This window comes from Salinicoccus roseus, assembly GCF_003814515.1.
Lineage (GTDB): Bacteria > Bacillota > Bacilli > Staphylococcales > Salinicoccaceae > Salinicoccus > Salinicoccus roseus.
In genome coordinates, this window is record NZ_RKQJ01000001.1 from 747,660 (window position 1) to 805,073 (window position 57,414).

Annotated in this window: 60 protein-coding genes (1 of these 60 cut by a window edge); 11 read left to right on the top strand and 49 right to left on the bottom strand. The window is 51.1% G+C overall.

Annotation, left to right across the window (positions count from 1 at the left end):
- Positions 1-228 precede the first annotated feature (228 nt).
- The 16 genes from EDC33_RS03895 to bshC all read right to left on the bottom strand — a co-directional run bounded on the left by EDC33_RS03895 (position 229) and on the right by bshC (position 15,757).
- Positions 229-747, bottom strand: coding sequence for a DivIVA domain-containing protein (locus EDC33_RS03895; RefSeq protein WP_094905856.1), 519 nt, complete (start codon positions 745-747; stop codon positions 229-231).
- A gap of 21 nt (positions 748-768) precedes the next feature.
- The gene (locus EDC33_RS03900) at positions 769-1,548 is read right to left on the bottom strand and encodes a YlmH family RNA-binding protein (protein WP_124010230.1); all 780 of its coding nucleotides are present in this window, start codon (positions 1,546-1,548) and stop codon (positions 769-771) included.
- A 77-nt stretch (positions 1,549-1,625) separates the two neighbouring features.
- A complete protein-coding gene (locus tag EDC33_RS03905; protein WP_084217710.1) occupies positions 1,626-1,931 on the bottom strand; it encodes a YggT family protein in 306 nt (101 codons plus the stop codon).
- An 11-nt stretch (positions 1,932-1,942) separates the two neighbouring features.
- Positions 1,943-2,524, bottom strand: a complete 582-nt coding sequence (locus EDC33_RS03910) for a cell division protein SepF (protein WP_124010231.1) — start codon at positions 2,522-2,524, stop codon at positions 1,943-1,945.
- Between the two features lie 5 nt (positions 2,525-2,529).
- Positions 2,530-3,171: a YggS family pyridoxal phosphate-dependent enzyme gene (locus EDC33_RS03915; RefSeq protein WP_124010232.1), complete on the bottom strand. Its 642-nt coding sequence runs from the start codon at positions 3,169-3,171 to the stop codon at positions 2,530-2,532.
- Positions 3,158-3,946, bottom strand: coding sequence for a purine nucleoside phosphorylase YfiH/LACC1 family protein (locus EDC33_RS03920; protein ID WP_124010233.1), 789 nt, complete (start codon positions 3,944-3,946; stop codon positions 3,158-3,160). Before EDC33_RS03920 ends, EDC33_RS03915 begins: the two co-directional genes overlap by 14 nt.
- 58 nt (positions 3,947-4,004) lie before the next feature.
- Positions 4,005-5,129 (bottom strand): cell division protein FtsZ, encoded by a 1,125-nt coding sequence (gene ftsZ / locus EDC33_RS03925; RefSeq protein ID WP_040105704.1) that lies wholly within the window; start codon positions 5,127-5,129, stop codon positions 4,005-4,007.
- Between the two features lie 26 nt (positions 5,130-5,155).
- Positions 5,156-6,613 (bottom strand): cell division protein FtsA, encoded by a 1,458-nt coding sequence (gene ftsA / locus EDC33_RS03930; protein ID WP_124010234.1) that lies wholly within the window; start codon positions 6,611-6,613, stop codon positions 5,156-5,158.
- A 115-nt stretch (positions 6,614-6,728) separates the two neighbouring features.
- Positions 6,729-7,826 (bottom strand): cell division protein FtsQ/DivIB, encoded by a 1,098-nt coding sequence (locus tag EDC33_RS03935; RefSeq protein WP_124010235.1) that lies wholly within the window; start codon positions 7,824-7,826, stop codon positions 6,729-6,731.
- Positions 7,827-7,843: 17 nt separating this feature from the next.
- Positions 7,844-9,178, bottom strand: coding sequence for a UDP-N-acetylmuramoyl-L-alanine--D-glutamate ligase (gene murD, locus EDC33_RS03940; RefSeq protein WP_124010236.1), 1,335 nt, complete (start codon positions 9,176-9,178; stop codon positions 7,844-7,846).
- Between the two features lies 1 nt (position 9,179).
- Positions 9,180-10,142 carry a phospho-N-acetylmuramoyl-pentapeptide-transferase gene (mraY, locus tag EDC33_RS03945; protein WP_124010237.1) on the bottom strand — a complete coding sequence of 321 codons (963 nt, stop codon included), beginning with the start codon at positions 10,140-10,142 and terminating at the stop codon, positions 9,180-9,182.
- Between the two features lie 11 nt (positions 10,143-10,153).
- Positions 10,154-12,304 carry a penicillin-binding transpeptidase domain-containing protein gene (locus tag EDC33_RS03950; RefSeq protein WP_124010238.1) on the bottom strand — a complete coding sequence of 717 codons (2,151 nt, stop codon included), beginning with the start codon at positions 12,302-12,304 and terminating at the stop codon, positions 10,154-10,156.
- Positions 12,291-12,662, bottom strand: a complete 372-nt coding sequence (gene ftsL, locus EDC33_RS03955; RefSeq protein WP_124010239.1) for a cell division protein FtsL — start codon at positions 12,660-12,662, stop codon at positions 12,291-12,293. Before ftsL ends, EDC33_RS03950 begins: the two co-directional genes overlap by 14 nt.
- An 11-nt stretch (positions 12,663-12,673) precedes the next feature.
- Positions 12,674-13,603, bottom strand: a complete 930-nt coding sequence (gene rsmH / locus EDC33_RS03960) for a 16S rRNA (cytosine(1402)-N(4))-methyltransferase RsmH (protein ID WP_094905867.1) — start codon at positions 13,601-13,603, stop codon at positions 12,674-12,676.
- Between the two features lie 11 nt (positions 13,604-13,614).
- The gene (gene mraZ, locus EDC33_RS03965) at positions 13,615-14,046 is read right to left on the bottom strand and encodes a division/cell wall cluster transcriptional repressor MraZ (RefSeq protein WP_040105712.1); all 432 of its coding nucleotides are present in this window, start codon (positions 14,044-14,046) and stop codon (positions 13,615-13,617) included.
- A gap of 133 nt (positions 14,047-14,179) precedes the next feature.
- Entirely contained in the window at positions 14,180-15,757 is a 1,578-nt protein-coding gene (bshC, locus tag EDC33_RS03970; RefSeq protein ID WP_124010240.1) for a bacillithiol biosynthesis cysteine-adding enzyme BshC, read from the bottom strand.
- A gap of 113 nt (positions 15,758-15,870) precedes the next feature.
- On the opposite strand from bshC, the gene EDC33_RS03975 reads away from it, so the two are divergent.
- On the top strand, positions 15,871-16,335 hold the full coding sequence (locus tag EDC33_RS03975) for an N-acetyltransferase (protein ID WP_040105714.1): 465 nt from the start codon (positions 15,871-15,873) through the stop codon (positions 16,333-16,335).
- Between the two features lie 71 nt (positions 16,336-16,406).
- Here EDC33_RS03975 and rpmF read toward each other — a convergent pair whose 3' ends face one another.
- On the bottom strand, positions 16,407-16,580 hold the full coding sequence (gene rpmF / locus EDC33_RS03980; protein WP_031548420.1) for a 50S ribosomal protein L32: 174 nt from the start codon (positions 16,578-16,580) through the stop codon (positions 16,407-16,409).
- Positions 16,581-16,582: 2 nt separating this feature from the next.
- The gene (locus EDC33_RS03985) at positions 16,583-17,098 is read right to left on the bottom strand and encodes a YceD family protein (RefSeq protein WP_040105715.1); all 516 of its coding nucleotides are present in this window, start codon (positions 17,096-17,098) and stop codon (positions 16,583-16,585) included.
- Between the two features lie 137 nt (positions 17,099-17,235).
- Between EDC33_RS03985 and EDC33_RS03990 the strand changes: the two genes are divergently transcribed.
- Positions 17,236-18,372, top strand: coding sequence for a nucleotidyltransferase (locus EDC33_RS03990; RefSeq protein WP_124010241.1), 1,137 nt, complete (start codon positions 17,236-17,238; stop codon positions 18,370-18,372).
- Here EDC33_RS03990 and coaD read toward each other — a convergent pair.
- Positions 18,359-18,844 carry a pantetheine-phosphate adenylyltransferase gene (gene coaD, locus EDC33_RS03995; protein WP_124010242.1) on the bottom strand — a complete coding sequence of 162 codons (486 nt, stop codon included), beginning with the start codon at positions 18,842-18,844 and terminating at the stop codon, positions 18,359-18,361. The genes EDC33_RS03990 and coaD overlap by 14 nt on opposite strands.
- Entirely contained in the window at positions 18,837-19,388 is a 552-nt protein-coding gene (rsmD, locus tag EDC33_RS04000) for a 16S rRNA (guanine(966)-N(2))-methyltransferase RsmD (RefSeq protein WP_124010243.1), read from the bottom strand. Before rsmD ends, coaD begins: the two co-directional genes overlap by 8 nt.
- A 61-nt stretch (positions 19,389-19,449) precedes the next feature.
- Here rsmD and EDC33_RS04005 point away from each other — a divergent pair, with 61 nt between their 5' ends.
- The gene (locus EDC33_RS04005) at positions 19,450-19,821 is read left to right on the top strand and encodes a DUF7147 family protein (protein WP_094905872.1); all 372 of its coding nucleotides are present in this window, start codon (positions 19,450-19,452) and stop codon (positions 19,819-19,821) included.
- A gap of 2 nt (positions 19,822-19,823) precedes the next feature.
- Here the strand turns inward: EDC33_RS04005 and EDC33_RS04010 are convergent, their stop codons facing one another.
- Positions 19,824-20,087 (bottom strand): DUF2129 domain-containing protein, encoded by a 264-nt coding sequence (locus tag EDC33_RS04010; protein WP_094905873.1) that lies wholly within the window; start codon positions 20,085-20,087, stop codon positions 19,824-19,826.
- A gap of 88 nt (positions 20,088-20,175) precedes the next feature.
- Here EDC33_RS04010 and EDC33_RS04015 point away from each other — a divergent pair, with 88 nt between their 5' ends.
- Positions 20,176-21,096 carry a glycerophosphodiester phosphodiesterase family protein gene (locus tag EDC33_RS04015; RefSeq protein WP_094905874.1) on the top strand — a complete coding sequence of 307 codons (921 nt, stop codon included), beginning with the start codon at positions 20,176-20,178 and terminating at the stop codon, positions 21,094-21,096.
- 52 nt (positions 21,097-21,148) lie between these two features.
- Here EDC33_RS04015 and EDC33_RS04020 read toward each other — a convergent pair whose 3' ends face one another.
- Positions 21,149-21,595, bottom strand: coding sequence for a YlbF/YmcA family competence regulator (locus EDC33_RS04020; RefSeq protein WP_040105722.1), 447 nt, complete (start codon positions 21,593-21,595; stop codon positions 21,149-21,151).
- A 140-nt stretch (positions 21,596-21,735) separates the two neighbouring features.
- On the opposite strand from EDC33_RS04020, the gene EDC33_RS04025 reads away from it, so the two are divergent.
- Positions 21,736-22,095, top strand: coding sequence for a YugN family protein (locus EDC33_RS04025; RefSeq protein WP_040105723.1), 360 nt, complete (start codon positions 21,736-21,738; stop codon positions 22,093-22,095).
- Positions 22,096-22,147: 52 nt separating this feature from the next.
- Here EDC33_RS04025 and EDC33_RS04030 read toward each other — a convergent pair whose 3' ends face one another.
- From EDC33_RS04030 to cyoE, 7 genes are all read right to left on the bottom strand, one after another.
- Positions 22,148-22,603 (bottom strand): DUF420 domain-containing protein, encoded by a 456-nt coding sequence (locus tag EDC33_RS04030; RefSeq protein WP_094905875.1) that lies wholly within the window; start codon positions 22,601-22,603, stop codon positions 22,148-22,150.
- A 21-nt stretch (positions 22,604-22,624) separates the two neighbouring features.
- Complete coding sequence (gene ctaG, locus EDC33_RS04035) at positions 22,625-23,578, bottom strand: cytochrome c oxidase assembly factor CtaG (protein ID WP_124010244.1); 954 nt, start codon at positions 23,576-23,578, stop codon at positions 22,625-22,627.
- A 131-nt stretch (positions 23,579-23,709) separates the two neighbouring features.
- The gene (locus EDC33_RS04040) at positions 23,710-24,051 is read right to left on the bottom strand and encodes a cytochrome C oxidase subunit IV family protein (RefSeq protein ID WP_040105726.1); all 342 of its coding nucleotides are present in this window, start codon (positions 24,049-24,051) and stop codon (positions 23,710-23,712) included.
- 1 nt (position 24,052) lies between these two features.
- Positions 24,053-24,679, bottom strand: coding sequence for a cytochrome (ubi)quinol oxidase subunit III (locus tag EDC33_RS04045; protein WP_040105727.1), 627 nt, complete (start codon positions 24,677-24,679; stop codon positions 24,053-24,055).
- A complete protein-coding gene (locus tag EDC33_RS04050; RefSeq protein WP_124010245.1) occupies positions 24,679-26,595 on the bottom strand; it encodes a cytochrome c oxidase subunit I in 1,917 nt (638 codons plus the stop codon). Before EDC33_RS04050 ends, EDC33_RS04045 begins: the two co-directional genes overlap by 1 nt.
- A 2-nt stretch (positions 26,596-26,597) precedes the next feature.
- A complete protein-coding gene (coxB, locus tag EDC33_RS04055) occupies positions 26,598-27,758 on the bottom strand; it encodes a cytochrome c oxidase subunit II (RefSeq protein WP_124010246.1) in 1,161 nt (386 codons plus the stop codon).
- Positions 27,759-27,788: 30 nt separating this feature from the next.
- Positions 27,789-28,709 (bottom strand): heme o synthase, encoded by a 921-nt coding sequence (cyoE, locus tag EDC33_RS04060; RefSeq protein ID WP_124010247.1) that lies wholly within the window; start codon positions 28,707-28,709, stop codon positions 27,789-27,791.
- Between the two features lie 310 nt (positions 28,710-29,019).
- On the opposite strand from cyoE, the gene EDC33_RS04065 reads away from it, so the two are divergent.
- Positions 29,020-29,913 carry a COX15/CtaA family protein gene (locus tag EDC33_RS04065; RefSeq protein WP_188358174.1) on the top strand — a complete coding sequence of 298 codons (894 nt, stop codon included), beginning with the start codon at positions 29,020-29,022 and terminating at the stop codon, positions 29,911-29,913.
- Positions 29,914-29,944: 31 nt separating this feature from the next.
- Here the strand turns inward: EDC33_RS04065 and EDC33_RS04070 are convergent, their stop codons facing one another.
- The 3 genes from EDC33_RS04070 to EDC33_RS04080 form a co-directional block, all read right to left on the bottom strand.
- Complete coding sequence (locus tag EDC33_RS04070; RefSeq protein WP_124010248.1) at positions 29,945-33,379, bottom strand: pyruvate carboxylase; 3,435 nt, start codon at positions 33,377-33,379, stop codon at positions 29,945-29,947.
- Positions 33,380-33,558: 179 nt separating this feature from the next.
- Positions 33,559-34,749, bottom strand: a complete 1,191-nt coding sequence (locus tag EDC33_RS04075) for an FtsW/RodA/SpoVE family cell cycle protein (protein WP_124010249.1) — start codon at positions 34,747-34,749, stop codon at positions 33,559-33,561.
- 31 nt (positions 34,750-34,780) lie between these two features.
- Positions 34,781-35,080, bottom strand: a complete 300-nt coding sequence (locus EDC33_RS04080; protein WP_040107022.1) for an Fpa/YlaN family protein — start codon at positions 35,078-35,080, stop codon at positions 34,781-34,783.
- A gap of 147 nt (positions 35,081-35,227) precedes the next feature.
- Here EDC33_RS04080 and EDC33_RS04085 point away from each other — a divergent pair, with 147 nt between their 5' ends.
- Entirely contained in the window at positions 35,228-35,710 is a 483-nt protein-coding gene (locus tag EDC33_RS04085) for a hypothetical protein (protein WP_052443801.1), read from the top strand.
- Positions 35,711-35,761: 51 nt separating this feature from the next.
- Here the strand turns inward: EDC33_RS04085 and EDC33_RS04090 are convergent, their stop codons facing one another.
- Both EDC33_RS04090 and typA read right to left on the bottom strand, forming a co-directional pair.
- Positions 35,762-36,091: a YlaH-like family protein gene (locus tag EDC33_RS04090; RefSeq protein WP_040107024.1), complete on the bottom strand. Its 330-nt coding sequence runs from the start codon at positions 36,089-36,091 to the stop codon at positions 35,762-35,764.
- Positions 36,092-36,115: 24 nt separating this feature from the next.
- A complete protein-coding gene (gene typA / locus EDC33_RS04095) occupies positions 36,116-37,960 on the bottom strand; it encodes a translational GTPase TypA (protein WP_040107021.1) in 1,845 nt (614 codons plus the stop codon).
- A gap of 156 nt (positions 37,961-38,116) precedes the next feature.
- Between typA and EDC33_RS04100 the strand changes: the two genes are divergently transcribed.
- The 3 genes from EDC33_RS04100 to EDC33_RS04110 all read left to right on the top strand — a co-directional run bounded on the left by EDC33_RS04100 (position 38,117) and on the right by EDC33_RS04110 (position 39,403).
- Positions 38,117-38,308, top strand: a complete 192-nt coding sequence (locus tag EDC33_RS04100; RefSeq protein ID WP_040107020.1) for a DUF5325 family protein — start codon at positions 38,117-38,119, stop codon at positions 38,306-38,308.
- A gap of 166 nt (positions 38,309-38,474) precedes the next feature.
- Positions 38,475-39,032, top strand: coding sequence for a hypothetical protein (locus tag EDC33_RS04105; RefSeq protein WP_040107019.1), 558 nt, complete (start codon positions 38,475-38,477; stop codon positions 39,030-39,032).
- 14 nt (positions 39,033-39,046) lie between these two features.
- Positions 39,047-39,403, top strand: a complete 357-nt coding sequence (locus EDC33_RS04110; RefSeq protein WP_124010250.1) for a hypothetical protein — start codon at positions 39,047-39,049, stop codon at positions 39,401-39,403.
- Here the strand turns inward: EDC33_RS04110 and EDC33_RS04115 are convergent.
- Positions 39,343-40,158, bottom strand: coding sequence for an inositol monophosphatase family protein (locus EDC33_RS04115; protein WP_094905882.1), 816 nt, complete (start codon positions 40,156-40,158; stop codon positions 39,343-39,345). The two genes, EDC33_RS04110 and EDC33_RS04115, sit on opposite strands and share 61 nt — an antisense overlap.
- A gap of 76 nt (positions 40,159-40,234) precedes the next feature.
- Here EDC33_RS04115 and EDC33_RS04120 point away from each other — a divergent pair, with 76 nt between their 5' ends.
- Positions 40,235-40,843: a YktB family protein gene (locus tag EDC33_RS04120; RefSeq protein ID WP_040107016.1), complete on the top strand. Its 609-nt coding sequence runs from the start codon at positions 40,235-40,237 to the stop codon at positions 40,841-40,843.
- A gap of 81 nt (positions 40,844-40,924) precedes the next feature.
- On the opposite strand, the gene ilvA is transcribed toward EDC33_RS04120, so the two are convergent.
- The 14 genes from ilvA to EDC33_RS04190 all read right to left on the bottom strand — a co-directional run.
- A complete protein-coding gene (gene ilvA / locus EDC33_RS04125; protein WP_040107015.1) occupies positions 40,925-41,884 on the bottom strand; it encodes a threonine ammonia-lyase in 960 nt (319 codons plus the stop codon).
- A 119-nt stretch (positions 41,885-42,003) separates the two neighbouring features.
- On the bottom strand, positions 42,004-42,594 hold the full coding sequence (leuD, locus tag EDC33_RS04130) for a 3-isopropylmalate dehydratase small subunit (protein WP_040107014.1): 591 nt from the start codon (positions 42,592-42,594) through the stop codon (positions 42,004-42,006).
- A gap of 11 nt (positions 42,595-42,605) precedes the next feature.
- Positions 42,606-44,015, bottom strand: a complete 1,410-nt coding sequence (leuC, locus tag EDC33_RS04135) for a 3-isopropylmalate dehydratase large subunit (RefSeq protein WP_124010251.1) — start codon at positions 44,013-44,015, stop codon at positions 42,606-42,608.
- An 18-nt stretch (positions 44,016-44,033) separates the two neighbouring features.
- Positions 44,034-45,140: a 3-isopropylmalate dehydrogenase gene (leuB, locus tag EDC33_RS04140; protein WP_040107012.1), complete on the bottom strand. Its 1,107-nt coding sequence runs from the start codon at positions 45,138-45,140 to the stop codon at positions 44,034-44,036.
- Positions 45,141-45,161: 21 nt separating this feature from the next.
- Positions 45,162-46,706 (bottom strand): 2-isopropylmalate synthase, encoded by a 1,545-nt coding sequence (locus EDC33_RS04145; RefSeq protein WP_124010252.1) that lies wholly within the window; start codon positions 46,704-46,706, stop codon positions 45,162-45,164.
- The gene (ilvC, locus tag EDC33_RS04150; protein WP_124010253.1) at positions 46,693-47,727 is read right to left on the bottom strand and encodes a ketol-acid reductoisomerase; all 1,035 of its coding nucleotides are present in this window, start codon (positions 47,725-47,727) and stop codon (positions 46,693-46,695) included. Before ilvC ends, EDC33_RS04145 begins: the two co-directional genes overlap by 14 nt.
- A 55-nt stretch (positions 47,728-47,782) precedes the next feature.
- A complete protein-coding gene (gene ilvN / locus EDC33_RS04155) occupies positions 47,783-48,298 on the bottom strand; it encodes an acetolactate synthase small subunit (protein WP_040107009.1) in 516 nt (171 codons plus the stop codon).
- Positions 48,286-50,019: a biosynthetic-type acetolactate synthase large subunit gene (gene ilvB, locus EDC33_RS04160; protein WP_094905886.1), complete on the bottom strand. Its 1,734-nt coding sequence runs from the start codon at positions 50,017-50,019 to the stop codon at positions 48,286-48,288. Before ilvB ends, ilvN begins: the two co-directional genes overlap by 13 nt.
- Before the next feature lie 606 nt (positions 50,020-50,625).
- Positions 50,626-52,329: a dihydroxy-acid dehydratase gene (ilvD, locus tag EDC33_RS04165; RefSeq protein WP_094905887.1), complete on the bottom strand. Its 1,704-nt coding sequence runs from the start codon at positions 52,327-52,329 to the stop codon at positions 50,626-50,628.
- Between the two features lie 30 nt (positions 52,330-52,359).
- Positions 52,360-53,331, bottom strand: a complete 972-nt coding sequence (locus tag EDC33_RS04170) for a bile acid:sodium symporter family protein (protein ID WP_094905888.1) — start codon at positions 53,329-53,331, stop codon at positions 52,360-52,362.
- Positions 53,332-53,555: 224 nt separating this feature from the next.
- Positions 53,556-54,623, bottom strand: a complete 1,068-nt coding sequence (locus EDC33_RS04175; protein ID WP_124010254.1) for a DUF4064 domain-containing protein — start codon at positions 54,621-54,623, stop codon at positions 53,556-53,558.
- Between the two features lie 218 nt (positions 54,624-54,841).
- Entirely contained in the window at positions 54,842-55,114 is a 273-nt protein-coding gene (locus EDC33_RS04180) for a UPF0223 family protein (RefSeq protein ID WP_094905890.1), read from the bottom strand.
- A gap of 66 nt (positions 55,115-55,180) precedes the next feature.
- Complete coding sequence (gene lpdA / locus EDC33_RS04185; RefSeq protein WP_124010255.1) at positions 55,181-56,587, bottom strand: dihydrolipoyl dehydrogenase; 1,407 nt, start codon at positions 56,585-56,587, stop codon at positions 55,181-55,183.
- 6 nt (positions 56,588-56,593) lie between these two features.
- Positions 56,594-57,414, bottom strand: partial view of a dihydrolipoamide acetyltransferase family protein gene (locus EDC33_RS04190; RefSeq protein WP_124010256.1) — the 3' portion only. The gene runs 526 nt beyond the window's last position; only the last 821 of its 1,347 coding nucleotides appear in the window; its start codon lies off the right edge, out of view; its stop codon occupies positions 56,594-56,596.

A 57,414-nucleotide genomic window follows, 5' to 3' on the forward strand; every position in this document is an offset into this window, starting at 1 on the left:
AAAACTCCGGAGCGTCGTCAATAGGGGCGAAAAAAATCCGCGGTACCACCCTAATTGACTCCGGTCCAGAGTCCACTCGATTCAGATATGAAGATAAATCATTAGTGATATCAAGGCCGCCACTGTGTGCCGGAGCTTCCACCCTCCTCCGGTCGCTTGATCTGTAATGACGTCTGCATGTCTAACAATACTATTATTATGCTAAATATCCGCTGATCCGTCAACATCTCATTCGTCCTGTTTCTTCTCCACCGCTTCCAGGTCATCCACGCGATGCTCGAGATTCTTATCGAAGTCGAGCAGATAGTCCCAGTCATCTGACTTCAGCAGGTCCAGCTGCGCTTCGACAAGCATCTTGAAGCGGGCACGGAATATTTTCGACTGGCGTTTCATATCCTCCGTCTGATTGGCGATATGACGGGCACGTGCGAGACCTTCATCCACAACACGTTCACGCTCCGCTTCAGCCGCACGGATGATCTCCTCGGCCCGTGCCTGGGCGGTGCGTTTCGCTTCGTCCCCTGCACGCTGGGCGGTCAGGATCGCCTCGTTGATGCTCGTTTCGACGTTTCTGAAGCTGTTCAGATTTTCTTCCTTCTCATCAAGCATGCCTTCAAGCTGTCTGATCTTCTCGTCCCGCCTGTCGATTTCTTCCTGCATGTTCCTGAGATGCGCGCGGACTTCCTGTTCATCGAGACCCCGGTATACTGTCGGAAACTTGCGGTTCACCGCTTCTTCTCTATCCATAATTTTCACCTCAGTTGTGTATTACCCATCCCTGTAGACTCTAACCTCAAGCCGGTACTTGCCCTTCTTCGTCTCCGCAATCAGCTGCGTGACCTTGAAGCGTCCGAAATGACGGATGGATACCGTATCACCAGTTTCCATTATAAATGAAGGATTCTCAACAATCGAATGATTGACTTTGACCTTGCCCTTCTCGACACGCGTCTTCGACTTGGCACGGCCTTCTTTGATGACCTCGGAGATGATGGCATCCAGGCGGAAGGAGGCGACGAGTATGGACATCGGCTTCCCGTCATCCACAGGTTCGATGAATGATTCATGCGGCACCTCCGTCAGTACGACAGGCGCATTCCGTATCCGGGTCAAGGTCTGATGGAACAGCGGGGCATACGGGGCAGCGACGGCAAACTGGATCTTTCCGCCCACTACAATGTCACCGATCAGAGAGCGGTCCACACCGACATTCATCACGGCACCCAATATGTTGCGGTGGGTCAGTTTGACGAATTTTTCCGGATACTCCAGTTCGAAGACGGTAATTTCAAAATCGGCCTCGGACACCTCCAGCAGTTCCGGAACGATCATCGCCCGCTGCCGCTCCCGTTCCCCCGGTCCGCCGTAGAATTCAACCCTGAGACCCGAGTGGAGCCCTGCGAGGCTTGTGACGATCATCTGCTCCCTCGGATCGAGGAAGTCGAGCAGGATGGGGTAATAGTCGCGTGCTGCAATTTCAAATTTTCCATTGAGCATGGTTATCTTTTCATGCTCCTCTTTTCTGAAGTGCTGATAGATCTCTTTCACAGCCAGGCCTCCTGTAGATTGCAATCAGGGCGCCCATCCGGACAATAGTCCACATGAGCGCCCCTTTTCGTGAATATTTAATACAATGAAGTGATGATGGTGTTGAAGATTGCATTCAGCCCGCTCAGGAACAGCTGCATGACGATGATCGCAATGATCGGGGAGAGGTCTAGCACGCCGCCGAGCGGAGGTATGATCTTCCTGAAAGGTTCGAGTATCGGTTCATAGATCTTCCCGAGTATCTGTCCGAAGGCCGACTCCCTGAGCCCCGGCAGCCAGGAGCTCAGGATGTAGATGATGAGCCCCCAGAAGAAGATGGGAAATATGGTATTGATGAAGCTCTGGATGAAACTTAGTACTTCTATAATTAATTGATTGTCCAAAATCATTCTCCTTACGTTTCTTCAGTTTGGTTTTTATCTTCGCTGATTTCTCCTTCTACACCTACGCTGTTCGGTGTACACAGGAAGATATCGGCACCCACCTTCTGGATGTCTCCATCCAGTGCATAGACCGTACCACTCAGAAAGTCGACGATGCGCTTTTTTGGTCCGTGGTCCACCTTCGACAGATTGACCAGTGCCGCGCGTTCATTCTTAAGTTCATCAGCAATATCCTGGGTTTCGGAAAAGACCCTCGGTTCAAACAGACATACTTTCGTATTGCTTGCTTCAGCACTCATCAACGTCGTCTCCTTTTCCTTCTGAATGGCTTTTTTGTCCTTCTCCTGCCGCTGGCTGCTGGACTGCCTGCGCTCCGTCTTACGGAAGGATGGGGAAATGGATTCCTTTTTCTGCGGTTTGGGCTGAGCTGACCCAACAGACTGTCCCATGCTTTTTGGACGGTCTTTTTTGGACTGCTCGAGCCGCGTCACCTTGGCATTGCCGCCTGCCTCAGACTGCTTCTGTTCCTTAGGGGGCGCATCCTCTTCATACTCCACGATGAAGATATCCTTGAAAAACTTTTTGATGGCCATGGTCTTCACCTGCTTCCCATTAATTTGCTGCCAATACGGACATATGAACCACCGTGCCGGATCGCAATGCCATAATCATTACTCATCCCCATGCTCAGCTCCTCCACCTGGATATTACCGTGGTTGCCTGTCCTGAGCGAATCCCGCAGTGCTGCGAGACGTTCGAATACCGCACTGATTTCGGATTCATCCTCTGTATGCGGTGCCATGGTCATCAGACCGATGACCATTACCTTACTGTAGGATTCCATCGCCTCCAGAAAGCCGGGGACTTCCTCCGGTGACAGCCCATGCTTGGACGCTTCGCCTGATACGTTGACCTGTACAAAGCATTTTACAGCATTTTCACTGTATTGTTCAATTTTTTTGGCGACACTTTCCCGGTCCAGGGAATGCAGATAGTTCAGATGGCCTGCGATATCCTTCACCTTGCGCGACTGCAGCGTACCGATGAAATGGACTTCCGCATCTTCTGGAAGGGCCTCCCGCTTTTCAAGGAACCCCTCAACACGGTTCTCGCCAAAATGCCTGACTCCTGCATCATAGGCTTCGAGCGTCTCGTCTATGGAGTGGTATTTCGTCACCGCAATCAATGTCACGGCATCACCGATCTCCTGTTTCAGCTGTTCATAGTTATCCTTTATCATTATCTTTCTTCCTCCCGATAAATGCAAGTGCACGACCGGTCTCCCCCTTCTCCAGCCGATAGGAGAAGAAACGGTCCAGGTCCTCTGTACCAAGCGCTGATACATGGATATGGCGCGCGTCCACGCCCGCATTCAATGCCTGATGCCGATTTACGGCCTTCAGATCAAGGTCGAACCCTTCATCATGTGCATCGACTGCCCCTTCCGGCAGGCCTGCGTCTTCAAGTGCCCGGATGATGGGCGCGTCCACTGTATAGCATGGGCCGTTTATCGCGACCCCGATGACCACTGTGAGATCTTTCGGGTCCCCTTCATAGCGCTCGATCATCCTTTTAATGATTCTGTGTGATGTGCCGCGCCAACCCGCATGGACAAGTGCGGTGAAGCCATTGCTCCTGCTCCATATATAGATGGGGACGCAGTCTGCGTAATTCATGGCGAGCATGATTCCCGGGTCGTATGTATACAGGCCGTCCACATCATAAAGCTGATCGGACAACTCTCTGACATTCGTACCTGCATCCGCCAGGGTGACTTCCTCTATATTGCCGCCATGCTTCTGGATCGGCATCACCCAGCGTTCCGGCGGAAAGCCGGCTGCCGCACCGAGACGGTCCTGATGATGATGTACATTTGCTGCATCATCACCGATGTAGAGGGCCATATTGAAGCTCCCGGATGGATAGCTGCTCCTTCCACCGGTCCTCTTTGTATAGCCGAACAGGACATCCCGCTCCTCATTGCCTACATGATGCGTATGGTCTATGAATTTCATCCGTTACACCTCAAAAAATAAGTCAGAAAGGCGTGCCCTTCTGACTTATAGCTTATTTCTATCGTCTGCGTCTTGAACGGTTCCGCAGGAACGTAGGTACTTCGTAGTCGTCATCCTGCGCACTGCTTTCCCTTGGTTCCGCTTCGCGTTCAGGCGCGCTTTCCCTTGGGGAAGTCGGATAGGTGAATGATTCCTTCTTCTCTTCACGCTCAGGCGTGCGGTTCACGGACTTCTCGTTGAAGCCTGTAGCGATGACCGTGACGACGATTTCATCTTCCAGTTCCGGATTGATGACCGTACCGAAGATCATGTTGACGTCTTCATCTGCCGCATCCTGTACTACATCCGCAGCCTCCTGTGCTTCAAACAGTGACAGTGACTCGCTGCCTGTAATGTTCATCAGGACACCTTGGGCGCCCACGATGGATGTTTCGAGGAGCGGGCTTGAAATTGCCTTCTTGGCCGCTTCAATGGCACGGTTCTCACCACTGGAGACCCCGATGCCCATGAGTGCAGATCCCTGGTTGGTCATGATCGTCTTGACGTCTGCGAAGTCGAGGTTCACTTCACCGCTGACGGCGATGAGGTCGGATATGCCCTGGACACCTTGTCTCAGTACGTTATCCGCTTCCTTGAACGCTTCCATCATCGGTGTGGATTTGTCCACGATATCCAGGAGACGGTCGTTCGGGATGACGATGAGTGTGTCGACCGCTGCCTTCATTGCATCAACGCCTGCAGAAGCCTGCGTCTGGCGCTTTCTGCCTTCGAAGGAGAATGGACGTGTAACGACGCCGACTGTCAGTGCGCCCATCTCTTTGGCGATCTTGGCTACAATCGGTGCTGCACCGGTACCTGTTCCGCCGCCCATTCCTGCAGTGACGAAGACCATGTCTGCGCCCTGGATCGCATCTTCAATCTGTTCCCTGGACTCTTCAGCAGCCTTTTTCCCGATATCCGGGTTGGCCCCTGCACCAAGACCGCGTGTCAGCTTCTCGCCGACCTGGATTTTGGATTCTGCCTTGGACAGGTTCAAAGCCTGTCCATCTGTGTTGATTGCGATGAACTCGACATTCTGCATGCCGTCATCAATCATCCGGTTGACTGCGTTGTTGCCGCCGCCACCGACGCCGACAACTTTTAATGTTGCCATATGGTTAAACCCTTGCTCGAATTCTAACATTTTTCATTTCCTCCCAGTCATTCATCTTACTCAAACAAATTTTTAAAGAGCTTCTTCATATATCCACGGTAGTCTTTCTGTTCGCCTTGGCCTGTCTCTTCGGAGCGACGGGTGACTTTTTCATCCGAGCGTTCCTCATCATATGCGTAGTCCGAATACTCCTCTTCAGCCGGCTGCTCCCCGCGGGATGCTTCAGACGGAAACTTGTAAGTTTCGCCCTGTTCCAGCTGATGGGTATTCTGCTCTTTACGTTTATTGAAAAGACCTGTGAAGAAGCTTCCTGAAGCCTCTCCATCACTTGAATCTACAGTATTTTTCGACTCCGTACCATAATTATCAATTGTAACATACTCAAGGAGTTCATCAAACATTATTCCACTGGATACTGTGGAAATGACGCTTGAGAATTCCGGCTTGCGTGCGCCCATCTGGTTTGGAATATGGACTCTGATCTTCTCGGAGACGAGATCCTGGAGGAGCTCCTTGACGCCGAGCAGGTTTGCGGTGCCGCCCGTGACGACGAAGCCGCCATTCACCTTTGTGATGCGCTGCTCCTGCAGTGCTTCGAATACAGTCATTAACATTTCTTCCAGTCTCATCTCGATGATGTCCGCAAGGTCTTTTGGAGTCACTTCGATGTCCAGTTCACCGTCGCGCTGTGGGAGCCTGACGATATCCTCTGAGGATGCGAGGTCGTAGAAGGCATGGCCATACTGCTGCTTCGCCTTTTCTGCTGCTTCGAAAGTCGTGTTGAATGCTTCGGAGAGGTCATTTGTAATGTGGTTGCCCCCGACCGGGATGCTGTCTGCATACTTTACTGTACCCCGCTCATAATAGCCGAACTGGGTCAGGTCTGCACCGATGTCGATGACCACACCGCCGAGTTCGACTTCAGATTCGCTCAGCACATGCTGATAGTTGACTGCGTCGGAATAGACGTCAAGGACTGTCAGTCCTGCATCTTCGACACATTTGACCGCGTTCATCAGGAGTGTCCTGTTCATCAGTATGATGCCTGCCCGGACGAACAGCGACTGCGTCGCCATCATTTCCTTCGGATCCATCACTTCATGCAGGTCATCGACCTTGAAATGGATGGGATAGACCGTGATGACTTCCCTGTCGCTGTGGACTTCCCGCTCACGGAGGGTCTCGAGCAGGTCTTCGATGTGCGTACCATTGATTTCTGTGGAGTTGCCGCCAAAACGCAGCTCCTCTTCCCCGATCTTGAATTCAGTTTCAGTAATGGGCATTTTTAAAAAGATTTCATCGATGTCCACACCGGATGAGATCTTTGCTTTTTTAACCGTATCTATAATTGCATTTCTCGCCAGATCAAAATCTTTTATTTTCCCTTTGGATATTGCATCCGTGAAGGTCTGGCCAGTGCCTATGATGTTGACGCCATCATGGAATTTCTCACCAACGACCGCCTTCACACTCGCGGAACCGATATCCAGGGCAACATAATAATGTTCCTTCAACTCATTTGCCTCCTAGCAAGCCTGTTTCAGCTGTATCTATCATATAGTTTACATTATACTTTTTATATTGTGAACTATTTGCACTGAATAGTCCAGTATAAAAACAGACGAGGAATCATTCTTCCCCGTCTTCTGCTTCCCCGATATTTGAAAGGCTCTCCTTTACATCTCCGAGGGCCTGATTGACCTCTTCGATGTATGGTGCCTGGACAGGCGCCTCGTAGATGCCCGCCTTCACTTCCATAGCTTCGTCGCTGCCATATGGCAGGAAGCTGCTGCCGATCTCCAGATCGATGAGGCCGGATTGCGGATCGCCGATCTCCTCACGCATGCTCAGATAATAATTCATCTTCTCGTTTATCGTACGGTAGTCGGCGACGATCTCCTGACCGTCGTTCATGAACATGTGGATGCGTGTCGAGGAATTTTCCGACGGGCGGTAGTAGATTTCCGAGATGCCTTCCCGGATGTCCGGCTCTATATCATTCAGGCTCTCCACCATCCGGTCGAATTCACGGCCTTCAAAATAGTGCAGGATTGGCGCCGAACCCGGAGTGGAGGGATAGCCGCGCAGCACCTGGGCATTTTCCAGGACCGGATAGTAGTCGCTGTTGTTGGCGACATATCCGACGGCCTGGTATTCCGTCACGGAAACATTGATGGTGTTCCACCACTCCCGCTCGATCTCCACTTCTTCGACAGCGGGCAGCATCGCGATGTTTTCGGTCGCCCGGGACAGGTTCGCGCTGAACATCCTGTCACCTGTGCCGAACTGCAGGCGCTCCTCCACTTCTTCATCACTGATGAGCTGGTTGCCGCTGATTTCTATATTCTTCACTTCACTGGCACTGCTCGCCACGTACCAGATGAGCAGTCCAACCAGGGATACAAGGAGCATCAGCAGCATGAGGTAGAAGTGCGTCCGGGTAAACTTTAAACGGGGGCGCTTCCGCCTCTGTTTTTTTGGTGCATCCCTGTGCTTCTCCCTCGGCGCATAGGTCTCTATCTCTTCTTCATCCACATCATGATGAGGGCCCGGGGGGCGGGCGCCTTCATTCTTCCCCTGATGGAATGTGGCCCTATGCGCTGTCGTGTCTTCTCCTGGATTGATTTCGGAGCCTCCCGAAGATGAGCCGGCCGCCAGCCGTTCACGGGATGCCCTGGAACGCTTCAGTTTCTGCTTCATTTCTTCTACATCGGATCTTCCATTCATCGGCCCACCCCCTTCCTTCATTTCCCGAGCGTGCTGAATCCTTCTTTGAAATGGTCTCCCCGTGCTTCATAGTCCTTGTACTGGTCCCAGCTTGCACAGGCAGGGGAGAACAGCACCACATCTCCCGCCTCTGCATACTGTGCTGCCTTGATGACCGCATCATGGGGGTGCTCGGCCAGTTCGACCGCCTTACCGGTCCGCTCAGCGAGCGCCTGGAACTTCTCCTTCGTCTCACCAAAAGTGATGATCATGGCCACGCTGTCCATCGAAGGGATGAGCCCGTCGAGGGACTGGCCGCGGTCGAGCCCGCCTGCAATCCAGATGACCGGCGCCTGGAAGCTCTCCAGCGCAAACGTCGTGGCCAGGTTGTTCGTCGCCTTGGAGTCGTTGTAATAGGCGGCGCCTCTGTGCTCCCCAAGATATTCCATGCGGTGGGGGATGCTGCCGAAGTGCAACAGCGTCTCGCGGATACCGGCGTCGCTGGCCCCATGGTTCTTCGCCGCAAGGATGGCCGCCAGAATATTTTCATGGTTGTGGGCCCCCTGCAGCTTCACCTGATCGAGGGGGATCAGCGGTGTGCCCTTATGGACGATGACACCGTCCTTGATGCACGCTTCATGGTCGCCTTCCGCCGAAAAGTATTCCACATGCAGGCCGGGATGCCCATCAAGCATTTCCTTCTGCCTGCCATTGAAGATGACGGTCTGCGCTGCATCCATATTGGAGATGAGGTTCATCTTCGCCTGGACATAGGCTTCCTTCGATCCATGATAGTCGATATGCGCTTCATAGATGTTCGTGAACACTGCGGTATCCGGGCAAAAGTCCCTGATGCCCATCAATTGGAATGAGGAAAGCTCCATGACAAGGATATCCTCCGCCGTCGCCTCCCGCACTGCTTCCGAAGCAGGATAGCCAATGTTGCCGCAGAGTATCGGCGACAGACCCGAGCGTTCGAGCATCTCGCCGATCAGGTGCGTCACCGTGGTCTTTCCGTTCGTTCCTGTAATCCCGATGATCGGGGCGGGTGACATATGATAGGCGAGCTCGACATCTGTAATGACGGGTATCCCCCGCGTCTCCGCATCTTCAAGGAAGGGAATCGTGTATGGGATGCCCGGATTCTTTACGATCAGTTCAGCATCATTCAGCAGGCTGGCCGGGTGGTGGCCATCCACTATCTCGACGCCCCAGCCCTTGAGCGTCTGTCTGATCTTTTCATCCGCGATGACTTCATTTGTCGTCAGTGTGATGTTTGCACCGAGTGATGCCAGGGCCGATACTGCACTCCGCCCGCTCCGGCCGTAGCCGAGGACGATCACATTCTTATTTTCAAAACCGGCTGTATCCATTCTATAACGCCCCCAATAGCACACCGATTGCGCCTGCCACTATGCCCACCGTCCAGAATACGAGGACGATCTTCCATTCGCTCCAGCCACTGAGTTCAAAATGGTGGTGTATCGGTGTCATCTTGAATATCCTTCTGCCCGTCATCTTGTATGAAGCAACCTGCAGCATCACAGAAGCCGTCTCTATGACGAAGACGATTCCGATGAGAAGCAGCAAAAGACTTTCATTCAGCATGATCGAGACGGTGGCGATGATGCCGCCCAGCGCAAGCGACCCCGTGTCTCCCATGAAGAGCTTCGCCGGATATTTGTTGTATATCAGAAATCCTGCCAGCGCACCGATCAGGATCATCAGGAAAAGGACGATCTCCATTTCCCCGCGTGTCCATGCGATGACGAGAAAACTTGAAAATGCAATGATCGAAAGTCCTGTTGCCAAGCCGTCGAGGCCATCCGTCAGATTCACCGCATTCGAGAAGCCGACCTGCCAGAAGACGATCCACAGGACGAACAGTACACCGAGCGGAATGTCGAAATCCGTGCCCGGGATATGGATGCCTGCAGCAATATCCGGAATCGCCCGGGTCATGATGAAGTAGACGATTACGGAAACCACGATCTGGGCCAGGAACTTCTGCTTGGAAGAGAGTCCCTTGTTGTCCTTCTTGACGACGATGATGTAGTCGTCTATGAAGCCGATCAGCCCGAAGCCTACGGTGACGATCACCATGACCAGCATCTTGTAGGCATCATCGACCAGCGGCAGGGCGATGACCGACAGCACGATTGCAGGAATGAGGTACGTCAGCCCCCCCATCGTCGGCGTACCGGTCTTCACCTGGTGGCTCTGCGGTCCTTCCACCCTGATGGATTGGCCGAACTTCATCCGCTTCAGCAGCGGAATTGTCAACGGCACCAGAATGGCAGTCAAGATAAATGCGATGAATAGAAATAAGTAGTTCATTGTGTCCTCCTCTAGTCTGCTGGATCATTGGATGACAGGGTGAATTCGACTGCTGCTTCATCACCCAGTACAGTACCCGGTGCAATGGACTGTGATTTCACATATCCTTCGCCCTCTGTGGATACATCCATATCCATGAATGTTCCAAACATGATTGCCTCTCGCTTGGATAGCCCCGTAAGGTCAGGCATCTTTGCTTCCCCTTCGGTTTTCACGAAGAAGGTTTCATATGGTAATAGTCTATCATTTTTTGGATGATGGTCGATAATCTCTTCCCCATCACCGACGACGATGGTCTGTATCGTGTCGGCGGATGCCGGGGCAGCTTCTGAAAGCTTTTTGCCGCTGTAGTCTCCGACTTCGGTGACCTCAGCCGTCTGATCATCATCGGCTCCTCCGACGTTCAGGTATTTAAGCGTCCGCTCCATCAATGGATTGAACCCCGGCATGACGCCGATGTCCCAAGTATCCTGCTTGTTCTTCGAAGCGAGCTTCACACCGTAATAGACGATGACTTCAGGGTCATCTTCCGGAGCATAGCCGATGAAGGATGTCAGGAATTCATATGGCCCATCCATGTAGCCGCCGCCTTCAGGATCGATCACCTGGGCAGTACCCGATTTTCCTGCAACTTCGTAGTCATCGAGCTGATACTGCGGATTCCTCTCCATCGAGCCGCCGACGAATGTATTGATCTCTTCCTGGGTCTTTTGGGCCGCCTCTTCGGATATCACCTGGCGTACCACCGACTCTTCACCCTTATGGAGCACTTCACCGGTGGCGCTGTCGGTGATCGATTCGACCACGTACGGCTTCTTCATCTTGCCATCATTCAATATCGCAGTCATCCCCTGGATCATCTGGATCGGGGTGACGGTCGATGTCTGTCCGAAAGAAGTCGTCTTCCGCTGCAGCGGATCGTCCCATGCGAGGGTGCCGGACTGTTCATTCGGGAATTCGGAACCGGTCGGTTCGCCGAAACCGAATTTGCGGTAGTAGTCGAGCATCGCATCCTCACCGACTTTATCCTGCAGTATCATCATCAGGGCATTGGAGGAATATTGCATGCCTTCATTGTACGTGATGTTCCCCCAGCCTTCCTCTTCCCAGTCATAGATGGTATGGCCGTTGACGTCGAATGATCCGGATTCATATGTTGCATTTGGATCGTAGACGCCTGCATCAATCGCTGCAGCCAGGCCGAACACCTTGAAGGTCGATCCCGGTTCGAATGAGTACTGGTACAGCATGTTGAGCCAGCTGTTGCCGAACCCTTCCCGGGTCCTCGGGTTGAATGAAGGACGCTGGCCGCTCGCCAGTATTTCACCGCTTTCTGCATCCGCAACGACGGCGAACAGCTCCTCCGGCTCGAAATGCTCTTCCATGGTATCCAGGGAGTCCTCCAGATAGAGCTGGATATTGGAGTCGATGGTCAGCTTCATGTCCGCCCCGTCCTTCGGCGGTTCGACTGTATCGGTGCCCGGTACGATATAGCCCCACAGGTCTTTCGTGTAGTCCGTCGTGCCGTCCTCCCCCTGCAGCAGGTCGTCATAGGCCCGCTCCAGTCCAAGCTGGCCCTCCAGTTCATCCGTTCCCTCACCCTTTTCGGCATAGCCGATGAGGTGTGAGGCGAAGTCGCCATTCGGATAGAAGCGCTTGGTCTCTGCTTCAAAGACGAGGCCTGGGATCTCTGCATCTTCAAGTGCATTCTTCTGATTGTAGGAGATGTCCCGCCCTTTCTTGCCGAGCTCGACCTGGAAACGTTCCTCCTCTATGCCTTCCTCAATCCGTTCCTTTATTTCAGATGCTTCCATATCTATGATCTCCGCCAGTGCTTCGGCGGTCTCCTTTGGATCGGTCACATGGTTCGGATAGTCTGAATCCGTAATCAGCGCAAGCCGATATGCTTCCATATCGCTCGCCAGAACGTTGCCTTCTCTGTCGAGTATCTCACCACGTTGACCTTCGTTCACTGCGGTGCGGCTGAACTTGTCATGGCCATGGGCAACGAGGTCCTCATCATCCAGCGTCTTGTTTATCATGAGATAGCTGAACTGCCAAAATATGCATAGAAAAAGCACTCCTATACCAAGGTAGATTAGGAGCGCACCAACTGATAGCGTTTTAGTTTTCTCACCAAGTCTGATTCTAATCCTTGCCATACTTCTCAGCAACCTTTACATTTCCATTGTCCAGATCCAGCCCGAGTTCATTTGCTTTTTCATAGATCTTGTCATAGGAGGCAAGGTCGGTCACTTCGGTCTTGAGCTCGCCGATTTCACCCTCCATGACTGCTATTTCACTTTCCACCTGGGTCTTCTCCGTCTGCAGGGAATAGGCTTCCATCTTCAATGACAGTACATAGACCGCCACTGCTGCAATCAGGGCAAACAGCATCAAATATACGAGCGTCTCGAATTTCTTGAGTCCAACAACGCGGCTGGCCTTTCTGGTCCCCTGGGCCGGATCCTGTTCTGTATGCGGACGCGGCAGGGTCTGATGATAGCGTTCTACTGCCATAATAACACTCCCTATTTTTGCTTCTCAGCAATTCTCAACTTTGCACTGCGCGCACGTGGATTGCCTTCTATTGCCGCATCGTCTGCAACGATCGGCTTCTTGTTGACCCGCTTCAGGATGGGCTCGTAGGCTTCGGGAATGATCGGCATGTTACGCGGGAGCTCGGGCCCGGATTCATATTCCACAAACATCTGCTTGCATATCCGGTCTTCCAGGGAATGGAAAGTGATTACGGATACCCTCCCCTTCCTGTTCAGCAGATCGATCGCCTGCTCGAGGGACCGCTCGAATACTCCCAGCTCATCGTTCACTGCAATTCTCAGTGCCTGGAACACGCGCTTTGCAGGATGCCCGCCCGTCCTTCTGAATTTATGCGGAATCTGCGACTTTATGATTTCCGTAAGCTCAGTGGTCGTTTCTATCGGTTTCTCCTTGCGGACACGCTCGATTTCCCTTGCAATCTTTTTCGAGAACTTCTCTTCTCCGTATCTGAAGAAGATGCCCACCAGCTGCTCGTAAGTGTATGTATTCACGATTTCATGGGCATCGAGCGACTGGCCCTGATCCATCCTCATGTCGAGTCTGGCTTCCTTCGAATGGCTGAAGCCCCTTTCAGTCATATCCAGCTGTGGACTGGATACGCCCAAATCGTATAGTATGCCATCCACTCCCGTGATTCCCCGGCTGGACAGTTCTTCCTTCAGGTGTTCAAAGTTGGAATGTATAAGCGTGAGGTTCCCGATGTCTTCAAATCTCTCCTGCGCGTTCTGAATCGCCCAGCTATCCTGATCAAATGCGTACAGGTGTCCTGTTGTCAATTGTTCAAGGATATAGGCACTATGCCCTCCGCCACCGAGAGTGGCATCGACATAGATGCCGTCTGGACGGATATTCAGCCCGTCCACTGTTTCTTCCAATAGAACGGTATCGTGCCTGAACATATCCTCACATCCTATAAGTCAAAGTCAATTAGTTCTTCTGCTATATCTTCATAATGGGATTCCGATTCCTCGTAGAAGGAGTCCCATTTCTCTGTACTCCATATTTCAATCCTGTGGGAGACCCCGATTACCGTACATTCCTTGGTCAGATCGGCGTACTCCCTTAAGTTCGTTGGAATATTGATTCTGCCCTGCTTGTCCACTTCGACTTCGGTTGCCCCAGAAAAGAACATCCTCATGAACTTTCTGGCGTCCTTTTTAGTCAGTGGCAGAGCACTCATCCGCTTTTCTATCTGCGCCCATTCCTCCAATGTGTATCCGAACAGGCACTGATCAAGGCCCCGGGTGATGATGAACTGGCCATTCAGGTCATCCCTGAACTTGCTCGGGACGATCAGGCGCCCCTTTGCATCAAGCTGATGCTTGAATTCTCCCATGAACATCAAATCACCTCGCCTATACAAATAATTTACCACATCTCCCCACTCTGTACCACAAATTATATGCTATCCAGTGAATTTAATTACCAGAACAGAAAAAAGACAGCTTTCATATCCAATGAAAGCTGTCTTTCGGCTAGACGCCCTTGATGATGGTGAGCTTTGTTGTATAGGACAGGGTGGAAGGGTCGATTCCAGGGAACATCCATGGGTGGTAGATGCGCTCCTGCAGGCTGCCGCCCGGCAGGATCCTTTCAGCCACCTCTTCCAAATCATTCAGCTGGTGGCGGAGTGTCCGCCTGACTTCCAGCTGATATCTCCGTTTCAGGTAGTCGAACTGTTTCCGGTGGGCTTTCAGGTTGGCTTCGATCAGGTGGCGGTGGGTGCGTTCGGATGCCGCCTCCACTGCATCATAGTCCCTTTCAAGCCTCGTCTGCATATCATCCACTTCCTTCAGGAAGGAGGCGTCGGTCGCATCATCGAGCAGTTCTTTCTTTTTCCGTTCCACATCCTCATGAAGACGGTGGGAGACTTCAAGATCGTATTTGTCCATGAGTTTGCGCAGACGCATGTCTTCATGGATGATCTCCATACGCTTCACTACAATCGGCATCGGCACCTCCATCTTCCGGAAGGCTTCATGGAGCTCGCCCCAATACTTCACCTCAGCCCCGCCACCGGCAAAGATGAGTGTATTGAAGAGCATCTCCTGCATGAGCGGGCGTGTAACGACATTGTTGCTGAATGTCTCCGGTGCCTCCTCAAGCCGTGCAAGCAGTTCGTCCTTGGAAACCACTCCCTTGTCTGTGGCGAATCCGTCCGCGTCGTGCACCAGCAGCGTCCTGTTCTCCTCGGAACCTGTAAAGAGATGGACATTCGTATCCGTCTCGATCATCGGAGGCAGGCTGCATGCGGCACCGAAAGCCGCCTGGCCGCTCCTGAACGCCTGGTCGATCTCATCATGACGCTCCAGCATCTCCTTGAACATCGGGACTTCAAGTCTGCGGACTGCACTGCTGTGGGCATTGAAGATGATCAGCCCCTCTTCGCTGAATACATCGTGGACGAGAGCATGGAAAAGTTCAGTCCAATATTCATGTGTGTCTATCATCTTCATGATGGCCGCCTTCCTGCTCCTCAAAAATCCAGAATCCCCACATTCCTCGACGACTGCATCGAGGGTGGCCTTCATATCCCCACGGTCATACTTATAGAATCCGAGGCTCATAGGCACTGTCAGGTTCGGCTTGTAGGCAATCTTCCTGCGCCTCCTGTGCGCCTGGTCGTAGACATGGGTGTGGTTCACTTCGTCAAAATCATGGTCCTCCCCCGCTATCCAGAATACGGGCACTGCTTCATAGCCGTGGCTCTCCCTGACCTCCTCCACCATTACGAGGAGCGTGATGATCTTGTGTACGATGTAGCTCGGACTCATGAACAGGCCTGCCTGCTGGCCGCCGATGACGACACGGCTGCCCTGTCTGAGCCTCTCCAGGTTTTCACGCTGTGCCCCGCTCAGGCCGTAGCGTGCCATTTCCTCCTCTATGATGTCGGCAAGTGCCTCCGTATGTTGGTGTGCAGGCCTTTCCCATACCTCCTTCAGACTCTCCGCATCATAGGAGAGGTCTTCGTAGAATGAGAGCACATCCTGTTCCCTGCCCTTAAATCGTTGTGTAAATTCATCCTGTGCGAAATCCAAACATTCAATTTCCATAATTCGTCTCCTTCTTCGGGGGTAATAATTTAAATTATAAATATTATGGGCATATAAAACAATTGAACGGTTTTGAAGATGTATACTATAATGAAACCAAAGGAGAGAGGAAAATGTCAGAAGTTAAGCATTTAGCAATCAATTACAAGACAGCAGAAGATTTCAAGAAGTTCCGTGAATATGGGGCGCAGGAGCTCCAGATGACCAAGGAACTCGAAGGCAACGTGATCGACGCCAATATGGATTCCCCATTCTATGGCATCTATGTCGGCGATGCGCTGGCCGCTCGCATGTGTCTCTACCGCAGGGAGGATGAACATGCACCGATTTTCGACCCGCCGCATGACTACATGGTCATCTGGAAGCTTGAAGTGCTTGAGAAATACCGGGGACGCGGCTTCGGCAGCAAGCTGATCGACTATGCCAAAAGCTACGGCATCCCGATCAAGGCGATCAGCCGGCAGAACTCCCGCGGATTCTTCGAGATCCATGGCTTCGAGCCCTTGAAATACGACATCGAACGCGATATGTCGGAAGATCCACTGATCTGGTATCCGGAAGGCTATGTACTCAACTAGACCAATCATCCATAAAACAAAAAAAGTCGCTGGTGGACTCGTTCCACCAGCGACTTTTATGATCGCATCAATTAGTTTGCTGCGACATCTTCACCTTTATAGCTGCCGCATTCTTTACATACACGGTGGGAAAGTTTCATTTCTCCACAGTTTGGGCATTCCACCATACCAGGCACTGAAAGTTTCAGGTGCGTACGGCGTTTTCTTTTGCGTGTAATTGAGGTTCTTCTTTTTGGTACTGCCATGTCTATTCCTCCTTATTCTCACTGTCGTCTAGCAGCGATTTCAACTTTGCCAGTCTCGGATCCACGTCCTCTTCCTCCTGAGTCAACTCTTCTTCCGTCATGACGGACCATTCCTTGCCGCCGGTCAGCGCCTCATCACTCTTCGTGATGACGAATGGGATGTTGACCACAATCAGTTCACGGACAACAGGCTCCAGATCCAAAGTGTGGGTCACTGGATGAACATTTTCAGCCAGTTCGTCGTCTTCGCCCGCCTCTTCATCGAATATTTCTTTCGATTCGATGTGAAGGGGTACTTCTATATCTTCAGAAGTACGGCTATCGAGCATATTAACCACTGTATCTATCGTAAGATCGACCGAAATCTGCCGATTCCGGACATGGATTTCTCCCTCTACAGAAGTTTCCTCGATGGAGGTTACATCCTTGCGGTCTGTGATCTCTCCGAACTGGACCTTTTCATTTACAGCGATTGATTCCTGATTAAACTTTTTAAGCTGTGTTAATGACCATCTCATATAGTTTCACCTCTTATGAGCACAAAAAACATTGTACCTTCAACAAGGTTTTCTGTCAAGTTTTTTTCTTAACACCATGCATTATTCTGCAGGCGATTTCTGTTACAATATCATTGAATAGAAAGGAGCCGTTAATGATGATTATCACATCTTTGATAACCGAATACAATCCCTTCCACAACGGGCATATCCATCATATAGAAGCGTCACGGCGCCTGACGGGCGCCGATGTCGTCATCGCCATCATGTCCGGCAGCTTCACCCAGCGCGGGGAGATCGCCGTCACCGACAAGTTCACGCGGGCTGAAGCCGCAATCCGTCATGTGGACCTTGTGGTGGAACTCCCCCTCCTGAACGCCATCAGCTTCGCCGATGATTTCGCCATGGGCGGCGTGCACATCGCCGAACTGCTCGGCAGCGACCACATCGTCTTCGGCAGCGAATCCGGTGACATCAACGCCCTCAAGGAAGTCCATTCCAAGCTGAAGGACAGCGACATCAAATCCCGTATGGAAACCTATATGAAGAAGGGGTACAGCTACCCCCGCGCCATCAACGCCTCCATCCGTTCCGACCTCTTCGGTGGAGCGAACAATACACTCGGCTTGGCATACATCCGGGCAATCGAGGAACTTGGATCGGACATCGTACCCCTGACCATTCCGCGCCTCGGCAACAGGTACAGCGAAACGACGCTGTCACAGTCCCGCTTCTCCAGTGCCACCAGCCTGAGGGAAGCCCTCAGGGAAGGCAGGGTGGAAGAGGCATCACAGTACATGCCGCGTGAGCTCGCCGGAATCATAAATGCAGCAGGGCCGCTTTCCAACGAAGACCTGTTCGCCACGCTGAAGCTCCTGATCCAGCGCAGTTCGGCGGAAGACCTCCGCCGCATATACATGATGACCGAAGGCATCGAACACAGGCTGCTCGCCAAGATCAGGGAGCACCATTCCTACAGTGCATTCATCGGGAGCGTCAAGACGAAGCGCTATACGTGGACGCGCCTGAACCGCCTCATGCTCTATATACTGCTCGGCATCACCCAGTCGCGCATGGAGAGCCATGTCATGAAGGATGCCGTCAGGGTGCTGGCGATGAACCGGACCGGCCAGTCCTTCCTGAAGACATTGCCGGAAGATCTTCCCGTCATCACCAACGTCAAAAGTACGAACCGGCATCATGTCGAGGATGAGATCATGGCGACCGACATCCACAACATCTTCAGCCGTTCACAGCGTAATGACTATAATACGCCGGTCATCATAGCAGATTGAATTTACGCTTCAGCGCCTCTTCAACAAGCGGCGGCACAACATCCTCTATTTTGCCGCCGTACTTTGCAACCTCTTTTACGATCGAGGAAGAGATGAATGAATAGTTGTTGTTCGTCATCATATATATCGTCTCTATCGAACTGTTCAGCTTGCGGTTCATGGATGTGAGCTGCATTTCATATTCGAAGTCGCTGACGGCCCGCAGCCCCCTGACGATGGCCTCTGCGCCGACCTCTTCACAGAAGTCGATCAGAAGACCATTGAAGCTCCTCACCTCCACGTTCGGATAGCGTTCCGTCACCTGCCTGATGAGTTCAACCCGTTCTTCCGGGGTGAACAGCCCTTCCTTTGAAGAGTTCTTCAGGACCGAGACATAGACCGTATCGAATATTTTACTCGTGCGCTCAATGATATCAAGGTGTCCATATGTGATCGGGTCGAAACTTCCCGGACATACTGCAATTCTACCCATCATATTCCCCTCCTCCTTTCGTCAATACATTTACACGGATGGTCCCATATGCCACATCCCTGATGCTCACGTGACTATGTATCGGATATTTCTCATCTTTGTGGGTCTCCACGACAATCCGGCCGCCGTCTTCAAGTATATCCAAGTCCTCTATCATCTTCAGGGCTTCTCCGGCCATGCCTTTATGGTAGGGGGGATCCAGGAAGATCAGGCTGAACCTTTTTTTGCGTTTTGCCATGGCCTTCAGTGCGCGCCGGTAGTCATTGCGAAAGATCTCCACGGGCTCATCGAGACCCTCGGTGTTCTCCCTGATGATGGCTATGGCGTCTTTTGCACCATCTATAAACATAGCATGAGTCGCCCCCCGACTCAATGCTTCGATGCCAAGTCCCCCGCTTCCTGCAAAAAGGTCGAGGACGCCGCCCTCCACATCGCCCAGAATATTGAATATGTTCTCCCTGACCTTGTCGGTAGTCGGGCGGGTGTCGTTGGACTTCAGTGCTGCAAGTTTCTTCGATTTGTATTTTCCACTGATTATTCTCATGGCAGACCCACTTTCTTTCCTTTCACTGTTGGTTTAAAATGATGGATGGGAGTTGATAAGCATGCAAAAATTCATCACGCTCGGAGAAGGGCACGGCGACCTGTTCGAACTGGAGGCGCTGATCGGACACAACGCTTCAAGGATAGACAGGGGCATATTCCTGCATACAACCGACGGGCCATCCACCTTTATACTGATCATGTCACCGGTACGCGGCAATTTTCAGGCCATCTATACCATATACCGGGGTGTCGCCTATAAGGAGGGCACCGGACGGAAATACACCCTGATCCAGGAATGGTGCAAAGCCGCAGATATACCTGTAGTCGAATTCTCCACACGCGATCCGGAGGATTTCTACGAAAGGGAGCAGTTCTACCAGTACATAACGGGCGTGCTGCGCCTGAACCACCTCATACCGCCGATGACCTGAAGTCAGATGACGCGGTAGTCCTTCGGCTCGAAATTCTCGGTGCCGTACTCCCTCTTGATGTTCGGATATTCCGAAACGAGCACATCATTGACATACTTCAGCGCATTCAGCGCTTCGATGGTTTGAGGGAGGTCCGATTCGTATATATATAGTAATAAGTACTTCTTTTCCTTATTGACGTATATGAGGTGGCCGTAGCGTTTCAATTGTCGTATGAATTTATTTTGTTTAAAATAAATGTATATGCCAATGCGTTTCTCAAGCATATTAACCCACCTTATATAATTTTATAGAGTTATGATACCATGGAAATGGGAAGTTTTAAATGAAACTATAATTGGAGGCAGACTAACTATGAAAAAGTGTACTAAAACCCTTTTGACCGCAATCGGTGTCACAGGCGGACTGATCGGCGGACTGTGGGTCGGCACGAAGGTCACATCAGAGCCAGCGATCAGGGACATCAAGCCCTACTTCAGACACCGCTCCCCGTATATCTTCGCCCATCGCGGCGGCATGGGGCTCGCCCCGGAGCATACGGCAGCGGCATTCGATAAGGCCGGCAAGTTCGATGTGGACGGATTCGAAATCGACATCCGCATGACGAAGGATGAGGAGATCGTGGTATTCCATGATGCCTATGTCGACCGCACTTCAAACGGTGCCGGCCGCGTCAGCGACATGACCCTTGCTGAACTCAGGGAGCTCGATTTCGGCTACCACTTCCGGGACGCGGAAGGCAGTCATCCTTACAGGGGATCGGAAGATGCTAAGATCATGACGCTCAGGGAGCTTCTCGAGAAGTACCCGGACAAGCTCATCAACATCGATATAAAGGATGACCCGAATTCATATGAGGGCAGCCTCATTCCAAGTCTCCTCTATCGTCTGATTGATGAACTCGGTGTGGAGGACCGTGTCCTCGTCACAAGCTTCTATGATTCACAGATCGACCGCTTCCACCTCTACTCCGGAGAGGATATCGCACTTGGGGCAGGAGAGGATCAGGTCAGGAATGCCTACATCGCATACGCATCCGGGTTCAAGCACATGTTCAGCCCGAAAGCAGACACTTTCCAGATTCCGCCGCAATACAACAATATCCCACTCGACAAGGAAGGCTTCATCGATTATCTGCAGAGCCTGAACGTGGCAGTCGGATATTGGGTAATCAACGAAATGGATGAGATGGATGAACTGATCCAAAAAGGTGCACATACGATCGTCACCGATTATCCTGACATCAGCCATCACCTGATGAAGGAACGCTATTAGAAATATAGAAAAGGTTCCCGCCCCATAATATAATGGAGCGGGAACCTTTTTTTCAGCCTGCGGACTGACAGCCGCAGCTGCCGCCGGTAGCACAGCCGCCGGAATCCGAGGATACCGAGAAGAACGGATTGCTGCTGACGACGTTGACATGGCTGCTGACGCTGATGCTGACATGGTAGAGCACCTCATCCAGCATCTCCTGCAGCTGGTATTCGGCCCTCCTGTATTCCATGATGACGGGATGCATATCGAGCTTCTTCTTGAACTGATTGATCTCCCGCCGCTTGGTGCTGAAATCGGGGTGATATTTCCCGAAACGCTGCACCTCTTCAAAATCCATCTTCAGCCGTGTGAATTGATCTATGAGTCCAGCCACTTCCTCATCCTGTTCAAGGAGTGTCCTGTATTTGCAATAATGCCTGTAGGCTTCAGTCTGCCTTATCTTTTCATTTAAGGCATCGATCTGATCTAGAATTTCCAATTCTGTTTCTGTCACCATATACAACACCTCTCATTTCATAGTATCACAAGCATGTGCATTTCATCCACCGGCATTTTCTGTTCTCAAATACTATTTGCAACTGTGGAAGGAATAGATTAAAATTAAAGTAATGGAAAAATGCTTAGGGAGGAAATTTCATGGTTTTCGAAAACTCTACTCTTGAGACGATGCTCGTTTCTCAGGATATACTGCAAGATGTAATGAACAAGAACGGACTGGTCCTCGGCGGTGCATGGGACTATGAGCGGATGACCTTCGACTTTAAATATGAAATACCTGAAGGCGTCTACTACCTGCGTGTGCCGGGCTACGCTGTCGAAGGTGACGTGGGTGCAAAAAATGCCATCATCCAGCTGATGGACCCCTACATGGGCAAGCACTACTATCCGACAGGCATCGAGTATGGAAGCGATGAACACTTCCCTGAACGTATAGTCGATCACGCTGTAAAGAAAATCAGGGCAGTTGCCCAGGATCTGCAGGCTCTGACCAGCTAGATGACCAATGAAAAAGGAGCGGCTCAATTGAGCCACTCCTTTTTTTATGTTCCTATCCCTGCAGGATCGCTTTGATCAACGATGTGGTTTCTCCACCCGGGTAAAGGATATAGAGAAGGACATAGACCATGACGCCGGTGATTGCCGTAGCAAACCATATCGTCGATGCCCATGGCGCTATCTTCCTGTGCCTGGCAAGCTTCTCCTTCAGCCCCAGGTAGACCTGGACGCCACCGAGGATGCCGCCGGTCGTCGCCAATATGATATGGAAGATCAGAAATACTGTATAATATGGCACCAGTGCATCTGGACCACCGAAGGCCGTGTTGCCGATGAACACTGTCCTGGAAGCATAGATGACGAAGAATATCAGGGCACTGAGTGCCGCAAGCATCATCATCTTCCGATGGGCTTCAACCTGGCCATTCTTCACTTTGGCAATTCCGATTGCCATGAATATTGCACTGATTACGATGAACAGTGTACTGAGGGTCGGTAAAATATGCACAGTGGAATTCTCCTAACTACATTATCTGTATTGATTGAAAAGTTCTTTCTGCAGACGCGCTTTCTCTACTGAACGGCGTGTCACTTCATCTTCATCCTTGCGTTCATTGCGGTACCAGTTGAAGAAGATGTAGCCGAGCATGAAGCCGAAGAAGACTTCCTGGAGCACTTTCATGATGATGCCGCCCGTCTGCTGGTCCATGATCGGGGTCGTATTCGTGAAGTATTCAGGCCCCGAGATGAGCCCCTGCCCTGTCAGTCCATCCAGGACGCCGGAAGGCACACAGAGTTCCATGGCCGCAAGCCATGCATCTCCATCCGTATATGTCCGGTACAACGGTTGCTCTGCAAAGATGATCAGCCCGCACGCGGGTGTCAACAGCGCCCCGATGCCAAAGATGTACAGAAGCTTAAAGAGTCCGCCCATATGGCGCTCTTGCGGCTCCACCTTATTGAATATCGGATAGAACATCAGCAGAGCCAGCGCAAACAGCATGACATTGAATGCAGAGTGCAGCATGCCGCTCTGCTTCAGAAAGTCCAATACGACGGGCAGATGGTAGATCGAGAATATGCCATTGAAAAGAATCAGTGGAATCAGCGGTTTTTTAGCAATCGCAAAGAACTGCTTGACCACCGGCAGGCCCACGAAATGCTTCCACAGATATTCCGGAATGGCGAAATACATGAGCGGCGCAATCAGCAGGAAGACGACTGCCATCTGCAGCATATGGAAGCTGAAAAGTATATGGCTCAGAATATCCACTGGAGAGCCGTACATTGCATAAAGCAGTATCATGCTGGTCAGGAAGATCATGGCTTCCTTGTTCCTCAGCGGCCGGCCGCCCTCGAAATTGTCATACCACTTCTTGGTGATGAGGAAATAAGCGACCGTCAGGAAGACGGTGAAGGCCAGAAAGTATGGACTCCAGTTTGCGATGAATCCGAATATTGATATAGATGACAAGTTTTCCATTTAGAATCATCCCTTTATAAAATCACTTAGTTCAAGTATAGAATCCACGGGGGTATCAGGCAAGGGCTGACCTTGACAATATGATGACAAAACAAAGGCCGGCACAGAAATGTGCCGGCCTTTATGAGGACCTAGATCGGTGAACCGATCCAGACGATATACATGAACGTGACAACGAATGCCAGTGCGAAGAACATGCCCGTCATCATGAACAGCTTCGCGAACTCATGCCCCTTATCCTTCATGTGCATGAAGTAGAAGAACTGCAGGACGACCTGGATGAATGCCAGACCGATGACTACCGGAATGACAAAGCTTGCGTCGAGGTCCATCGCCACCATCCCAAATGCGATGAAGGTGAAGAAGATCATGAGTCCGAAGGAAATGACCTGTTGGCGCATCTCCTTCGTGCGCTCACGGCGTACATACTCAAGTTTCTTTTTTGACATTGGTTCCTGTTTTATTTCTGCCATTTTACAACACTCCCAGCAAGTAAACTATTGTGAAGATGAACACCCACACAACGTCGATGAAGTGCCAGTACAGGGCTGCAGTGTTTACTTTCGCAGCAGTGTATACGGAAAGTCCGCGTTTTGCATTACGGATGATGAGCAGTGTAATCCAGATGAGTCCGATTACAACGTGGAACCCGTGGGTTCCAAGCAGGAAGTAGAATGCACTTCCGAATGCACTGGATCTGAACGTATGGCCAAGGTGGGCATACTCGATGAACTCATAGATCTCAAGCGCCAGGAAGCCGAGGCCGAGAAGGACTGTAATTCCCAGCCAGAGCTGCATTTTAGCGAAGTTGTTGTTCCTCATATGGTAGACTGCGTAGACGCTTGTCAGTGATGAAGTCAAAAGGAACATCGTCATGACGAACGCGAGAGGCAGGGCGAAAAGATCGGCTGCCAGCATGTGGTCATCTGATGGTACCGAATCCTTCAGTGCAAGATATGTTGCAAAGAGGGAGGCGAAGAGTGCAGTCTCACCTGCAAGGAAGATCCAGAAGCCGACAAACTTGTTCTTCCCTTCCATCGTTGCGGTTTCGGGATGTGCCGGCCATCTTTCACTTGGTACGTTATACTCCATGTGAGCCATTAGTTCTCCCTCCTTTGTTCTTCTTCAAGGTCTCTCAGTACTTCTTCTTTAGTTACATAGTATCCGAGGTCATCCTTGAGTGAACGTGTGATCATTGCACCGAATGTGATCGCAAGACCAAGGATGAGTACCCATAGTGCCCAAGGGTGCTGCGGCAGGTCGGCTACTGCATCGATCGCCCACTCTTTGCCGGATGCGAAGTACAGTGCACCGAAGGCTGCTACGAACAGGCCGAAGGACATTACGAATGGAATGAATGAGTTGTTCGGCATGTGGAAATCTTCCAGTGATTCAGCCGGCATCATCCTGCCATTGTTCGCCTTCTTCTCGATCCAGTAGGCATCCAGGCCACGTACAAGTGGTGTCTGTGCGAAGTTGTAGTAAGGTACCGGAATCGGCAGGGACCATTCAAGCGTACGTCCGTCGCCCCATGGATCGCGGCCCACTTTCTGGTTCTTCGCAATCGTCATGATGATGTTGACGACAAGTATGATTACCGCGATGGCCATCAGCAGTGCACCGATCGAAGATATCATATTTGAGGTGTTATAGCCCTGCCCATCGAGGTACGTGAATACACGTCTCGGCATTCCCCAAAGTCCGAGGAAGTGCTGGATCAGGAATGTCGTATGGAAACCGATTACGAATAGGACGAATGTAATCTTTCCGAGCTTCTCGCTGAGCATCGTTCCAAACATCAGTGGCCAGTAGTAGTGCAGGCCTGCCAGGAGGGCGAAAACGACCCCGCCGACGATGACGTAGTGGAAGTGTGCAACGATGAAGTATGAATCATGGTACTGGTAGTCGGCTGGCGCAGCGGCCTGCATGACACCTGTAACCCCGCCCATCGTGAACGATGGGATGAAGGCGAGTGCGTAGAGCATCGGTGTTGTGAACTCGATGCTTCCGCCCCACACGGTGAGTACCCAGTTGAATATCTTGATACCCGTTGGAACGGCGATCGCCATTGTCGCTACTGCGAAGATTGCGTTTGCTGTCGGTCCAAGACCAACTGTAAACATGTGGTGTGCCCATACCATGAATCCGAAGAATCCGATCAGTACGGTCGCAAACACCATTGCTGAGTATCCGAAGAGACGCTTACGTGCAAATGTCGCAAAGATCTCAGAGAAGATACCGAACGCCGGAAGGATCAGGATGTACACTTCCGGGTGACCGAAGATCCAGAACAGGTGCTCCCAGATGATTGTATTACCACCGGTTTCAACCAGGAAGAAGCTGGAACCGAACATGCGGTCGAACATCAGCAGGAAGATGCCGATTGTAAGTGGCGGGAAGGCGAATACGATGAGTACTGATGCCACGAGCGTCGTCCATGTCATCAGCGGCATCCTCATGTATGTCATGCCCGGAGCTCTCATATTGATGATCGTCGTTACAAAGTTGATACCTGAAATCAGTGTACCTGCACCAGTGATCTGCAGGCCGAGTGCGTAAAAGTCGATGCCGTGTCCGGCAGATGCGATGGACAGTGAAGCATAGCTTGTCCACCCTGCGTCAGGTGCTCCACCCAGGAACCATGAGAGGTTCAGGAAGATACCACCGAAGATGAAGAGCCAGACACCCAGTGAGTTCAGGAATGGAAATGCAACGTCCCGTGCCCCGATCTGAAGTGGCACCGTCGCATTCATGAATGCAAACAGCAGCGGCATGGCTGCCAGGAATATCATCGTCGTACCGTGCATCGTGATTACTTCGTTGAACAGTCCTGCAGAGAGGAAGTCATTGTTTGGTACTGCGAGCTGGATCCTGATGAGCATCGCTTCAATACCACCAAGAACGAAGAAGAAACCACCAGCAATCAAGTACAGTATTGCTATCTTCTTATGGTCCACTGTAGTCAGGTATTCCCAGATTACAGAACCGACACCTTGCTTTTTGGCTGTGGATGCCATTACTAGTTACCTCCTTCTTCAGATTCTGAGGATTCCTCTTCAGAACCTTCAGCGCCTTCTTCAGCGCTTTCTCTTAACGTTTCTACATCGCCTGCGCCTTCTTCGACTTTAAGTTCCATCAGGTAGGCGGCGACAGCATTGATTTCCTCATCAGTGAGATCGTATTGGCCTGTCATCTTGTTGTCCGGCTTGTAGGATTCAGGGTCTTTGATCCAGTTGACGAGATTCTCTTCATTATGTTCCATGAAACCTGCAATCAGGTCACGGTCACCGAAGTTCGTGAGGTTCGGTCCCTGTGCTCCAGTACCGGTAGGTGTAACTGCGTGGCAGCCGATACATGAATTGTTGAAGATTTCCTGACCTTCTGCTGCATCATCTGCAGAGGCCTGTACAGGTTCTTCTATGTTCTTCATGTCTGCGAGCCATTGGTCATATTCCTCTTCCGGCAGTGCTTTGACCTTGAAGTCCATGAGGGCGTGGGAAGGTCCGCAGAGCTCTGCACACTTACCGTAGAACAGGCGGTTGGAATCCTGTGCCTTGTCTTCATCGAATGTAAGGTAGAAGCTGTTGATGCCATCGACGTTGGTGTCGAGCTTACCGCCGGCTGCCGGTACCCAGAAGGAGTGTTTTACATCTGCAGCCTTGAGGTTGAAGTATACCTTCTTGTCTGTTGGAACAACGAGCTCCTGGGAAGTGACGACCTCTTCATTTGGATATTCGAATTCCCACCAGTACTGATTGGCCGTAACGTTGATTACTGTTTCTTCGCTGTTCACCCCACCATCTTCGTTTTCCATTGCCTGTGTATCCGCCTGTTTGAATGTCAGGTAGATGGTAGGCACGGCAAGGATGATAAGTAAAAGAATCGGAATCGCAGTCCAGATTACTTCCAATGTATGGTTTCCGGCGACATCCTTGGGTTCGAACTCTTCACCCAGATTCTTTCTGCGGCTTTTGATCACTGCTATCGTAAATACAACGGAGACTACTGCAACCACCAGCAGCATTATGACGATGGAAAGCAGCATCAGGTTGAACTGTTCCTGCCCAACTTCACCTGCCGGCTTCAAAGTGCTGAGTTGATTCTTGCCACAGCCTGAAGCAAATACAGCCAGGAGGGTGATGAGTCCAAGCCACTTGGCATTCATCCAACGATTTTTCATTTAAATAGACCTCTCTTTCATTCTTAAGCTTTAGAAATTCCCTAGTAAGCCAGCAACAATAATCATTACAAAGAATACAATAATGTAATTCAGCGAGAAGATGAACACCTTGCCGGCATGGCGGTTATCATCTTCGACCGGACGGAACCTGTTGAACGAAATGACGAGCCACATTATGTTAAGTGCAGTTGCCATGACTACAAACCACGTTCCAAGTTCCGTCATCATGATCGGGGTAAAGAGAAGCAGTGCCACCCAGAAGACGATCGATCTCCTCGTACGGTGATTTCCTTTTACGGAAGGAAGCATAGGCACTTCTGCCGCGCTGTATTCATCGCTCCTTCTGATCGCCAATGCATAGAAATGCGGCGGCTGCCAGAGGAACATTACAACGAACATCGCCCAGGCCAGAAGATGGAGATTCGGATCGATAACAGCCCAGCCGATCAGCGGCGGCATCGCCCCGGGAATTGCACCGATGATCGTATTCGACAGCAGATGGCGTTTCGCGAATATCGAGTAGACCACTGCATAGCCGAAAGCGGCAATCAGTCCCAATGTGCCGGCCGTCGGATTGATTGAAAACAGCAGTACTTCCCCGATGATCAGAAAAGTGTAGCCGATCAGCAGAATGTCACGTCCGGAAAAAGTGCCATCCACACTTGGTCTGGACTGCTTCGATGCCATGACGGAGTCGATATCGCGGTCATAGTAGTTGTTCAGTGCTGCAACGCCGCCTATGACGAGCCCTGTGGCCACAACCATCATCAGCAGAAGTGGAACATTGGAGAAGAAGGATTGGTTGTGGTACATTACAGCAAGAAAACCTGCGGCAAAAGCCGGAATCAGGTTTGACTTGATGATACCATCCTTGACCAGTGTCTTCACTGCCTTGAAGGTGATTCCCTTACTGTCATGATGCACATCATTCCCATATACATCACTTTGCATCCATACGCCTCCTTTCACCACAAACACATTTACAGATAATAATAAATTAAAAATGACACATTTACTATACATTTCTGAAATAAAATCGTTACATTTTATATTGTTCAAAAATTGTTCATTAATGTGCCACAATCTCATTCCCCATGTGTTCTATACTGGGAATAGTTGTTTGTTGTACATTTAGATTTTACCATATATTCAGGAATTGTTAAGGGTAATCCGGCATATTGATGATTGCCTGCACCTATCCTTTCCTATATATTGGTATTCTGTGGCTACATACAGTATAAGAACTATAGAGGTGTTACCATTGTATAAAAACTTAAAGATACTGGCCGTCATCACCACACTCATGATGATTTTCGTACAGATCGGTGGCGCCCTGGTAACCAAAACAGGTTCAGCCGATGGCTGTGGACAGTCATGGCCGTTATGCCATGGCCAGATCATCCCAAGCTCATGGCCGATAGAAACGATCATCGAACTCGCCCACCGCGGTGTCTCAGGGCTCGCCATCATACTTGTAGGCCTGGTCAGCTGGCTTGCACTCAAGCTGCTCTCCCATAAGAGGGAAACGCTCTTTCTCGTCGCAACCAGCATCGGCTTCATACTCGCACAGGCACTTATCGGTGCGGCAGCAGTCATGTGGGGACAGAACGATTTCATTCTCGCGGCGCATTTCGGCATTTCGCTGATCAGTTTCGCTGCCGTCTTCCTTCTTACACTGCTCATCTTCGAAGTCGACCAGAAGTTTGAGGCACAGGAGCTCGTAATCGGATCCTACCTGAGATACCATACGATATTCCTGACCATCTACATCTATCTCGTGGTGTACAGTGGCGCCCTCGTCAGACATACCGACTCCTCCCTTGCCTGCCTCGGCTGGCCGCATTGCGGACCGGGCCAGTTGTGGGCGGGGAACTTCTATCAATGGGTGCAGATGAGCCACCGGGTGCTTGCAGGAATCATCGTAATATGGATCTTCATCATCCTGATCCATGTCCTGAAAAATTACAGCCAATACAGAATACTCAAATACGGCTGGATGATCGCCTTCATCCTGGTGGTGCTGCAGGCATTGACAGGAATGCTGAGCGTCCTCACACTCGTCAACATCTTCATCGCCCTGCTCCACGCCCTGTTCATCACATTGCTTTTCGGACTGCTGTGCTATTTCATCCTGCTGCTGTCCAGAGCCAAATAAATAAACCCACACCAAAGTGTGGGTTTATTTTTTATGCTTTTTCTATGGTCATCATGAGATCCATCGATTGGACTTTGTCACCGGCATCCACAAACACTTCGGATACCTTTCCATCAAATGGTGCCTTGACCGAATTCTCCATTTTCATGGCTTCGGTTATGATGATGACCTCACCTTTCTTGAAGCTCTCACCCGCTTTGTACTTCACAGTGCTCACCGTACCCGGCATCTGTGCACCGATATCTCCGATGGCAGTCGGGTCCGCTTTCTTCAGCCGCGCTGTTGCGGACTCGACGCTCTCGTCGTTGATGTAGACCTTCCTCGGGAAACCGTTCAGTTCGAAGTACATCCAACGGAATCCATCCTCATGGACATGGCCGATGGAGAGGAGATTGACGATCAGTGTCTTGCCTTTGTCTATCTCGATCTCAAGCACTTCATTCTTCCTCATGCCGAATAGGAATGTCGGCGTATCCAGCACTTCAACGTTGCCGAATCTGTTGTTCGTGGAGATGAAGTCCTTGAACACTTTCGGATAGAGTGCATAGGACAGTACATCCTTATCGGTGATGTTGTCACAGAATGCAGACATCTCCTCTTTGAGCGCATCGAAATCGATCGGCTCGAGCACCTTGCCCGCACGTTCCTTCAGCGGTTCGGCGCCTTTTAGGACGACCTTCTGCAATTCTGTATTGAAGCCGTTGGCCGGCTTGCCGATCTCACCCTTGAAGAAGCTGACGACGGAGTCCGGGAAGTCCAGGTGTTCACCGCGTTTGATGACACTCTCTTCATCAAGGTCGTTCTGCACCATGAACAGGGCCATATCCCCGACAACTTTTGAGGACGGTGTCACTTTTACGATGTCTCCGAACAGCATGTTCACCTTCTGGTACATCCTCTTCACTTCACCATAACGGTCTCCAAGGCCCAGTGATTTGGCCTGGCTGAACAGGTTGGAATACTGTCCACCCGGCATTTCATGCCTGTAGATTTCGGTGTTCGGACTCTTGATGTCACTTTCGAAGTCAGTGTAGTACTTCCTGACATCTTCCCAGTATTCGCTGAGACGCTCGAGGCCGTTTATGTCGGCACGGAGCTGGCGCTTCTGGCCGCTCTGCGCATAGTAGAGGCTGTTGGCGCTTGGCTGGGATGTCAAGCCGCTCATTGCGCCGAGTGCGGTATCCACCACATCGACGCCTGCTTCGATGGCCTTATGGTACATCAGAACGCCGTTTCCACTCGTGTCATGTGTGTGGAGGTGGATCGGGATGTCCACTGTGGCTTTCAGCTCGCCGATCAGTTCATATGCTGCCTGCGGCTTGAGGAGTCCCGCCATATCCTTTATCGCAAGGATGTGGACACCTTCCGCCTCAAGTGCCTTCGCCATCTTCTTGTAGTATTCGATTGTGTAGACGTCAGAGCGTTTCGGGTCGAGGACATCCCCGGTGTAGCAGATGGCACCTTCCGCCACCTTGCCGGTCTTCAGTACCGCTTCGATCGGCTGTTTCATCGCTTCCATCCAGTTGAGGGAATCGAATATCCTGAATACATCGATGCCTGAGTCCGCACTTTCCTGCACGAACTTCTCGACGACATTGTCTGGATAGTTCTTGTAGCCCACGGCATTGGATGCACGGAGCAGCATCTGGAAGAGTACATTCGGGATCTCCCTGCGCAGAGTCTCGAGTCTTCTCCAAGGATCCTCCTTCAGGAAGTTGTAGGCCACATCGAACGTCGCCCCGCCCCACATTTCAAGGGAAAAGGCATCTTTTAGGTCATGCGCCGTATATGGTGCAATCTTCTTCATGTCGTACGTACGGACACGTGTCGTCAGCAGGGACTGGTGCGCATCGCGCATCGTCGTATCCGTAATCAGTGCGTCATCCTGGGCCTTCAGCCATTTCGCCAGACCTTCCGGTCCTTCACGGTCCAGTATCTGCTTCGTGCCGTCTTCTATGACTGGTTCATAGTCGGGCATTCTTGGCGGATCGAAGTGCGGCTTCTGGCGCTTTTCGACACCCGGGAATCCATTTACGGTAATCGTAGAGATGTATTCCAGCGTCTTCGTCCCCCTGTCCTTCGGCTTTTCGAATTCGAAGAGGGATGGCGTCGTATCGATGAACTTCGTCGAATAGTCGCCTTTCTGGAAGTCCTCGTTGCTGATGACATTCGTCAGGAACTGCAGGTTCGTCTTGATTCCGCGGATCCGCATTTCCTTCAGGCTGCGGATCATCTTCTCATTCGCATCCTTATAGGTCAGACCGTGGGTCGACAGTTTCACAAGCAGGGAATCGTAATATGGCGAGATGACCGCGCCCTGGAAACCGTCTCCGGCATCCAGACGGACGCCGAAGCCGCCGCTTGAACGGTAGGCCATGATTTCACCCGTGTCAGGCATGAAGTCGTTCAAAGGATCCTCGGTCGTGATGCGGCACTGTACCGCAAATCCCATCAGAGGCACATCCTCCTGCTTCGGAAGGTTGATGACTTCGCCGAAGAGTGTGTTGCCGTCAGCAATCTGGATCTGTGTCTTGACGATATCCACACCAGTGACCATTTCGGTGATCGTGTGCTCGACCTGTACGCGCGGATTGACTTCGATGAAGTAGTATTCGCCATCTGCCACGAGGAACTCGACTGTTCCCGCATTGACATAGCCGACCTGCTGGGCCATATCCTTGGCCGCTTCACAGATTTCCAGACGCAGTTCATCGGTGAGGCCTACTGAAGGTGCCACCTCGACCACTTTCTGGTGGCGTCTCTGCACTGAACAGTCACGCTCATACAGGTGAAGGATGTTGCCTTCCGTATCTCCAAGTACCTGGACTTCTATATGCTTCGGGCGGTCGATGAACTTCTCGAGATAGACCTCGCTGTTGCCGAAGGACTTCGATGCCTCACTTTTTGCACGATCGTAGCTGTCCCTGACATCATCGTCTTCATCCACGATGCGCATGCCTTTGCCGCCACCGCCGGAAATGGCTTTGATGATGATCGGGAAGCCGTGCTTTTCAATGAATGCTTCAACTTCCTCGAAGGACTGCACCGCCCCATCCGTACCAGGAATGACCGGGAGGCCTGTAGAGAGTGCCGTCTCGCGTGCCTTGACCTTGTCACCGAACATATCCAGGTGACGCAGTTCAGGGCCTACGAAAATGATGCCTTCCTCTGCACAGCGTCTTGCGAATTCCTTATTTTCACTCAGGAAACCATAGCCCGGGTGGATTGCATCCACACCGGCATTCTTTGCGACCTTGATGACCGCTTCTATATTAAGATAGCTTTCCGTCGGTGAAAGGTCTTCCCCGACAAGATAGGCTTCATCTGCTTTATATCTATGTAAAGCGCCTTTATCTTCATTACTATAGATCGCCACAGTGGTAATATCGAGCTCTGTACACGCCCGGAAAATGCGGATTGCTATTTCTCCTCTATTGGCGACAAGCAACTTGTTGATCTTATTCATAGTGTTCCTCCTTTGCTATAATTATCAATTATAATAAATATTCAAAAAATATACAATAATATTAATAGTTAAAATGAGCATTCCTACATTAAACAGCAATATGAAAGCGATTTCCGTATGTTATGACGGGTGAAAAATAAATGATAAGATAGAAAAAACCGGGTATCACAGATACCCGGTCACGTATGTCCCAATGCTTTTGATTTTTTGACATGCTTGGCTGCGATGATCAGCAGTCCGATGGCAATCGATATGCTCAGGAAAGAGGACCCGCCATAGCTGAGCAGCGGCAGCGGCACCCCTGTGAGCGGAATCAGCTTAGAAATGCCGCCCAGATTTATGAAGAGCTGGAAGGATATATATATTGCTACACCAATGCAGATCAGGCGGTAGAACATATCCTGTGAAACGGCTGCATACCTGAGTGCCTTGATGACGATGATGAGGTACAGGCACAGTATAAAGATCACACCGATCAGCCCCAGCTCTTCAGCAACGACGGCAAATATGAAGTCGGTGTGCGGCTCAGGCAGATAGCCGAGCTTCATCACCCCGTCCCCGAGGCCGTTTCCAAATATGCCCCCGTGCGAAATCGAGACCAGCGCATTGGTCAGCTGGTACCCTGTCCCGGTCGGATCATTGAAGGGGTGCAGGAACGTATCGATACGGGCCTGCTGGTAAGGCGAAAGGATGCTCCCCTTGATCAGGTAGATGATGACGCCCACTGCACCGGCAGCGACTGCGAGCGCCCCCCCGACCTTGGCGAGGAAGCGGATCGAGATGCCGGAATAGATGAATATGCCGGCGATGATGCCTGTGATGACCAGGCCGGTGCCGAAGTCATTGGAAATGACGATCATCGTACAGAACCCGATGAAGGCGAGCGGGACGAGATGCCCCCCTTCAAGCTGCTTCAGACGATCCTTTTTACGGTCGTATATATACGCCAGATAAAGGATGGTCACAATCTTGAAGAACTCGGAAGTCTGGAAGTTGAATCCCGCCAGACGGATCCAGTTCCGCTCGCCGTTCACCTGGTACCCGAAGAAAGCCGTAAAGACGAGAAGGACGAAGATGCCCCCCGTCGCAGCAATCTGGAAGTACTTGTTTCTCAGAAACTCACCCGACATGAAATACGCCATGATGAACACGATGGTGAAACCAAGGAATATGAAGGCCAGCTGCCGTATGTAGAAATGCTCGGGATTCCCACCGGTGATCCCGGGTGTTCTTGATGCCATCACCATGCTGGCGCTGTAGATCATGACGAGTCCGATCAGACTGAGCAGTACATATGTAATGACTATGGTGAAATCGACATACCTTGAGTATGTCCTTACGTAATTAAAGAAATCTTTTATGAATGACAAAGAACCGCCTCATTTAAAAAAAGCCTAAAGATCACATTTCTTTAGACTCGAATTTTTCATCTTCCATATATGCATCGTGTACTTTGGATACTTCCTTCTCCAGTTTCTCCAGAAGTGCACGCCCATCTTCCGGGTCGATCAGGCCGAGCCTGGCAGCAAAATGAACTTCTTTAGAAAGCCCAAACATCTGTGTGTCCAATACTTCTTCATAGACTGGGCATTGGGGCATCGTCAAATTGTCCATCTGCACTTCGATCAGCTGGACAATCTTTTCTGCATCTTTCTCCAGCTGTTCATAAGCCTGTTTACTCAATTCATCTAATGTGGACACGAAATAACCCCTTTCTATAAACTCTCTATAAAATTTTATATCACAGACCGTAAAAAAGCAAGCAAAGACGAGTGCGTGAAAACGGCAAAGAGGATTTATTTATAACATGAAAGTCTGTTATAATTACGGGGTAAGGAGAGAATGAATATGATTATACAGATTATGGGCAATGTACGTTTTCAAATCACACTCGATCCATCCACCTGGATCTTCGATGACCGCAAGGAGGAACTCGACAAAGTCCTCGCCAACGATGCGGACCAGGAGCAGATCGAGTTTTCCGATTCCAGGGAGTGGAGCCGGCAGATCATAGAGGGTACGACGAAGCCGCCTACGCTGAAGTCGGAAAAGAAATTCAAGAAGCAGGAGCTGCTCGATGGCACTTTCGTCATATGCCTCAAGCCATTCCTCGAATATACGGAACCTGAGCGGGGGGAAGATGCGATGATCACCTTCACCCATGACGACAGCACGACGATCCTTCCATACAACCAGCGCCATAAGTTCCATGCACACTTCAGCAAGGACGGAAAGCGGCTGTATGATGATGGATTCATCGATATACTCGTCATCGATGGTGGGAAAATAGAAAACCGTCTCGAGCATGTCACCGGCATATCATTTGAATAGTCGAAGCTCAAAAAATAAGCTGCTCATCCATATGGATGAGCAGCTTATTTTCTATTTTTCGGAAGTCTTTATATTGCCGGCCTTGCGCTCCTGATGCAGTCTGAACCGATACAGCGCCAGGATGATGGCGGCAACGACGAGGCTTTCTGCCACAGGCAGGAACGCCCCGAAGAATGTCAGCATCACACAGCCGAAAAACATGACGATGTAAATGATCACGTTCTGCCATACCTTGATTTTGCGGGCAAAACCCAGGTTGTAGACGATGATGGAAAGGATATAGATGGTCAGGAACAGATACCACATCCCCGCCTGGGGATTGCTGTCCAGACCGAACACCCTGCCAAAGAAGGTCAGGCGTTCCGTAACATTTACACTCATCAGATCAGGGAGAAACAATTAGACTCACTCCGCTTCAAGTTTAAACTTTTCTTTCTTCTGTGACTTTTCCCTTTCACTCTTGCCGAGGATCTTCTTCCTCAGGCGTACGGTTTCAGGTGTCACTTCCACCAGCTCATCTTCATTGATGAATTCAAGTGCCTCTTCAAGTGTCAATACACGCGGTTTTTTCATCGTAGTGGTCTGTTCCTTCGTTGCAGAACGGATGTTGTTTGCCGCTTTCACCTTGGTGATGTTGACTGTGAGGTCATTGTCCCTGGAGTTCTCTCCGACGATCATGCCCTCGTAGACTTCTGTACCGGGCTCCATGAAGTTCGTACCACGGCCTTCAAGCTGCAGTATTGAATAGGTCGATGCCGCCCCCTTGTCGATGGAGACGAGTACACCATTGCGTCTGCCGCCGATGCGTTCCCGGATGACAGGTCTGTAGTCCTCGAATGTATGGTTCAGTATACCATATCCCCTTGTCATTGACATGAACTCTGTACGGTAGCCGATCAGACCACGTGCCGGCACATGGAAGATGATGCGTGTTTGACCATTGCCGGTATTCGACATGTCGACCATTTCACCTTTCCTCTGGCCGAGGGATTCAATGATGCTGCCTGTATGCTCTTCAGGCACATCGATCTGAACGCGCTCGAATGGTTCACATTTCACGCCGTCGACTTCCTTGACGATGACTTCAGGTTTCGATACCTGGAGCTCGAATCCTTCACGCCTCAAGTTTTCGATCAGTATGGAAAGGTGGAGTTCACCCCTTCCCGAAACTTTCCAGGCATCCGGCTGATCCGTAGGATCGACTTTCAGTGAAACATCCGTCTCGAGCTGCTGGTCGAGACGCTCTTCTATTTTGCGTGCAGTGACATATTTGCCTTCCTTGCCCGCAAACGGTGAATTGTTCACAGAGAAGGTCATCTGCAGCGTCGGCTCATCGATGTGGAGGATCGGCAGGGCTTCCGGTGTATCCACCGGTGTGACCGTCTCGCCTACGTTGATGTCCTCCATACCGCTCAATGCGATGAGGTCGCCTGCTTTGGCATAGTCGATTTCGACACGGTTGAGGCCGAAATAGCCGAACATCTTCGTTACCCTGAAGTTCTTGATTGTGCCGTCCGTCTTGATCAGGGAAACCTGGTCCCCCACTCTCATCTCACCCCTGAAGACACGGCCGATGCCGATCCGTCCGACATAGTCATTGTAGTCGAGGAGCGCCACCTGGAACTGGAGCGGTTCACTGCTGTTGTCGACTGGTGCCGGTACATGGTCGATGACCATTTCGAAGATGGACTCCATGTTCTCATCCTGCTGGTCCATTTCAAGGCTAGCTGTACCATTGATGGCAGAAGCGTATGCAACCGGGAATTCCAGCTGTTCGTCATTGGCATCAAGTTCGATGAAGAGTTCCAGCACTTCGTCGATGACCGCTTCCGGACGTGCTGTATCCTTGTCGATCTTATTGACGACGACAAGCGGCTTCAAGTCCTGTTCCAACGCCTTCTTCAATACGAAGCGCGTCTGCGGCATCGTCCCCTCATATGCATCAACGACGAGGATGACACCATCCACCATCTTCATGATGCGCTCGACTTCACCACCGAAGTCGGCATGTCCTGGAGTGTCCAGGATGTTGATTCTTGTATCTTTATAGGCAAGTGCTGTATTTTTTGCGAGGATTGTAATCCCGCGTTCACGTTCAATATCGTTCGAGTCCATTGCACGTTCTGCAACCTGTTCATTCTCCCTGAACATGCCGGATTGCTTGAGCAGCTCATCCACCAATGTGGTTTTCCCGTGGTCGACGTGCGCAATGATTGCGATATTACGGATATCATTTCTTAAATTCATCAAGACTTTCCCTTCGTTTTTAGAATCGCTATTTCACAACTAGTTTATTATAGCATGAAACCCGTGTGTTTTTCCACTATGTATTGCAGGGGCAGGATGTAATGGCACACGGTTTATGATATAATGGCCCAAACATGACTTTGGAAAGGATCGTAGCCCATGGAACCAAGAAAATCTAAAGCCATATTTGCTGTACTTGCAGTGCTTGCGGTAATGATGATGATTGCATTTTCCGTCTTCATCGCTGAAGCGATGCCTCTGATGGCAGTGGCCTCCGTCCTGATATTCATCGCAATATTCGGGACCGGCTTCACCCTGAAGAAGAAATACCGGGAAAATGGCTGGCTATAGGACGACAGATTTTGAGTTTCCGTCCAACCAAAGCAGGATGAATGGGAATCGGCCCTCCGATTCCGCCATTTATCCTGTTTTTTTATGCCATTTTAAGGTTTCGGCACTTTGACCTTCAGCTTCCGATGCCAGACAATGAAGCCATCAAAGCAAAGGGAGATGTGCCATGAGACAGAAACCCGACCGATTGAAAGTATATGAGTTCCTCTATAACAGACTGCCTTTTTCGGACAATGAAACAAAAGAATATGAAGCGATGCAGAGGATGGAGAAGCTGGAAGAGAAATTCGAGCACCACCTGATGAAGATAAATACTACTAACATGCGCATCCACTGGCATGCTGAGGTTCTGATCGACAGGCAGGCGGAAATAGTGAACGTACTGATCGTGACCGATTACTGCTACTACCTGTTCATACTCCAGGACCTTGAAGGCGAGCACTACATCAATCCGTTCAATATTTTGTGCAGCAGCACCCACGAAGCGGTCCTCGACCTGAACCGCAGCAGACGGATATTCGAGATGTTCCGTGACCAGCTGATAGATGCCGGTACATATCAACGGCCCGTCATACTGAAGTATGTGCTGATGAACGATGCCTTCCAATTGAAGGGGAAGCGCTCGGACATCTTCCTTGAGGAGCAGAACCTCCCCTACTATCTGAAGGCCATCGAACATTCCGCTGTGATCAGAAAAAAGAACCATCGCCCCGCCTCGACCTGATTCTCGGGGCGCGGGTGCCGCTTCCTATCAGTACCGGCAACTTCCGCCGGGGCATAAAATGCAGGAGATGCCACGCCTTCGGATGGGAGGCCATCGGCGGGAAAATAGGGAAATGCTGCATGTGCGGCCAGGTCGAATCAGTACAGGTCATCGCCAGGGACTATTTCACGCAGTTCGACCGCCTGTTTCCCCATGAGACCTACAAGCGCCGGGACATCATCGACCATCTACGCATATCGGTTTCGGAATACACCCTGCAGAAAATAATACGGTCCAACTTCAGGAAGCTGGACCATAAGGAAAGAATCTATTATTTTTCGCCATGTGTGCGTCTATGGGATTCGATGAATGATGCATCGGAGTCGAAATAGCCTACAAGCTCTCCGTGGATCGCGTGGTTGCCTGCCAATATGCTGTCTTTCTTCAGGACATCTATCTCTTCACCAAGCAGATTCGTCGTCCTGCCCCCAACCTCCGAAATGATGATCATTCCGGCAGAATAGTCCCAGGGGTGCAGTCGGTAGAACAATGTTGCACTTACTATCCCTGTTGCGGTGAATGCCATATCAAGTGCAGCAGAGCCGTATGAGCGCGTACTGCGCGCTTCCCTGACCACTTTTGTGAAAGCCTGGCCGATGCCTTCCCTGACCACCCAGTTCGAATTCAGGCTGACGAGCGAATGCGCAAGGTCGGTATCTTCCAGCGGCGCCAGACGGATGTCATCCTTGAACGCCCCTTCCCCCGCCTTCGCATGATAGAGGTGGTCATTCATCACATCAAGTATCATCCCGCAATGCGGTCTGCCGTCGACATACACACCGATCGAAACCGCAAAATTCTGAAGCTGGTGCACAAAATTTAATGTGCCGTCAATCGGGTCCACTATCCAGAGGACCCCTTCAGTATCTTCAATATCGGTGCCATGACCCTCTTCACCGATGATCCGGTGGTCGGGATACCTTTCAAGTATGCGGTCGTATATATATGTTTCAGTCTCGCGATCCACATCGGTCACGAGATCATTCGGATTCAATTTAGCATCGATACGGAAGTCCTTTTTCATACGCAGCCGGATGAAATCCCCGGCCTCTCTTATCAAGCGTTGTCCAAACTCGTATATTTCCATTGCATCCACCCCAAATAATTGATTGACATCATTACTTATTCTATCATATAAGTAGTGATTTGAAAGGAGTAGTAAAATGTCCAAATACCATTTTACCAAAGATGATTTCAAAGTTTTCGAAATCGATGGCCTCGAGCCGCGGATGGATGCGCTCAAGACCACCATACGTCCAAAGCTCGAAAACCTGGGTGAATACTTCAGCGAATATCTGACAGAGATCACCGGCGATGAGCATTTCGCACATGTCGCCAAGCATGCAAGACGCAAAGTCAATCCACCCGATGACACCTGGGTGAGCTTCAGCACCAACCCGAGAGGCTATAAGATGATGCCGCATTTTCAGATCGGCCTCTTCGGAGACCATGCCTTCTGCATGTATGGCACCATCTACGAATCCCCCGAGAAGGCGGCAACCGCAGAAAGGTTGCTCGACCAGATCGATATCATCCGCTCCATACCTGAAGATTACGTCGTCTCCCTCAATCATATGAGACCGGAAAAGACGGCCCTCAGGGACATGAGCGAGGAAGATCTGGAATCGGCACTTGTAAGGCTCCGGGACGTCAAGAAGGGTGAGTTCCTCGTCGGCAAGAAATATCTCCCTTCAAACAGCGTTCTCAGCCACGATGATATCTTCATCAAGGAGCTCGAAACCGTCCTCCAGGAACTTGTCCGTCTGTACTAGAATGGAACAGAACATTACATCGGCACGAAACAACCCGTCATCTGGATAGATGACGGGTTGTTTCGTTGATCCCAGGTGTGGCTACAATACCACGGTGTTACGGGACCGTTCGGGCTTCAACTGATTTGCGAGCGACTGGACATCACCAATCTTGCCGATGTCGAAGTTGCCGCCGCTGACGATTACTCCACAATGTCTGGAATCTATCTGATCATTATGTGACAATAATCCCGCCAATGCAGCTGCACCAGCGCCTTCGACCAATGTCTTGCCGCGTTGGAGCATAGTCACCATGGCGTTTGCAATTTCGGCTTCGCTCACTGTAATCACATCATCCACATAATGCCGGATGAGCGGAACCGTCTTTTCGCCTGGCTGTTTTACGGCTATGCCCTCTGCGATGGTGGAGACTTTATCCAACTTTTCCACGACGCCCTTGTGGTAGGCGGTGTACATCGCTGCAGCGGATGCTGCCTGGACACCGATCACCTTGATATCCGGATTTACGGATTTGGCTGCGACAGCGATGCCGCTGATCAGTCCGCCACCGCCGATCGGTACGATGATCGTATCGATCCTGCTTTCCTGCTCGAGCATCTCGAGGGCGACCGTTCCCTGTCCGGCCATGATGTCATAATCGTCGAAAGGATGGACGAAGGTCGCACCGCACTTCTTCTGATGCTCAAGTGCTGCTTCATAGGCCTCCTGGAAACTTTCTCCCGTGAGTACGACTTGGGCGCCATACCCTCTTGTCGCCTCGACTTTCGCTTCAGGTGTCGCCTCAGCCATGTAGATCGTCGCCTTCACTCCAAGTTTGTGGGCGGCCAAAGCCAGGCCCTGTGCATGGTTGCCTGCAGACGCGGTGATTACCCCGCATGCCAGCTCTTCCTCGGTAAGGCGCATGAGCTTATAGCTTGCCCCCCTGAATTTGAAAGCTCCGGTCTTCTGCTGATTCTCCATTTTGAAATAGACATTTTTCTCTGTGCGCTGATTCGTTGTAGCTGACGTACGTAACGGTGTGTGATGGACAACATGATCCAAACGCTTCCAGGCGTCATGGACTAATCCACCAGTTAGGAAATCCCCATGTGGTCACACTCCTTGAATGATTTATTTGGATATAATCTATGTTTTTGATTAATCCCTGTTCTAGTGAGGAGTCAGGCTTTCGCAGCCTGCTTCTCCTCGTATTCCCTGATCTTGTCGTCGAGCAATAATGTCAGTGCGATGTCGTCCCAGCCGTTCAGGAGTTTCTCTTTATGGTAGGACGGAATATCGAACGGGATCTGCTTCGTTCCGTCCGAAATGGTCTGCTCTTCAAGGTCGACATTAAGATGGAACGTGCCTTCCTTCGCCTGCTCCATCCATTCATCCACCTGGCTTTCATCCGCCTTGATGAGGATGATGCCGTTCTTGAATGCATTGTTGTAGAATATATCCGCAAAACTTGGTGCAATGATGACCTTGAATCCGAAATCGAGCAGGGCCCAGGGTGCGTGCTCCCTTGAAGAGCCGCATCCGAAGTTCTCTCCAGCTATGAGGACGGATGCATCCTTATAGCGTGGGCTGTCCAATTCGAAATCCGGTTTCGGATTTCCATCATCATCAAACCGCCAGTTGTGGAAGACGAACTGGCCGAAACCTGTCCGTTCCACACGCTTCAGGAATTGTTTGGGTATGATCTGGTCCGTATCCACATTGCTGCGGTTGAGCGGAAAGACCTTCCCTTCATGTTCTTTGATCGCTTCCATCTGTTCCCCTCCTAACTCGGCACTCCAGCCTGGAATTTTCTTACATCTGTAAAGTTGCCTTCGATTGCAGCTACGGCTGCCATCTCCGGACTGACGAGGTGTGTGCGTGCACCGCTGCCCTGCCGTCCCTCGAAGTTCCGGTTGGAAGTGGAGGCACAGCGTCCGCCGGCAGGTACGACATCATCATTCATTGCAAGACACATGCTGCATCCTGATTCACGCCATTCGAAACCGGCTTCCTTGAATATTTCATCGATGCCAAGTTCCTCCGCCTGCAGTTTGACACTAAAGGAGCCTGGGACGACAATCGCCCTGACACCATCCTTCACTTTGTGCCCTTTGACGATGTTTGCAGCATTCACCAGATCCGGAAGTCTTGAGTTTGTGCAGGAACCGATGAATACGTGATCGACTTCGATGGAAGTGATCGGCTGGTTCTCCTCGAGTCCCATGTACTCCAGTGCACGGCTGACTTCATCCTTGTTATCGACTGCATCGACCGAAGGGGTCATCCCACTGATCGGAACGACCATGCTCGGGTTAGTGCCCCATGAAACTTGCGGTTCAACTTCCCGTGCGTCGATTTCAAGCGTTTTATCGTATACTGCGTCTTCGTCTGAAGCAAGTTCGAGCCACTCAGCCGCCTTGCGGTCGAATGCTTCGCCTTCCGGCACATATTCCCGGCCACGCAGATATTCCACGGTCGTTTCATCCGGGCTGATCAGCCCTGCACGTGCACCGCCTTCAATCGACATGTTGCAGACCGTCATCCGGCCTTCCATCGACAGGTTGCGGATTGCATCTCCAGTATATTCGATGACGTGGCCCGTACCGAATTTGACGCCGAATTTTGCTATGATGGCAAGGATGAGGTCCTTTGCCGTCACGCCGGCCGGCAGGTCACCATTGACTTTGACGTTCATCGTCTTTGGACGGCTCTGCATCAAAGTCTGGGTAGCCAATACATGTTCCACTTCACTTGTACCGATGCCGAAGGCAAGGGCACCGAAGGCACCGTGGGTGGATGTATGGCTGTCCCCGCAGACGATCGTCTTGCCCGGCTGGGTCAGGCCAAGCTGAGGCCCGATGACATGCACGATGCCCTGGTCCGGGTGGAACATATCGGCAAGCTTGATGCCGAACTCCTCACAGTTCCTCCTCAAAGTTTCCATCTGGGTCTTGGAGATTTCATCTTTGACGGTTTCCCTGTTCTTTGTCGGAACATTATGGTCCATCGTGGCATATGTCAGATCCGGACGACGCACTTTCCTGTTTTTGAGCCTGAGTCCTTCAAACGCCTGCGGAGAAGTCACTTCATGCACCAGATGCTGATCGATATAGATCAGGTCCGGCTTCTCCTCCTGGCTGTGGACAACATGAGTTTCCCAGATTTTTTCAATTACTGTTTTTCCTTTTCCCATATCCGACACACCTTTTCCTTACATATAAGAACTGCAGATTGCATTAGAAATACTTTTCGTGGATAGATTCTCGACGATCCGCTTGATCATTTCATCTGTACCGACGACCTTGCCGCCCTGCACATCCAGATCGCGTGTATGATATCCGTCTTCGAGGCATTCCTTGACAGCCCGCTCTATCTCCGCCGCTTCCTCTTCCATGCCGAATGAATACTTGAGCATCATTGCAGTGGAGAGAATCATGCCAAGTGGATTGACGACCCCTTCACCGGCAATGTCCGGCGCTGATCCATGGACCGGTTCGTAGAGGCCGACACCATCTGTCCGCAGGCTCGCTGAAGGGAGCATTCCAAGGGAACCGGTGAGTACGGAAGCCTCATCGCTGAGTATGTCGCCAAAGAGGTTTTCCGTGACGATGACATCAAACTGCTTCGGGTTCGTAATCAGTTTCATCGCTGCAGAATCGACGAGCTGGTGTTCCACCGTCACATCCGGGTAGTCCTTCGCCTTCTCCTCAACGACCTCCCTCCACATCCGGCTCGACTCGAGCACATTCGCCTTGTCGACGGATGTCAGTTTGCCGCTCCTCATTTGCGCCGCTTCGAAACCTTTCTCTACAATCCGTTCGATCTCCTTGCGGGTGTAGCGGAGTGTATCGACCACTTCTTCACCGTCAGCGCTGCGTCCGCTCGGCTTCCCGAAATAGAGGCCGCCGGTCAGTTCACGGACGATGAGTATATCGCAGCCATCGACAAGCTCCGTTTTGAGTGGAGAGGCATGGACAAGTGGTCCGAATCCTTGCACCGGACGCAGGTTTGCGAAAAGTCCAAGGGACTTGCGGATGCCGAGCAGACCTTTTTCAGGCCGTTTGCCGGCAGGCATGCCGTCCCACTTCGGACCGCCCACAGCCCCAAGGAGTATCGCGTCGGCATTTTCGCATGCTTTCACCGTCTGTTCCGGTAAAGGCGTATCATATCGATCGATGGCATCTCCACCGATTGCATGCTCATGGACAATGAACTCATGGTTGTATTCGCCTGCTATGGTATTCAGTACTGCTTTTGCACCTTCCATGATTTCCCGACCGACTCCGTCACCCGGCAATAGGATCACTTGTTTTCTCATTTTAAACCCCTCCATCTCGCTTTATCTGTTGACTACTTCCTCTTTCTCCACCTGCATCTTCAGGATATACCTGTTGACTGCGTTGATGTATGCATTTGCCGATGCTTCAATGACATCCTGTGCCGTACCGCGTCCGTTGACCGTCTCCCCTTCAACAGCCAACTGTACATGTGATTCCGCAAGGGCATCCTTCCCGCCGCCGACCGAATTGATCTGATAGTCAAGCAGCTTCTGATCGTAGTCGATCAGTTCGGAAATCGTGCGGTACAGAGCTTCGACACTGCCATTCCCTGTAGCAGCGGTCTGGACCGTCTCCCCTTCCGGAGTGTTGAGCGCCACTGTCGCAGTCGTGATGTTCTGTGTTCCATAATTGACCTGGAATGTCTCGAGCGTATACTTGTTCATCGCGGACTGGTCGGTCTTGACTTCCATGATCAGCGTATAGATATCGTCATCCGTCACTTCCCGTTTGTGGTCGGTAAGCATCTTGAAGTTCTTGAAGGCCGCCTTGATTTCATCATCCGTCATTTCTACGCCAAAGGCCTTGACCTTATCCTTGAAGGCGTGACGTCCGGAGTGTTTGCCCATGAACAGTGTATTGGATGAAACACCCACGAGTTCCGGCGTGATGATTTCATATGTCTCCGCATTCTTCAGGACCCCATCCTGATGGATCCCGGATTCATGTGCGTATGCATTGCGGCCGACGATCGCCTTGTTCGCCTGCACGTACATACCGGTCAGTTTCGCCACAAGATCGCTGGAACGTTTGATCTCATTGAGTTTGAGTCCAGTTTCGTAACTGTAGCGGTCACTGCGTATCTTCAATGCGATGGCCACTTCCTCAAGCGCCACGTTGCCTGCACGTTCGCCGATGCCGTTGATCGTGCCTTCAACCTGGGTCGCACCATTTTCAATGGCTGCGATCGTATTGGCTGCCGCCATCCCTAGGTCGTTGTGGCAGTGGCATGAGAGGTCGACACGATCGATGTTCGGAACATTTTCCTTCATATACTTGAACATGTTTCCATATTCATCAGGCGTCGTATAGCCGACCGTATCCGGAAGGTTCACGACCGTTGCTCCAGCTTCGATGACCTGTTCGATCACCTGGGCCAGGAAAGGCCACTCGGAACGTGTCGCATCTTCTGCGGACCATTCCACTTCCTCGAACTTTTCCTTGGCGTACTTCACCATATCCACCGACTGCTGGATCACCTGTTCCGGTGTCATCTTCAGCTTGTATGTCATGTGGATCGGGGAGGTTGCCAGGAATATATGGATTCTTGGGTGCGGTGTATTCTTCAAAGCCTCATAGGCACGATCGATATCCTCTACTCTCGTCCGGGCAAGTGCTGTAACTGAAACATCCTTGATAGTGTCCGCAATCAGCTTGACTGCCTGGAAGTCACCTTCGGAGGCGGCTGGAAATCCTGCCTCCATGACATCCACGCCAAGACGTTCAAGCTGCTTTGCGATTTCAAGTTTCTCCATCTTATTCAGATTCACGCCTGGGGACTGCTCCCCATCCCGAAGGGTCGTATCAAATATCCTAATTCGTGACATGGACTTTCCCTTCTTTCTTTTTATCATTGACAGGCTGCTTGACGAATGGCATCAGATCACGCAGGTCCTGTCCGACTTTTGTAATCGGGTGGTTGTATTCGTTGTTGTTGATTGCATTGAATTGTGGACGTCCAGCCTGGTTTTCAAGGATCCATCCTTTGGCGAACTGTCCATTCTGGATTTCAGTCAGTACATCTTTCATGCGTGCTTTCGTTTCATCATTTACAACGCGTGGTCCGGATACGAAGTCACCCCACTGTGCAGTGTCGGAGATGGAATATCTCATGTTCTCCATGCCGCCTTCATACATGAGGTCTACGATGAGCTTCATTTCATGCAGGCACTCGAAGTATGCCACTTCCGGCTGATAGCCTGCTTCAGTCAATGTTTCGAATCCTGCTTTCACAAGGCTTGTCAGTCCGCCGCACAATACAGCCTGCTCTCCGAAGAGGTCCGTTTCCGTCTCTTCCTGGAATGAAGTCTCAAGTACGCCTGCCCTTGCAGCACCGATGCCTGCAGCATATGCCATCGCCACATCCGTCGCTTTCCCGGTGACATCCTGGAAGATTCCGTATAGTGCAGGTACGCCGGCTTCCTCTTCGTATGTTCTCCTTACGAGGTGGCCAGGTCCTTTTGGAGCGACGAGGAATACATCGATGTCTTCTCTTGGCACCACCTGGTTGAAGTGGATGTTGAATCCGTGGGCGAAAGCGAGGGCACTGTTCGGCTTCATGTTGTCCTTGATGCTTTCTTCATATACTTTCGGCTGGTTCTCATCCGGCAGCAGTACCATCGTGACATCCGCTTCTGCAACTGCATCGGCAACTGCCTTCACTTCGAAGCCATCCTCTTTGGCCTTGTCCTGGGATTTGCCTGGTCTGAGTCCGACTACGACCTCGTATCCACTGTCGCGCAGGTTCTGGGCATGTGCGTGGCCTTGGGAACCATAGCCGACGATTGCGATTTTCTTTCCTTGGAGCGCCTCTTTGTTGATGTCTTTGTCATAGAATACTTTAGTCATTATAATCTTCCTCTCATTTGTGTGAATTGATTTTTTTGGTTTTTGGTTTTTAATGCTAAACGCTCAGTGTAAACTCCTGAATCTGCCTGGGCTGCTTTCCTCTTGGGAAAGCAGTCACCCCTGTCCGTGTCATGTCTTTGATGCCGTAGGGCTGGAGCAGATCGATGAGTGCCTCGATCTTATCCGGCTTCCCTGTCACTTCTATTACCAGGCTGTCCCTCGATACATCGAGGACCCGGGCCCTGAAGGGCTCGATGACCCCCTGGATTTCCGCCCGGGAAGCGCTTGTACTGCCCACTTTGATCAGTGCAAGCTCCCTCTGGACGATCGCCTTTTCGGTGATGTCGTTCACCTTCAGCACATCGATCTGCTTGTTCAGCTGTTTTGTCAGCTGTTCGATCTTGTTCTCATCAGGTATCTCCACTACGAATGTCATTTTGGATATGCCTTCTATTTCAGTTGTACCGACTGTGATGCTTTCTATATTGAAAGCCCGTTTCGAGAGCATGCCGGTGATTCTGTTCAGCACGCCGCTCGAATTCTGTACGGTGGCTGTAATTATTCTTCGCATTGTTTCACCCCTATCATTTCATGGTTTCCCTTGCCCGGAGCAACCATCGGGTATACTTTGTCGAGCTTCTGTACTCTGGCATCCACAAGCACCGGGCCGTCATGCTGGAAGACTTCCTTGATTACGGAAGGTACATCGGTCTCCTTTGAAACCCGGATGCCCTTGACTCCAAAGCCTTCAGCAAGCTTGATGAAGTCCGGATTCTCGGTCATCAGGGAGGCGGAGTAGCGTTCCTCATAGAAACTTTCCTGCCACTGCCTCACCATGCCGAGCGCTTCGTTGTTGACGATGATGACTTTGATCGGCAGGTTGTGCTGCTTGATGACCGCCATCTCCTGCATTGTCATCTGGAAGCCGCCGTCTCCGACGATGGCCACCACCGTCTCTTCCGGACGGCCGAGCTGGGCTCCGATGGCTGCCGGAAGGCCGAAGCCCATCGTGCCGAGTCCACCGGATGTCACCCATTTATGCGGTGAATTGAACTGGTAGAACTGTGCTGCCCACATCTGGTGCTGGCCGACGTCCGTAGCAACGATCGCATGGCCGTCCGTTTCACGGTGGACCGATTCGATCAGCCACTGGGGTGAGATCAGGTCATCGGAACGTTCGAACCAGAATGGGTATTCCTTCTTATTGTTCATCGTCTCCTCGCTCCAGCGGGAGTGATCGGTGCATTCGATGTCGATATCGAGCAGTGCATTCAACGCTTCCTTTGCATCCCCGACGACCGGAATTTTCGTTTCGATGTTCTTTCCGATTTCAGCCGGATCGATATCGATGTGTGCGACTGTCGCTTCAGGCGCAAAATGCTGGATGGCACCCGTCAGCCGATCATCGAACCGTGCACCGATGTTGATCAGAAGGTCCGCTTCGTAGAGGGCCATGTTCGCACTGTAGGAACCATGCATCCCGGCCATTCCAAGTGCCTGTTCATGATTGCCCGGGAAGCTGCCGAGTCCAAGCAGGGTCGTTGTGACCGGAAGCTCGAACCTTTCCGCGAAAGCCTTGAGCTCAACTGAAGCATCTGCAAAATGGACACCAGCGCCGGCAAGAAGTACCGGTTTCTTCGCCTGTGCAAGTGCTTCAGCAAGCCTTCTGATCTGCAGCGGGTTCGGCTTGATCGTCGGCTGGTACCCTGGGAGATGGAAGGATGTATCGAATGTCTTATCCGTGATCTCCTGGGCGATGTTCTTCGGAATGTCGACGACCACCGGCCCCGGACGGCCCGTCGTAGCGATGTGGAACGCTTCCTTCGTTATCCTTGGAAGATCCTTGATGTCCGTAACCTGATAATTATGCTTTGTTATCGGAGTTGTCAGGCCGATTACATCCGCTTCCTGGAAAGCATCGGAACCGATGACTGCTGTGGATACCTGGCCGGTGAAGATGACGACCGGCAGTGAATCCATCATTGCATCAGTGATGCCCGTAATCAGGTTGGTTGCACCCGGTCCTGAAGTGGCAATGACGACACCCGGTTTGCCCGTCACCCTTGCGTAGCCTTCCGCAGCATGGATGAGACCCTGTTCGTGTCTGCATAGTATATGCTGAAACGGTGCTTCCGCCCGGTATAGTGCATCGTAGATCGGCAGCACGGCACCGCCAGGGTAGCCGAATACTGTTTCAACATTCTCTTCAACAAGTGACTGGACGAAAAGGTCAGCCCCAGTTCGCAGTTTCTGTTCAACTGGTTGTGTGTGCGTTTCAGTTTGTGTTTTCATTACCACTTACCTCCTTATGGATCTTGAGCAAGATACACTTCATTTACTTTTTGTTATAAAAAAATAGCCCTTTCTTCCCACGTTCTGCTCCCAGTCGGACTGCGAGCATGTCATGGGGCGAAAAGAGCTATTTCACGGTACCACCCAGTTTTACATCCTTCTCACGAAGAATGCCTTATGGACTTGTAGAAAGTCCGTTTTGGTAACGGGTGGCATGCACCCGGCCGAGCCTACTCAACTTTTCAGTCCGGCACTCAGGGTCGAGATAGAAGAAAGTGTCGATCCCGGTTTCCAGCACCCCGGGTCTCTGGTAATCGACTTGCCTTTCCTCTACGTTCCCATCGTCGTTTTTCATGGATTTATATTTATCTGACATTTCTGATATGTGATATTGAAAGTAATCTTATAACGTTTGGAGGAAGAAATCAACCACCTGTCGGGAAATAATTTTAAATTATCAAACATTTCAGAAAATGTAACCGTTTACAATGCCTACATGACAGTATTCCACGAATTTAAATATTTTTTCTGATTTTTTGTATTTCAGCATTCATATCAGTTCCGAATAAAAAAATGCACGGCATGGATATGCCGTGCATGTCTACTCTATTTGGTCAGGTAATCCGTCACTGCACCTTCGGAGGAGCATGTGACATTATGTGCATATTTGCCGAGCACACCTTTTCTGTAGAGCGGTGGCGCTTCCCACTCGCTGCGGCGTCTGTCCATCTCTTCCTCCGATACTTCACAGGAAATCTCCTTCTTGGTGGAATCGATCGTCACCATGTCACCCTCCTTGAGGAAAGCGATTGGCCCCCCGCTTTGTGCTTCGGGCGAGATATGTCCGACGACAAGTCCATGCGTTCCGCCTGAGAAACGGCCATCCGTGAGCAGTGCAACCTTCTCACCGAGGCCCTTGCCGACAAGAAGGCTCGAAATGGAGAGCATTTCCGGCATACCCGGTCCGCCCTTCGGTCCGACATAGCGGATCACGAGGACATCCCCCTCATTGATCTCGTTGGCCAGTACGGCATCGGATGCTTCCTTCTCATTGTCGAATACTCTGGCTGGTCCCACGTGACGGGCGACCTTCACACCTGAAACTTTCGCCACTGCGCCTGTCGGTGACAGGTTTCCTTTCAGGACGATGAGTGGACCATCTGCACGTTTCGGGTTGTCGAATGGCATGATCACATCCTGACCTTCCACAAGGTCATCCACTTCTTCAAGGTTTTCTGCTACCGTCTTGCCCGTCACCGTCATGCAGTCTCCATGCAGGTAACCTTCCCTGTGCAGCATCTTCATGACACCCTGGACACCGCCGGCTTTATAGAGGTCCTGCATGACATAGCGCCCGCTTGGCTTAAGGTCGGCCAGATGCGGCACCTTCTCCTGGATGCGGTTGAAGTCGTCGATGGTGAGATCCACTTCAGCCGCGTGCGCGATGGCAAGGAGGTGCAGGATGGCGTTCGTCGATCCGCCCAGCGCCATGACGACAGTGATCGCATTTTCAAATGCCTTCTCCGTCATAATGTCCTTCGGATAGATGCCCTCCTCGAGCAGTTTGTAGACAGCTTCGCCTGCAGCTTTGACGTCTTCCGCCTTCTCCTTCGATTCAGCCGGGTTGGATGCACTGCCGGGCAGGCTCAGTCCGAGCGCCTCCATCGCCGATGCCATGGTGTTCGCAGTATACATGCCGCCGCATGCTCCTGCGCCAGGACATGCATTGCATTCGATCTGATTCAGTTCCTTCTCATCGATCTCTCCGGCATTCAGTTTGCCGACGCCTTCAAACACGCTGACAAGGTCGATGTCACGACCTCTGTGCTGTCCGGGTGCAATGGTGCCGCCATAGACGAATACTGCCGGAACTTCTGCATTCGCAATTGCGATGGCACAGCCCGGGATGTTCTTGTCACATGCACCGATCGCTACAAGTCCATCCAGGTTCTCGGCCCCTACGACCGTTTCGATGGAGTCTGCGATGAGGTCGCGTGACGGCAGGGAATAGCGCATGCCCTGTGTACCCATGGAGATCCCGTCGGATACTGTGATCGTATTGAACTGGAGCGGCACGCCGCCCGCTTCCCTCGCTCCAGCCTTCGCTTCCAGAGCAAGGTCGTTCAGGTGGATGTTGCATGGCGTCACCTCAGCCCAAGTGCTGGCGATGCCGATCTGCGGCTTTGTGAAACTTTCATCCGTCAGTCCGACCGCACGGAGCATTGCCCTGTTCGGTGCCTTTACATCACTTTCCGTATATACTTTACTCTTGATCCTTAAATCTTTTTCAGTTTTTCCTTCTGTTGACATTTAAAAACCACCCTTCATGATTATGACCCATTATACACGTACTTCTTCATTTTTGACCGTTTCCGCTTCTTTTTCGTTTCCCCGATATTTGCTCATCCACGTAGCAGCCATGGATCCGGAAATATTATGCCATACGCTGAAGAGTGCAGCAGGCACGGCTGAGAGCGGAGAAAAGTGCGCTGCAGACAATGCTGCTGCAAGCCCTGAATTCTGCATTCCGACTTCGATTGATACCGTCTTCTGGTCGGCAAGGTCGAACTTGAGCACTTTGGCCAGACCGAACCCGACGAGGTAACCGAGCACATTGTGCAGTATGACCACACCGAATATCAGCAGGCCGGACTGCATGATCGCTTCCGTATTGTTTGAGACGACCGCTGCGACAACGCCGACGATGCCCACTACTGAGATGAGCGGCAGTATGGAGATGCCTTTCTCAACATGGTCACCGAGCAGCATGCGCACAGCCAGACCAAGCGCAATCGGAACCAGGACGATCTGTATGATCGAGATGAAGAGGTCCATGAAAGAGACCGGCAGCCACGCACTTGCAAGCAGCAGGGTAAGCGCAGGCGTCAGAATTGGAGCCAGGACCGTCGAAACCGCTGTTGCGGTTACGGACAGTGCCGTATTACCTTTTGCCAGGAAAGTCATGACGTTTGATGACGTCCCTCCTGGTGTGCACCCGACCAGGATGACACCGACCGCAATTTCAGGCGGCAGCTGGAACAGTACGACCAGCCCGAGTGCCAGAAGCGGCATGATGGTGTACTGTGACAGCACTACGATGAATACCGTCTTCGGTGCTTTCAGTACCCTTTTGAAGTCCGTAAGCTTGAGCGTCAGGCCCATGCCGAACATGATGATGCCGAGGAGCAGGTTTATGTATGGTGCAATCCATGTAAATCCTCCCGGGAGTACAAATGACAGGATCGCAAAAATGATGACCCATATGCCGAACGTACTTCCGATGAATTGACTCAGCCTTGCCAAAGCATTCATTGAATATTCCCTCCTTATTGGATAAAGCTTGAAACTATAGAAAGTATCTTAACAGATAAAGATGTAATATCCTAGAGGTTTTATTAAAATTTTTAGAATCTTTGAAATTATATTTTTACCTTATAATGCTGCATCCATTGATGCATTTGAATGAAAACGATTACACTTTTTGACACGAAACAGCCCCCGGCTTTTTGAGCCGGGGGCATATATTCTTCATTCAATTACAGGGTGTCATTGTTGCGGCGGTTGACATTGTCCCTGCGTTCCCTTGTTGCGCCGTAATCATAATCCTCTCCACGACGGTCAGCGAGATCGCCGCCTCGTGTGTTACTGTCGACATCGTCCCTTTCGGCTCCGATGCCGCCACGGCGCGCATACTCTTCTTCTGTGACCGGTTCAGTCGTCTCCTGGGAATCGATGTTGTGGTCGACGTAACGGTCGTCCTCCCGTCCAACATACTCGCCTTTACTGTCTGACTGCGAGTCGCTGGCGACGACACCGGAACGGCCGTCCCTGCCATAATCATCGAGGCTTCGGAATGTACGTGTCTGTTCAAGATCATCATCACCGGTACGCTCCCGCTCATCTATTTCGTCTGCGTAGCGCTGTTTTTGACGATCATCTTCATACCTTCTGACGGGATCGTCTCCACGGCGGTTCACCTGATTGTCTTCCAGGTCCCTCTCCATGTCGCGGCGTCGATCATATGCTCCATCGTCATCTGATGCCCTGCGCCTGTCATCCTGCACTCCGTCTTTTCTACGCGCATCTGTATCCCTTCTGCCTTCAAGTGGTTCCATATCGTCATCATGGGTGATGACACGATCTTTTCTGACGAACAGAAGGATCGCTGCAATGACGAAGAACAGTGGAATCAGTCCAGTAATGACAAATGCGATCATCGGAGCAGTCAGGATTCCTGCAATGAGCAGAAGGAATCCGGCGAGTATTCTGCGGCGCATCGTCAGCAGGCCAAAGAGGCCGAGGATCAATGGAATGGCGAGGTAAAGCGCCACAATCCAGACGTTATTCAGCCACCCGACGACCATGTTCGCAACTTCTCCAGGTGCTGCCCCAAGATCCTGACCCTGCTGGGCGATATTCTGGAATTCCGTCTCGAGCTGCTGCCTTACATTATCTACAAATGCAGCGTCATTCATGGTGACGAGTGAAAAGAATAGAATTAGTGCAGTAATCGCGAGCAGGCCGAGCCAGGCCAGCCATCCGAAAATCTTTTCAGCAATCCGGCTGACAGGTTCTACTGTTTGTGTGTAATTTTTTCTAGCCATGTTAACCTCCCAGATATTATGTCTTCATTTTGAATAATACCCTACCGTCGATATTTTAATCAACTCTGAGCGGTATATATGCCTAATGGATCATGTCACCCGAACGCTTCGGACACCTTCCGGATGACCATGACATTTTCAGACCGTTGCCGTTTTATCCTGTTACATTGGAAAAGAAAAAGCCTGTCCCCAATCGGGAACAGGCCTCGTGGGTGGATTTATATTCTGATGACATCGTCCTCGTCTGCATCTTTGAGCAGCTTGACCGCTGCATATGATTCAAGACCGCTGTTTGATTTGAACTCCTTGAAAACCGTCTTTTCCTCGGCCTTCCCTGGAACGACCGACTTGAACTTCCGGTACTTTTCATCAAGTTCCGCAGCAGTAACTCCTTCATCGTGAGCTTTTTCAACTGCTTCGAAAAATGCGACGACATCGATGATTTCATCTGTAGTCCACTCGACATCTATCGGGTAGCTGTATTCTTCCATATTCAGACTCCTATCTGCCAATATAATAAAAAAGGGCGCCCGGATGGGCACCCATGATCAGTCCTATTACATAGTGTGGATCGGTTTGCCGAGCACAACGTCTGCCGCTTCCATTGGAATTTCTCCAAGTGTCGGGTGGGCGTGGATTGTGAGGGCGATGTCTTCCGCAGTCATGCCGGTCTCCACTGCAAGACCAAGTTCAGCGATGATGTCGGAAGCTCCGGTACCTGCAACCTGGGCACCAAGAAGCAGACCGTCTTCTTTACGCGAAACCAGCTTGACGAAACCATCTGTTTCATTAAGACCCAGTGCACGGCCGTTGGCTGCGAATGGGAATTTTCCTGTCTTCACTTCGAATCCGGCTTCTTTGGCACTTGCTTCATTGTGGCCGACAGTAGCAAGCTCAGGCTCCGTGAAGCATACAGCCGGCATGCCGAGGTAGTCGACTTCGGACTTCTCTCCGGAGATGGCTTCCGCCGCAACTTTGGCTTCGTAGCTTGCTTTGTGCGCAAGTGGAAGACCTGGGACGATGTCGCCGATCGCAAAGATGTTCTTGATGGAAGTCCTGGACTGCTTGTCCACTTCAACGATGCCTTTATCCGTCATTTTGATTCCGAGCTCTTCAAGACCGAGTTCATCTGTGTTTGGACGGCGGCCGACTGTGACGAGCACGTAGTCCGCTTCGATCTCCTTCGTCTCGCCTTTGACTTCATAAGTCACCTTGACACCGTTCTCGGTCTCTTCGGCTTCTTTGGCCATCGCCTCAGTTTCGATCTTCACGCCTTTTTTCTTGAGGTTCTTCTTGACGAGCTGCGTCATCTGCTTTTCGAATCCGCCGAGGATGTCTTTTGCACCTTCAAGAATCGTCACTTCAGTACCGAAGTTCGCATAGGCTGTACCAAGCTCGGAACCGATGTAGCCGCCGCCGATTACGACGAGCTTTTCAGGTTTCTCCTCAAGTGCAAGCGCACCTGTGGAATCCAGTACACGCTCACCGAATTTGAAGCCTGGAATTTCGATTGGACGGGAACCTGTAGCGATGATCGCATTTTTGAACTCGTAGGTCTGGGACTGCTTTTCGTCCATGACTTTCATTTTGTTTTCATCGACGAAGTATGCTTCGCCTTTGACGATTTCAACCTTGTTACCTTTAAGCAGGCCTTCTACACCGCCGGTCAGCTTTTTGACTACGCTTTCCTTGAAGGATTGCACTTTTGAGAAATCAAGTTTGACATCTTCGGTGATGACACCCATATCTTCGGAATGCTGGGCCTGGTGGAAACGGTGTGAAGAAGAGATCAGAGCCTTGGAAGGAATACATCCAACGTTCAGACATACACCACCAAGAACATTCTTCTCGACGATCGTCACTTTCTGGCCGAGCTGTGCTGCGCGGATTGCTGCAACATAGCCTCCTGGGCCTGCGCCAACTACAATTGTGTCAGTTTCAATAGGAAAATCTCCAACTACCATCTGTAATTATCCCTCCATTAATAGTAATTCTGGATTGTTAAGCAAACGTTTAACATGGTTCAGGGCATTCTGTGCTGTCATACCATCAATCTGTCTGTGATCATAGCTGAGTGAAAGTGCAAGCACTGGTGCTGCAACGATTTCTCCATCTCTTACAATGGCCTTCTGTTCGATGCGGCCAATGCCGAGAATTGCAACTTCCGGCTGGTTGATGACAGGAGTGAACCACTGTCCACCTGCTGAACCAAGGTTTGAGATCGTCATGGATCCGCCCTTCATCTCTTCACCGGACAGCTTGCCATCACGTGCCTTCACAGCAAGATTGTTGATTTCATCGGAGATTTCAAACATGGATTTCTTGTCTGCATGCTTAACGACAGGCACGACAAGTCCGCGTTCCGTATCCGCAGCAATACCAACATTATAATAATGTTTCTGGATAACTTCAAATGTTTCATTATCGATTGAAGTGTTGAACTCAGGATATTTCTTGAGCATGGACACGAGTGCCTTCACGACATATGGGAGGAATGTGAGCTTGACGCCCTGCTCCTCTGCCACACCTTTGAATTTCTTCCTGTGGTCCCATAGGGCCTGTACTTCAATTTCATCGAGGTGCGTCACGTGAGGGGATGTCTGCTTGGAGTTCACCATTGCCTTCGCAATCGCTTTTCTCATGCCGCTCATCTTCTCGCGCGTCTCAGGGAACTCGCCTTCAGGCGCAGCCTGTTTCTCCTGCTTGCCTTCAGCCTGCTCTTCCTGTGCTTCGGATGCTTCCGCTTCCTCTTCGGAATCCGCGGATGTCTGGTCACCGTTCATGAATGCTT

Excerpts from the sequence above, each read along its gene's own strand:
- EDC33_RS03895 (WP_094905856.1), bottom strand. The coding sequence starts at position 747 with ATGGATAGAGAAGAAGCGGTGAACCGCAAGTTTCCGACAGTATACCGG.
- EDC33_RS03910 (WP_124010231.1), bottom strand. The coding sequence starts at position 2,524 with ATGGCCATCAAAAAGTTTTTCAAGGATATCTTCATCGTGGAGTATGAA.
- EDC33_RS03915 (WP_124010232.1), bottom strand. The coding sequence starts at position 3,171 with ATGATAAAGGATAACTATGAACAGCTGAAACAGGAGATCGGTGATGCC.
- EDC33_RS03920 (WP_124010233.1), bottom strand. The coding sequence starts at position 3,946 with ATGAAATTCATAGACCATACGCATCATGTAGGCAATGAGGAGCGGGAT.
- ftsZ (WP_040105704.1), bottom strand. The coding sequence starts at position 5,129 with ATGTTAGAATTCGAGCAAGGGTTTAACCATATGGCAACATTAAAAGTT.
- EDC33_RS03935 (WP_124010235.1), bottom strand. The coding sequence starts at position 7,826 with ATGAATGGAAGATCCGATGTAGAAGAAATGAAGCAGAAACTGAAGCGT.
- murD (WP_124010236.1), bottom strand. The coding sequence starts at position 9,178 with ATGGATACAGCCGGTTTTGAAAATAAGAATGTGATCGTCCTCGGCTAC.
- mraY (WP_124010237.1), bottom strand. The coding sequence starts at position 10,142 with ATGAACTACTTATTTCTATTCATCGCATTTATCTTGACTGCCATTCTG.
- EDC33_RS03950 (WP_124010238.1), bottom strand. The coding sequence starts at position 12,304 with ATGGCAAGGATTAGAATCAGACTTGGTGAGAAAACTAAAACGCTATCA.
- ftsL (WP_124010239.1), bottom strand. The coding sequence starts at position 12,662 with ATGGCAGTAGAACGCTATCATCAGACCCTGCCGCGTCCGCATACAGAA.
- rsmH (WP_094905867.1), bottom strand. The coding sequence starts at position 13,603 with ATGTTCAGGCACGATACCGTTCTATTGGAAGAAACAGTGGACGGGCTG.
- mraZ (WP_040105712.1), bottom strand. The coding sequence starts at position 14,046 with ATGTTCATGGGAGAATTCAAGCATCAGCTTGATGCAAAGGGGCGCCTG.
- bshC (WP_124010240.1), bottom strand. The coding sequence starts at position 15,757 with ATGGAAATTGAATGTTTGGATTTCGCACAGGATGAATTTACACAACGA.
- EDC33_RS03975 (WP_040105714.1), top strand. The coding sequence starts at position 15,871 with ATGTCAGAAGTTAAGCATTTAGCAATCAATTACAAGACAGCAGAAGAT.
- rpmF (WP_031548420.1), bottom strand. The coding sequence starts at position 16,580 with ATGGCAGTACCAAAAAGAAGAACCTCAATTACACGCAAAAGAAAACGC.
- EDC33_RS03985 (WP_040105715.1), bottom strand. The coding sequence starts at position 17,098 with ATGAGATGGTCATTAACACAGCTTAAAAAGTTTAATCAGGAATCAATC.
- EDC33_RS03990 (WP_124010241.1), top strand. The coding sequence starts at position 17,236 with ATGATTATCACATCTTTGATAACCGAATACAATCCCTTCCACAACGGG.
- coaD (WP_124010242.1), bottom strand. The coding sequence starts at position 18,844 with ATGGGTAGAATTGCAGTATGTCCGGGAAGTTTCGACCCGATCACATAT.
- rsmD (WP_124010243.1), bottom strand. The coding sequence starts at position 19,388 with ATGAGAATAATCAGTGGAAAATACAAATCGAAGAAACTTGCAGCACTG.
- EDC33_RS04005 (WP_094905872.1), top strand. The coding sequence starts at position 19,450 with ATGCAAAAATTCATCACGCTCGGAGAAGGGCACGGCGACCTGTTCGAA.
- EDC33_RS04010 (WP_094905873.1), bottom strand. The coding sequence starts at position 20,087 with ATGCTTGAGAAACGCATTGGCATATACATTTATTTTAAACAAAATAAA.
- EDC33_RS04015 (WP_094905874.1), top strand. The coding sequence starts at position 20,176 with ATGAAAAAGTGTACTAAAACCCTTTTGACCGCAATCGGTGTCACAGGC.
- EDC33_RS04020 (WP_040105722.1), bottom strand. The coding sequence starts at position 21,595 with ATGGTGACAGAAACAGAATTGGAAATTCTAGATCAGATCGATGCCTTA.
- EDC33_RS04025 (WP_040105723.1), top strand. The coding sequence starts at position 21,736 with ATGGTTTTCGAAAACTCTACTCTTGAGACGATGCTCGTTTCTCAGGAT.
- ctaG (WP_124010244.1), bottom strand. The coding sequence starts at position 23,578 with ATGGAAAACTTGTCATCTATATCAATATTCGGATTCATCGCAAACTGG.
- EDC33_RS04040 (WP_040105726.1), bottom strand. The coding sequence starts at position 24,051 with ATGGCAGAAATAAAACAGGAACCAATGTCAAAAAAGAAACTTGAGTAT.
- EDC33_RS04045 (WP_040105727.1), bottom strand. The coding sequence starts at position 24,679 with ATGGCTCACATGGAGTATAACGTACCAAGTGAAAGATGGCCGGCACAT.
- EDC33_RS04050 (WP_124010245.1), bottom strand. The coding sequence starts at position 26,595 with ATGGCATCCACAGCCAAAAAGCAAGGTGTCGGTTCTGTAATCTGGGAA.
- coxB (WP_124010246.1), bottom strand. The coding sequence starts at position 27,758 with ATGAAAAATCGTTGGATGAATGCCAAGTGGCTTGGACTCATCACCCTC.
- cyoE (WP_124010247.1), bottom strand. The coding sequence starts at position 28,709 with ATGCAAAGTGATGTATATGGGAATGATGTGCATCATGACAGTAAGGGA.
- EDC33_RS04070 (WP_124010248.1), bottom strand. The coding sequence starts at position 33,379 with ATGAATAAGATCAACAAGTTGCTTGTCGCCAATAGAGGAGAAATAGCA.
- EDC33_RS04085 (WP_052443801.1), top strand. The coding sequence starts at position 35,228 with ATGATTATACAGATTATGGGCAATGTACGTTTTCAAATCACACTCGAT.
- EDC33_RS04090 (WP_040107024.1), bottom strand. The coding sequence starts at position 36,091 with ATGAGTGTAAATGTTACGGAACGCCTGACCTTCTTTGGCAGGGTGTTC.
- EDC33_RS04100 (WP_040107020.1), top strand. The coding sequence starts at position 38,117 with ATGGAACCAAGAAAATCTAAAGCCATATTTGCTGTACTTGCAGTGCTT.
- EDC33_RS04105 (WP_040107019.1), top strand. The coding sequence starts at position 38,475 with ATGAGACAGAAACCCGACCGATTGAAAGTATATGAGTTCCTCTATAAC.
- EDC33_RS04115 (WP_094905882.1), bottom strand. The coding sequence starts at position 40,158 with ATGGAAATATACGAGTTTGGACAACGCTTGATAAGAGAGGCCGGGGAT.
- EDC33_RS04120 (WP_040107016.1), top strand. The coding sequence starts at position 40,235 with ATGTCCAAATACCATTTTACCAAAGATGATTTCAAAGTTTTCGAAATC.
- leuD (WP_040107014.1), bottom strand. The coding sequence starts at position 42,594 with ATGGAAGCGATCAAAGAACATGAAGGGAAGGTCTTTCCGCTCAACCGC.
- leuC (WP_124010251.1), bottom strand. The coding sequence starts at position 44,015 with ATGGGAAAAGGAAAAACAGTAATTGAAAAAATCTGGGAAACTCATGTT.
- leuB (WP_040107012.1), bottom strand. The coding sequence starts at position 45,140 with ATGAGAAAACAAGTGATCCTATTGCCGGGTGACGGAGTCGGTCGGGAA.
- EDC33_RS04145 (WP_124010252.1), bottom strand. The coding sequence starts at position 46,706 with ATGTCACGAATTAGGATATTTGATACGACCCTTCGGGATGGGGAGCAG.
- ilvC (WP_124010253.1), bottom strand. The coding sequence starts at position 47,727 with ATGACTAAAGTATTCTATGACAAAGACATCAACAAAGAGGCGCTCCAA.
- ilvN (WP_040107009.1), bottom strand. The coding sequence starts at position 48,298 with ATGCGAAGAATAATTACAGCCACCGTACAGAATTCGAGCGGCGTGCTG.
- ilvB (WP_094905886.1), bottom strand. The coding sequence starts at position 50,019 with ATGAAAACACAAACTGAAACGCACACACAACCAGTTGAACAGAAACTG.
- ilvD (WP_094905887.1), bottom strand. The coding sequence starts at position 52,329 with ATGTCAACAGAAGGAAAAACTGAAAAAGATTTAAGGATCAAGAGTAAA.
- EDC33_RS04170 (WP_094905888.1), bottom strand. The coding sequence starts at position 53,331 with ATGAATGCTTTGGCAAGGCTGAGTCAATTCATCGGAAGTACGTTCGGC.
- EDC33_RS04175 (WP_124010254.1), bottom strand. The coding sequence starts at position 54,623 with ATGGCTAGAAAAAATTACACACAAACAGTAGAACCTGTCAGCCGGATT.
- EDC33_RS04180 (WP_094905890.1), bottom strand. The coding sequence starts at position 55,114 with ATGGAAGAATACAGCTACCCGATAGATGTCGAGTGGACTACAGATGAA.
- lpdA (WP_124010255.1), bottom strand. The coding sequence starts at position 56,587 with ATGGTAGTTGGAGATTTTCCTATTGAAACTGACACAATTGTAGTTGGC.